Annotated in this window: 54 protein-coding genes and 1 tRNA gene (2 of these 55 only partly in view); 23 read left to right on the top strand and 32 right to left on the bottom strand. The window is 44.0% G+C overall.

Annotated elements, in window-relative coordinates:
• On the top strand, positions 1 to 850 hold the 3' portion of the coding sequence (locus L9Q39_RS16495; protein WP_237486189.1) for an endonuclease/exonuclease/phosphatase family protein. Its footprint begins 44 nt before the window's first position; only the last 850 of its 894 coding nucleotides appear in the window; its start codon lies off the left edge, out of view; the stop codon is at positions 848 to 850.
• Positions 851 to 957: 107 nt separating this feature from the next.
• Here the strand turns inward: L9Q39_RS16495 and L9Q39_RS16490 are convergent, their stop codons facing one another.
• The 6 genes from L9Q39_RS16490 to L9Q39_RS16465 form a co-directional block, all read right to left on the bottom strand.
• The gene (locus L9Q39_RS16490) at positions 958 to 1,377 is read right to left on the bottom strand and encodes a DUF6691 family protein (RefSeq protein WP_237486188.1); all 420 of its coding nucleotides are present in this window, start codon (positions 1,375 to 1,377) and stop codon (positions 958 to 960) included.
• Positions 1,378 to 1,389: 12 nt separating this feature from the next.
• On the bottom strand, positions 1,390 to 1,797 hold the full coding sequence (locus tag L9Q39_RS16485; RefSeq protein ID WP_237486187.1) for a YeeE/YedE family protein: 408 nt from the start codon (positions 1,795 to 1,797) through the stop codon (positions 1,390 to 1,392).
• A complete protein-coding gene (locus L9Q39_RS16480; RefSeq protein ID WP_237486186.1) occupies positions 1,797 to 2,102 on the bottom strand; it encodes an ArsR/SmtB family transcription factor in 306 nt (101 codons plus the stop codon). The genes L9Q39_RS16485 and L9Q39_RS16480 overlap by 1 nt, the downstream gene beginning before the upstream one ends.
• Before the next feature lie 230 nt (positions 2,103 to 2,332).
• Complete coding sequence (locus tag L9Q39_RS16475; RefSeq protein WP_237486185.1) at positions 2,333 to 3,421, bottom strand: ketoacyl-ACP synthase III; 1,089 nt, start codon at positions 3,419 to 3,421, stop codon at positions 2,333 to 2,335.
• Positions 3,422 to 3,806: 385 nt separating this feature from the next.
• On the bottom strand, positions 3,807 to 4,751 hold the full coding sequence (locus tag L9Q39_RS16470; protein ID WP_237486184.1) for a hypothetical protein: 945 nt from the start codon (positions 4,749 to 4,751) through the stop codon (positions 3,807 to 3,809).
• Positions 4,752 to 4,851: 100 nt separating this feature from the next.
• Complete coding sequence (locus L9Q39_RS16465; protein WP_237486183.1) at positions 4,852 to 5,766, bottom strand: LysR family transcriptional regulator; 915 nt, start codon at positions 5,764 to 5,766, stop codon at positions 4,852 to 4,854.
• A 455-nt stretch (positions 5,767 to 6,221) separates the two neighbouring features.
• Here L9Q39_RS16465 and L9Q39_RS16460 point away from each other — a divergent pair, with 455 nt between their 5' ends.
• Entirely contained in the window at positions 6,222 to 6,968 is a 747-nt protein-coding gene (locus tag L9Q39_RS16460; protein ID WP_237486182.1) for a helix-turn-helix transcriptional regulator, read from the top strand.
• A 15-nt stretch (positions 6,969 to 6,983) separates the two neighbouring features.
• On the opposite strand, the gene L9Q39_RS16455 is transcribed toward L9Q39_RS16460, so the two are convergent.
• Positions 6,984 to 7,877: a LysR family transcriptional regulator gene (locus L9Q39_RS16455; RefSeq protein WP_237486181.1), complete on the bottom strand. Its 894-nt coding sequence runs from the start codon at positions 7,875 to 7,877 to the stop codon at positions 6,984 to 6,986.
• Between the two features lie 332 nt (positions 7,878 to 8,209).
• Between L9Q39_RS16455 and L9Q39_RS16450 the strand changes: the two genes are divergently transcribed.
• Positions 8,210 to 8,581: a MaoP family protein gene (locus L9Q39_RS16450; RefSeq protein ID WP_237486180.1), complete on the top strand. Its 372-nt coding sequence runs from the start codon at positions 8,210 to 8,212 to the stop codon at positions 8,579 to 8,581.
• Positions 8,582 to 8,809: 228 nt separating this feature from the next.
• Here the strand turns inward: L9Q39_RS16450 and L9Q39_RS16445 are convergent, their stop codons facing one another.
• The 6 genes from L9Q39_RS16445 to L9Q39_RS16420 all read right to left on the bottom strand — a co-directional run bounded on the left by L9Q39_RS16445 (position 8,810) and on the right by L9Q39_RS16420 (position 16,639).
• Positions 8,810 to 9,238, bottom strand: a complete 429-nt coding sequence (locus L9Q39_RS16445; protein WP_237487053.1) for an ATP-dependent zinc protease family protein — start codon at positions 9,236 to 9,238, stop codon at positions 8,810 to 8,812.
• 16 nt (positions 9,239 to 9,254) lie between these two features.
• Positions 9,255 to 10,274, bottom strand: coding sequence for a succinylglutamate desuccinylase/aspartoacylase family protein (locus L9Q39_RS16440; RefSeq protein WP_237486179.1), 1,020 nt, complete (start codon positions 10,272 to 10,274; stop codon positions 9,255 to 9,257).
• 3 nt (positions 10,275 to 10,277) lie between these two features.
• Positions 10,278 to 11,183, bottom strand: coding sequence for a 30S ribosomal protein S6--L-glutamate ligase (rimK, locus tag L9Q39_RS16435; protein ID WP_237486178.1), 906 nt, complete (start codon positions 11,181 to 11,183; stop codon positions 10,278 to 10,280).
• A gap of 649 nt (positions 11,184 to 11,832) precedes the next feature.
• Positions 11,833 to 13,242, bottom strand: coding sequence for an FAD-dependent oxidoreductase (locus L9Q39_RS16430; RefSeq protein ID WP_237486177.1), 1,410 nt, complete (start codon positions 13,240 to 13,242; stop codon positions 11,833 to 11,835).
• Between the two features lie 247 nt (positions 13,243 to 13,489).
• The gene (locus tag L9Q39_RS16425) at positions 13,490 to 15,919 is read right to left on the bottom strand and encodes an ABC transporter permease (protein ID WP_237486176.1); all 2,430 of its coding nucleotides are present in this window, start codon (positions 15,917 to 15,919) and stop codon (positions 13,490 to 13,492) included.
• Positions 15,920 to 16,639 carry an ABC transporter ATP-binding protein gene (locus L9Q39_RS16420; protein WP_237486175.1) on the bottom strand — a complete coding sequence of 240 codons (720 nt, stop codon included), beginning with the start codon at positions 16,637 to 16,639 and terminating at the stop codon, positions 15,920 to 15,922.
• Here L9Q39_RS16420 and L9Q39_RS16415 point away from each other — a divergent pair.
• The 4 genes from L9Q39_RS16415 (at position 16,638) to L9Q39_RS16400 (ending at position 22,143) form a co-directional block, all read left to right on the top strand.
• Complete coding sequence (locus L9Q39_RS16415; protein ID WP_237486174.1) at positions 16,638 to 17,249, top strand: arylesterase; 612 nt, start codon at positions 16,638 to 16,640, stop codon at positions 17,247 to 17,249. The genes L9Q39_RS16420 and L9Q39_RS16415 overlap by 2 nt on opposite strands.
• A 155-nt stretch (positions 17,250 to 17,404) precedes the next feature.
• Positions 17,405 to 18,601, top strand: coding sequence for an enoyl-ACP reductase FabV (fabV, locus tag L9Q39_RS16410; RefSeq protein ID WP_237486173.1), 1,197 nt, complete (start codon positions 17,405 to 17,407; stop codon positions 18,599 to 18,601).
• 198 nt (positions 18,602 to 18,799) lie between these two features.
• Positions 18,800 to 20,338: a putative bifunctional diguanylate cyclase/phosphodiesterase gene (locus L9Q39_RS16405; RefSeq protein ID WP_237486172.1), complete on the top strand. Its 1,539-nt coding sequence runs from the start codon at positions 18,800 to 18,802 to the stop codon at positions 20,336 to 20,338.
• 143 nt (positions 20,339 to 20,481) lie between these two features.
• Positions 20,482 to 22,143 (top strand): ABC-ATPase domain-containing protein, encoded by a 1,662-nt coding sequence (locus L9Q39_RS16400; RefSeq protein WP_237486171.1) that lies wholly within the window; start codon positions 20,482 to 20,484, stop codon positions 22,141 to 22,143.
• An 88-nt stretch (positions 22,144 to 22,231) separates the two neighbouring features.
• Here L9Q39_RS16400 and L9Q39_RS16395 read toward each other — a convergent pair whose 3' ends face one another.
• Positions 22,232 to 22,852: a DNA-J related domain-containing protein gene (locus L9Q39_RS16395; protein WP_237486170.1), complete on the bottom strand. Its 621-nt coding sequence runs from the start codon at positions 22,850 to 22,852 to the stop codon at positions 22,232 to 22,234.
• A gap of 290 nt (positions 22,853 to 23,142) precedes the next feature.
• Here L9Q39_RS16395 and L9Q39_RS16390 point away from each other — a divergent pair, with 290 nt between their 5' ends.
• A complete protein-coding gene (locus L9Q39_RS16390; RefSeq protein WP_237486169.1) occupies positions 23,143 to 23,751 on the top strand; it encodes a DUF2238 domain-containing protein in 609 nt (202 codons plus the stop codon).
• 72 nt (positions 23,752 to 23,823) lie between these two features.
• Here the strand turns inward: L9Q39_RS16390 and L9Q39_RS16385 are convergent, their stop codons facing one another.
• The 3 genes from L9Q39_RS16385 to L9Q39_RS16375 form a co-directional block, all read right to left on the bottom strand.
• Entirely contained in the window at positions 23,824 to 25,545 is a 1,722-nt protein-coding gene (locus L9Q39_RS16385) for an SgrR family transcriptional regulator (RefSeq protein ID WP_237486168.1), read from the bottom strand.
• Between the two features lie 77 nt (positions 25,546 to 25,622).
• Complete coding sequence (locus L9Q39_RS16380) at positions 25,623 to 25,856, bottom strand: DUF3389 family protein (RefSeq protein WP_237486167.1); 234 nt, start codon at positions 25,854 to 25,856, stop codon at positions 25,623 to 25,625.
• Positions 25,853 to 26,287, bottom strand: coding sequence for a hotdog fold thioesterase (locus L9Q39_RS16375; RefSeq protein WP_237486166.1), 435 nt, complete (start codon positions 26,285 to 26,287; stop codon positions 25,853 to 25,855). The genes L9Q39_RS16380 and L9Q39_RS16375 overlap by 4 nt, the downstream gene beginning before the upstream one ends.
• 132 nt (positions 26,288 to 26,419) lie before the next feature.
• On the opposite strand from L9Q39_RS16375, the gene L9Q39_RS16370 reads away from it, so the two are divergent.
• Together L9Q39_RS16370 and L9Q39_RS16365 are read left to right on the top strand one after the other, a co-directional pair.
• Positions 26,420 to 27,205: a M48 family metallopeptidase gene (locus L9Q39_RS16370; RefSeq protein ID WP_237486165.1), complete on the top strand. Its 786-nt coding sequence runs from the start codon at positions 26,420 to 26,422 to the stop codon at positions 27,203 to 27,205.
• Positions 27,206 to 27,369: 164 nt separating this feature from the next.
• Complete coding sequence (locus tag L9Q39_RS16365) at positions 27,370 to 27,936, top strand: PhnA domain-containing protein (RefSeq protein ID WP_237486164.1); 567 nt, start codon at positions 27,370 to 27,372, stop codon at positions 27,934 to 27,936.
• Positions 27,937 to 28,106: 170 nt separating this feature from the next.
• Here L9Q39_RS16365 and L9Q39_RS16360 read toward each other — a convergent pair whose 3' ends face one another.
• Both L9Q39_RS16360 and L9Q39_RS16355 read right to left on the bottom strand, forming a co-directional pair.
• Positions 28,107 to 28,760, bottom strand: a complete 654-nt coding sequence (locus tag L9Q39_RS16360; protein ID WP_237486163.1) for an HAD-IA family hydrolase — start codon at positions 28,758 to 28,760, stop codon at positions 28,107 to 28,109.
• Positions 28,761 to 28,882: 122 nt separating this feature from the next.
• Entirely contained in the window at positions 28,883 to 29,377 is a 495-nt protein-coding gene (locus tag L9Q39_RS16355) for a hypothetical protein (protein ID WP_237486162.1), read from the bottom strand.
• 152 nt (positions 29,378 to 29,529) lie between these two features.
• Between L9Q39_RS16355 and L9Q39_RS16350 the strand changes: the two genes are divergently transcribed.
• Both L9Q39_RS16350 and L9Q39_RS16345 read left to right on the top strand, forming a co-directional pair.
• Positions 29,530 to 30,000 carry a CreA family protein gene (locus tag L9Q39_RS16350; RefSeq protein ID WP_237486161.1) on the top strand — a complete coding sequence of 157 codons (471 nt, stop codon included), beginning with the start codon at positions 29,530 to 29,532 and terminating at the stop codon, positions 29,998 to 30,000.
• A gap of 381 nt (positions 30,001 to 30,381) precedes the next feature.
• Complete coding sequence (locus L9Q39_RS16345) at positions 30,382 to 32,124, top strand: formate--tetrahydrofolate ligase (RefSeq protein ID WP_237486160.1); 1,743 nt, start codon at positions 30,382 to 30,384, stop codon at positions 32,122 to 32,124.
• Positions 32,125 to 32,192: 68 nt separating this feature from the next.
• Here L9Q39_RS16345 and L9Q39_RS16340 read toward each other — a convergent pair whose 3' ends face one another.
• Complete coding sequence (locus tag L9Q39_RS16340) at positions 32,193 to 32,825, bottom strand: OmpA family protein (RefSeq protein ID WP_237486159.1); 633 nt, start codon at positions 32,823 to 32,825, stop codon at positions 32,193 to 32,195.
• 156 nt (positions 32,826 to 32,981) lie between these two features.
• Between L9Q39_RS16340 and bamJ the strand changes: the two genes are divergently transcribed.
• Complete coding sequence (gene bamJ, locus L9Q39_RS16335) at positions 32,982 to 33,464, top strand: BamJ family beta-barrel-assembly machinery protein (protein WP_237486158.1); 483 nt, start codon at positions 32,982 to 32,984, stop codon at positions 33,462 to 33,464.
• A 165-nt stretch (positions 33,465 to 33,629) separates the two neighbouring features.
• Here bamJ and L9Q39_RS16330 read toward each other — a convergent pair whose 3' ends face one another.
• Positions 33,630 to 34,004 (bottom strand): NADH:ubiquinone oxidoreductase, encoded by a 375-nt coding sequence (locus L9Q39_RS16330; protein ID WP_237486157.1) that lies wholly within the window; start codon positions 34,002 to 34,004, stop codon positions 33,630 to 33,632.
• Positions 34,005 to 34,677: 673 nt separating this feature from the next.
• On the opposite strand from L9Q39_RS16330, the gene L9Q39_RS16325 reads away from it, so the two are divergent.
• Together L9Q39_RS16325 and L9Q39_RS16320 are read left to right on the top strand one after the other, a co-directional pair.
• Complete coding sequence (locus tag L9Q39_RS16325; RefSeq protein WP_237486156.1) at positions 34,678 to 35,907, top strand: L-lactate MFS transporter; 1,230 nt, start codon at positions 34,678 to 34,680, stop codon at positions 35,905 to 35,907.
• Between the two features lie 130 nt (positions 35,908 to 36,037).
• Entirely contained in the window at positions 36,038 to 38,404 is a 2,367-nt protein-coding gene (locus L9Q39_RS16320) for a fatty acid cis/trans isomerase (protein ID WP_237486155.1), read from the top strand.
• Between the two features lie 10 nt (positions 38,405 to 38,414).
• Here L9Q39_RS16320 and torS read toward each other — a convergent pair whose 3' ends face one another.
• The gene (gene torS / locus L9Q39_RS16315) at positions 38,415 to 41,351 is read right to left on the bottom strand and encodes a TMAO reductase system sensor histidine kinase/response regulator TorS (protein WP_237486154.1); all 2,937 of its coding nucleotides are present in this window, start codon (positions 41,349 to 41,351) and stop codon (positions 38,415 to 38,417) included.
• Positions 41,352 to 41,443: 92 nt separating this feature from the next.
• Here torS and torT point away from each other — a divergent pair, with 92 nt between their 5' ends.
• Complete coding sequence (gene torT, locus L9Q39_RS16310) at positions 41,444 to 42,487, top strand: TMAO reductase system periplasmic protein TorT (RefSeq protein WP_237486153.1); 1,044 nt, start codon at positions 41,444 to 41,446, stop codon at positions 42,485 to 42,487.
• A 209-nt stretch (positions 42,488 to 42,696) separates the two neighbouring features.
• Entirely contained in the window at positions 42,697 to 43,152 is a 456-nt protein-coding gene (locus L9Q39_RS16305) for a methylglyoxal synthase (RefSeq protein WP_237486152.1), read from the top strand.
• A gap of 66 nt (positions 43,153 to 43,218) precedes the next feature.
• Here L9Q39_RS16305 and L9Q39_RS16300 read toward each other — a convergent pair whose 3' ends face one another.
• Positions 43,219 to 43,617: an OsmC family protein gene (locus L9Q39_RS16300; protein WP_237486151.1), complete on the bottom strand. Its 399-nt coding sequence runs from the start codon at positions 43,615 to 43,617 to the stop codon at positions 43,219 to 43,221.
• Positions 43,618 to 43,753: 136 nt separating this feature from the next.
• Between L9Q39_RS16300 and msrB the strand changes: the two genes are divergently transcribed.
• On the top strand, positions 43,754 to 44,905 hold the full coding sequence (msrB, locus tag L9Q39_RS16295) for a peptide-methionine (R)-S-oxide reductase MsrB (protein WP_237486150.1): 1,152 nt from the start codon (positions 43,754 to 43,756) through the stop codon (positions 44,903 to 44,905).
• A 6-nt stretch (positions 44,906 to 44,911) separates the two neighbouring features.
• Here msrB and L9Q39_RS16290 read toward each other — a convergent pair whose 3' ends face one another.
• Entirely contained in the window at positions 44,912 to 46,276 is a 1,365-nt protein-coding gene (locus L9Q39_RS16290; protein ID WP_237486149.1) for a TrkH family potassium uptake protein, read from the bottom strand.
• On the bottom strand, positions 46,273 to 46,935 hold the full coding sequence (locus tag L9Q39_RS16285) for a potassium channel family protein (protein ID WP_237486148.1): 663 nt from the start codon (positions 46,933 to 46,935) through the stop codon (positions 46,273 to 46,275). The genes L9Q39_RS16290 and L9Q39_RS16285 overlap by 4 nt, the downstream gene beginning before the upstream one ends.
• A gap of 238 nt (positions 46,936 to 47,173) precedes the next feature.
• On the opposite strand from L9Q39_RS16285, the gene L9Q39_RS16280 reads away from it, so the two are divergent.
• Complete coding sequence (locus L9Q39_RS16280; protein WP_435532846.1) at positions 47,174 to 48,268, top strand: mechanosensitive ion channel family protein; 1,095 nt, start codon at positions 47,174 to 47,176, stop codon at positions 48,266 to 48,268.
• Between the two features lie 119 nt (positions 48,269 to 48,387).
• Here L9Q39_RS16280 and L9Q39_RS16275 read toward each other — a convergent pair whose 3' ends face one another.
• Both L9Q39_RS16275 and L9Q39_RS16270 read right to left on the bottom strand, forming a co-directional pair.
• Positions 48,388 to 49,092, bottom strand: a complete 705-nt coding sequence (locus tag L9Q39_RS16275) for a hypothetical protein (RefSeq protein ID WP_237486146.1) — start codon at positions 49,090 to 49,092, stop codon at positions 48,388 to 48,390.
• Complete coding sequence (locus tag L9Q39_RS16270; protein WP_237486145.1) at positions 49,089 to 49,487, bottom strand: hypothetical protein; 399 nt, start codon at positions 49,485 to 49,487, stop codon at positions 49,089 to 49,091. The genes L9Q39_RS16275 and L9Q39_RS16270 overlap by 4 nt, the downstream gene beginning before the upstream one ends.
• 205 nt (positions 49,488 to 49,692) lie before the next feature.
• Between L9Q39_RS16270 and L9Q39_RS16265 the strand changes: the two genes are divergently transcribed.
• Positions 49,693 to 49,956: a DNA polymerase Y subunit UmuC family protein gene (locus L9Q39_RS16265; RefSeq protein WP_237486144.1), complete on the top strand. Its 264-nt coding sequence runs from the start codon at positions 49,693 to 49,695 to the stop codon at positions 49,954 to 49,956.
• A 117-nt stretch (positions 49,957 to 50,073) separates the two neighbouring features.
• Here the strand turns inward: L9Q39_RS16265 and aroG are convergent, their stop codons facing one another.
• The 3 genes from aroG to L9Q39_RS16250 form a co-directional block, all read right to left on the bottom strand.
• A complete protein-coding gene (aroG, locus tag L9Q39_RS16260; protein WP_237486143.1) occupies positions 50,074 to 51,123 on the bottom strand; it encodes a 3-deoxy-7-phosphoheptulonate synthase AroG in 1,050 nt (349 codons plus the stop codon).
• 418 nt (positions 51,124 to 51,541) lie between these two features.
• Positions 51,542 to 52,390 carry a DNA ligase gene (locus tag L9Q39_RS16255; protein ID WP_237486142.1) on the bottom strand — a complete coding sequence of 283 codons (849 nt, stop codon included), beginning with the start codon at positions 52,388 to 52,390 and terminating at the stop codon, positions 51,542 to 51,544.
• Between the two features lie 282 nt (positions 52,391 to 52,672).
• Entirely contained in the window at positions 52,673 to 53,377 is a 705-nt protein-coding gene (locus L9Q39_RS16250) for a MaoC family dehydratase (protein ID WP_237486141.1), read from the bottom strand.
• A gap of 361 nt (positions 53,378 to 53,738) precedes the next feature.
• Between L9Q39_RS16250 and L9Q39_RS16245 the strand changes: the two genes are divergently transcribed.
• Positions 53,739 to 53,829 (top strand) — tRNA-Ser (locus L9Q39_RS16245).
• 226 nt (positions 53,830 to 54,055) lie between these two features.
• On the opposite strand, the gene L9Q39_RS16240 is transcribed toward L9Q39_RS16245, so the two are convergent.
• The gene (locus L9Q39_RS16240) at positions 54,056 to 54,316 is read right to left on the bottom strand and encodes a hypothetical protein (protein ID WP_237486140.1); all 261 of its coding nucleotides are present in this window, start codon (positions 54,314 to 54,316) and stop codon (positions 54,056 to 54,058) included.
• 399 nt (positions 54,317 to 54,715) lie between these two features.
• On the opposite strand from L9Q39_RS16240, the gene L9Q39_RS16235 reads away from it, so the two are divergent.
• Together L9Q39_RS16235 and L9Q39_RS16230 are read left to right on the top strand one after the other, a co-directional pair.
• Complete coding sequence (locus tag L9Q39_RS16235; RefSeq protein WP_237486139.1) at positions 54,716 to 55,939, top strand: phospholipase D-like domain-containing protein; 1,224 nt, start codon at positions 54,716 to 54,718, stop codon at positions 55,937 to 55,939.
• Positions 55,940 to 56,108: 169 nt separating this feature from the next.
• Positions 56,109 to 56,387: a nitrogen fixation protein NifW gene (locus L9Q39_RS16230; RefSeq protein ID WP_237486138.1), complete on the top strand. Its 279-nt coding sequence runs from the start codon at positions 56,109 to 56,111 to the stop codon at positions 56,385 to 56,387.
• 196 nt (positions 56,388 to 56,583) lie between these two features.
• On the opposite strand, the gene L9Q39_RS16225 is transcribed toward L9Q39_RS16230, so the two are convergent.
• A protein-coding gene (locus L9Q39_RS16225) for an anaerobic sulfatase maturase (RefSeq protein ID WP_435532845.1) crosses the window boundary here: on the bottom strand, positions 56,584 to 57,671 show its 3' portion. Its footprint extends 253 nt past the window's final position; 1,088 of the gene's 1,341 nt are visible here — the last part of the coding sequence; the start codon falls outside the window, past its right edge; it ends in the stop codon at positions 56,584 to 56,586.

Below are 57,671 nucleotides of genomic sequence, written 5' to 3'. Positions count from 1 at the left end.
TTTTGCTATAACGACATTTAGCCCCAATATTTTCGCTCTTACCCTTGCATCGTGGAATATAGAGTGGTTGACCATCAATGGAGATACTAGATATCCACAAAGCCTACGCGAGCAAAACGATTTCTTGCTGTTGCGTGACACGTTTGAACAAATGTCACCCGATGTATTAGCATTTCAAGAAGTCGATAGTCTCGAAGCAATTCAGGCGGTTGTGGGGGGTGATTATCAAATCTATCTCTCTGACCGCGCCCAGCCTAATAATCGCGCGTTGCAATTTAACGGTATCAACCAATACACAGGCTTTGCCATCAAAAAACGTTACAATGTCACTGACCACAAAGACCTTGCATTGACGCCAGACAGTCGGCTTAGGTTCGCCACTCATGTAGCACTCAATGATGGCAAGCAAACTATTCAATTGCTCAGCGTGCATTTAAAAGCGGGCTGCGCCGGTAAGTATTCTGGTTCTAATCGCAATTGCCGCCAATTAAAACAACAAGGTAGAGTGCTGAGTGATTGGTTACAGCAGCGTGTCCAAGCGGGGGAAGCTTACGTTATGCTAGGTGATTTTAATCATAATCTCGCGTTTAAAGGCGACTGGTTATGGAAAGATTTAGTGGATGGGTTAACGCAGCAGCCGACTTTGACTACGCGCGATACTCGAGCGGATTGTAAAGTCCGCTCTAGAAACAACCCAAACAAGACACATCAGTTTCGCTCATTAATTGATCACATTCTAATCAGCCCTTCACTAAGCGCAAGCAAGGCAAAGCAGTGGGTTTACCCGACGAAACAGGTATTGAATCATCAATTAAGCGATCACTGCCCTGTCTACATAGAACTTCATTGATATAACAGGTCAACACCAGATGACTTGATGTTAGATGGCTTTTTGCTGAGTGTTTATTTTTCTTGCAAGGTGGTTTTTTGCAAGGGGACTCAGTGCAAAAATAGGCGCTAAGAGGAAATCCGCGGCTGGACTAGTTTCGCTAGTTTCATTCCCAACAACATGGCAGCAATAAAAGCAAAGATTTCCCAAGAGCCTAGCGACATAGAAGCGATAGCCGGACCTGGACAAATGCCTGCGATTCCCCAGCCAATACCAAACAGCGAAGCGCCGATAATCAACTGACGATCAATCAGCGTTTTTGCGGCGAGGCTAAAGCTATTGGCAATGATGGGCTTGTGACGTTTTGCTATAACAAACCAATAGACCGGAGCGAAAACCAACAAGGCTCCGCCCATCACAAAGGCGAGATCGATGCGCCAGTCTCCTGCAACATCAAGAAAAGCAATAACATTTTCAGGATTAGACATGCCGGATACAATCATGCCGATCCCAAACAGCAAGCCACTAATAAAAGCGATAATATTCATGATCAACTCCGCTTATCCGAAAAGGTGAAGGCTAACAAAAGTCGTTAGCATTGCGACCAACATAAACACGCAAGTCGCAGCAATCGAGCGTATCGATAAACGTCCCATGCCACAGATACCGTGACCGCTAGTGCAACCATTGCCCAGCGATGTCCCCAGCCCAACGAGTAAGCCAGCGAAGATGATCATTATTGGTGATGTCACCATGTTGATCGCTGATATGTCTATCCAGTGCGAGGCAACAAACCCACCGAGCACCATGCCTAACAGGAATATCACGCGCCAACCTCTATCAGAACTAAAGAACGTGCCGGATACAATACCGCTGATACCAGCAACTTTACCGTTAAACAACAGTAACAAAGATGCGGACACACCCAATAGCATGCCGCCGATAAGAGATAGCCAAGGAAACGCCATTATGATGACTCCTCATCACAAAATACGCTGTGCAAATGATGAATCAGTGACTTTACTTTCGGATCACTGAGCGAGTAGTAAACATTTTGTGATTGCTTGCGTACTGACACTAAATTGGCTTTCTTTAGAACGGTCAAGTGCTGTGAGAAAGCCGACTGACTCAACTGAGAGTTAGCTTGCAGTACGCCCGCTCCCACTTCACCTTCCACCAATTGGCACAATACCAACAACCTATCTGGATGAGACATGACTTTCAGTGTTTCAGAGACATCACCGACACGTTGCCTCATAGCTTCAATGGACATAAGCACCCTATCTTTAAAATTTGAACTTAGTAAAAATTTGAACTTAGTAAAAATTTGAACTTAGTTATAGTGTATTGGCTCTCGTATATTAGTCAATACTTAATTAGTAATTTCAAATTTAGCTTGATTCAAATTAGCGATAACTATATTGACGGTGAAAAGCATCGCCTAAATGCAAAACAGGTCAGTGTTAAACACTGACCTGTGGACAAAATCAAATTACAAATCAATTAGGCTTGAGGCTTATTTTTACAATGTTGGATGGCATCCGCCATCAGTTCCAGTGCAGTAAGATCGGTCTCAGGCAACTTTGCATCACTTAGCCCTTGTGGCGTGACACGTTGCCCCCAAACAAGATGACCTGCGCCCCAAGTAAGACCGGCACCAAATGCAGCAAGCAAAAGATGGCTATTAGGTTTTATCGCGCCTGACTCTGCCGCTTCACAGAGGGCGATTGGCACCGTCGCCGCAGAGGTATTGCCATAATGTTGGATATTCACAAACGCTTTTTCACGGTCAATTCCAGAGAGATCGCACAGTGTTTGGATAATCCGAATGTTAGCTTGATGAGGAATAACAAGATCAATTTGATCTGTGGTGAGATCAGATCTCGCGAGCACTGTGCTTGCCGCCGCTCCCATACCTCGAACCGCTCTTTTAAAAATCTCTTTGCCGACAAAATCGAACTCAAAATAGCCATTGTCGGCAGCAAATCGATCCATGGCAGTACCAAACTTTGGCACCGCTAAGATATCTCGTCCTTTCGCGTCACAGCCCAACTGTGCGTTTTGCAGCCCGACTTGACGCTCGGTTTTACTAAGCACGACGGCCCCCGCCCCATCACCGAAAAGTACTGCTGTATCGCGCTCACTCCAATCAAGGAAGAACGATAACCGCTCTGCCCCAATAACAATCGCATGTCGGTAGTTGCCCGATTGAATCAGGCGAGTTGCGGTTTCTAAACCATAAACAAATCCCGTACAGGCGGCATTGAGATCAAACGCGGCGCACGATGGTGCCCCAATGTTTTGTTGTACCTTAGATGCGGTATTTGGAATCAGTGAGTCAGGCGAGCAGGTTGCGACAATGATTAGGTCAACTTCGCTTGCGTCGATTCCAGCACAAGCCATTGCATGTTTAGCCGCTACAGTCGCCATTTCAGAGGTATTCACATGACTAATACGACGATTCTCAATCCCAGTGCGGGTTCGGATCCATTCGTCAGAGGTATCCATGATAGTCGTGAGATCATGGTTCGATAAGATGGATGGAGGTAAACATTTCCCCCATCCGGTCACTTCGGCATAAAAACTATTCATTACAGACCTTTATTATTCTAATAAACCATTCTATTAACTGTAGTCCAAACAGACCGCGTGTCAGGTGCTAATTCCTTGCTTGCCAATGGTTTTTAATTAAATTGCGTAATGAGTATACCCAAGTGGAGGTAAGATGCTAGCGCCACAGCGAATACTAATCTAAGGCTGTGACTTTACCGCTATATTGATAAATGGCTCTCGCTAATAGTCGCTTTATCGACCAACAGCGTTAGCTACGCATGGCTTTAATCTACAAATAACTTTATGGGCGAACGGTTTTGTGATTGGAGAGCTTTGTGATTGTAGACCTTTGTGACTGAATAGTTTTGTGACTGAATAGTTTTGTGAACTAATTCAAGACGAAAAAATACACAGACTAAAAGCTTCACGGTTGACTATCTCGAGTGACAAGATGGTAGATCTGACAGTCATCAGCACTATACTCGTCTTTAGGTTGTCGAGCGACTAAGACGCGATCTTCATGGGCGATGTGAGAGCCATGGCAGCTAAGTTGTGCGGTATGAAGCAAATGGCGAGTATGCAATAACGAGTCGCTGTTTATCTCTAGGTAACCCGTCACCAACAACTCATCCACTTTAACCGTCGAATGGTCCTCTATGCGTAGTTGATTGAGATAGAGATTACCGCCGGCAAGGCTAGAGTTAAGTAATACGGAAACACTTTCATCAATCGTTAAGTTAGGCGTTTGATTAACAACAATGCTTTGAGTTGTGAGATAGAGTCGACTGGGTTTACCCTCTACCGTATTATCAAATGTAATACTGCCTCGATTGGTGGCAAACAGCGCTAACTTATCAACCCGACCCGCAATAACCACTTCCGCATTGTCGACCAACAAATTGTAGTTTGGCTGCTTTGAGCGATCGGTTCCTTCGGAATAAACCACACTGCTTAATGATAGTTTGCTGTAGTTTGACACCGATATGGCGCTATTTTCAATCACGCTATCTTTAATCGAAACCGCAGCACCACCCGAAATAGCGATAACGGCTTCGCTATTTCCCGATCGCAATGTTCCACCATTCAGAGTCAGCGTTTTACCATCAATATGGAAACTCCCCTCACAGACGCCATTCAGGTATAACGTCTCTGGCACATCGCTTTGCTTTAGCACTTCAGTCAACTTATTTGGATCGGTACGGCAATCGACAAGATAAGGCTGCACATGATCTGCCGTCAATGGTGAGAACTGCGCACCAGAATGATGGCTAAATAGATATTGATCCAAGCCAATTACACTGAATGAAAACACGACCAACCAAGCAAGGCTTTTTCTGTATGTCTTTACCGACTTCGACTCAAGATGCATATTGATAACTATTTTGATAAAAACACTGCAAATTAAGTTACAAAATCTATTTTAGCGACGCATCACCCATTAGGGGGATGCATCAATATAAATCATTGGTTTAGTGGTTTTTCATTACGCTTGCGACTTGTTCTCGAAACCATTTATGAGCGGCATCATTATTTCTGGTCGCGTGCCAGAACATCGATACATTCAATTTATCTTTAAACAGATCGCTGCGAAGCATTTTGATTTGTGAGTATTTTATATACCGCTGCGCGAGTTTGACTGGAAATATGGCGATATATTCACCTTGTTCAATAATAGGTAACATCTCGTAAAGGTTACTCGCATACCAAAATATGCTTCTTTCTCTCAAAATACTGTCGGCATTGAGTCCTTTACCTAGCAAATATGCCTGTTCCTGATTAGGACTGACATGCGCGACATGCTTTTCTTGCAAAAACTGCTGTTCATTAATGGTGTTGCCAGTAAGTCGCGGGTGATCATTACAACAAACAACACACAACTCTTCTTCCATCACTGTGGTCGCACAGAGTTGATGGTGTTGACCGTAATCGACATCAAGCAGTAAGTCATACTTCTGAGAACGGAGGTTCTCTATTAATGATGAGTCATCGACTCGAACTTCCGTTTTAACTGACACATTGGGCGCTTGCTGACGTATCGCTGCAGACAGTTTGGGCAATATTTCGCCACCAAATACACTTAAAGAAGAAATAATAAACTGTTTACTATTGGTATGAGGTTCAAACTTATTATGCTCAGGGGTGGTCAATTTTATGGCATTAATCGCAGCGGATAATTCCGGATAGATATTAAGCGCAAATTGTGTGGGTTTTATACCATGGCTCTCTCGAATGAAAAGATTATCGTTGAACAAAATCTTCAATTTAGCGACGCTTTGACTAATCGCCGATTGGCTAATGCCAAGACGTTTAGCCGCGCCTGAGTAACTCCGTTCTTCAACGATGGCGACGAACGTAGGAATCAAGCTAAAGTCTGAGTGCTTCATAAGGTGATCAATGCTGACTATTTATAATAATTGAGACGATTTATAACCTAATCTCGCTAAATAATCCTAATTTACCCTGCTTTTTAGAAGATTTTACAGTTAAGTGGGTGACTTATAAGCACCTAACTAAAATCCCCTATCCTTCCAACCTAACGCGCTTAATAAATCATCAATATTTATTTGACAAATTTAAGCGCTAATAGCAGTTATAAGTAAACTTAGCTCACTATCCGTTCGCTGTTACATTAAGATTTACGCCTAATTGATACCTTTTTCGCTATTTTATATAGGCAAGTTAGCTTTATAACCCGTTTGGGTGATGTGGTAAGTTATCGTTAATCCTTATCATTTCAACTTATTAGCACAAAGTAAAACAGTTACAAAGTGAAAGCCACGTTCTAGTGATCCTGCCTTTATTACTGAATCCATTACCAAAATAAGAAGATGCTTTACTTATGACTGAGAGTCGAGAATTATCCACAGCCCCGTTTCTACCTCCCCCGCTGGTAGAAAAACAATTTCGTCACTCATTGTCTGATCTTGGAATTAGCCACGTACAGTTTGTTATTGAGAGTGCGGATAAAAAGTATTGCCTGACAGGATGTGAAGATCTAAGACACGATCATGGTGAGAGGGTCTCATTTAATCAAAGCAGCAATTTACTAGCGACGATACCTGATAACTTTGAAGCGGTTGCAAAAGAGACATTGAGCGAGTGTTGTGACGTTAACCTCGGGACCGGGCTAACGCATTATCAGTATAAAATCACCAAGCGTATCGTGCATCAGTATCGAGCCCATTTTATCTTCTCAAGCGACAGTAAACTCAATGCAAAAGAGCACAAGCAACTTCAAGCCCATATCGAGTTAGTGATAGCATGGGCAAACTTTAGTGCCTCCCACCATCACCTTATTAAGCAGTGGGACCTTATAAATGATAGCAATTTTATCACCGATTCCTTGCTTACCGCATCCGAGTTAGCGGTATTTCAGCTTTTAATTAGCGGTTGTACCGGCTCACAGATTGCACAAATAAGACAGGTATCAAAAGAAACTGTGAGAACTCAGATCAAGAGTATATTGCATAAAACAGACTGCAATAGCCAAAATCAACTCATATCAAGATATGGCTATAGTCAGTGGCTTACCGAGCATGCTCGTTTTAAGCCACTAACTCAGTCAACTGTCACAGTGAAAGCGTAACCATTAGACTGACGACTATTTAATCGGTGGCATATCACCCGCTTGTTGCACTAGATACGGTGAAGTCGGCGCGACTTCATTCGCGAGTGCTTCGATCTGATGGATCGCTTCTAATGAGGTGCTATTTTTACGATAACTCATATAAAGGGGACGGATCCATGCTTCCGCGCCTTTCACCTTGTGGAGTTGACCAGACTCTAGGAGCGGCATTACCAGTGCATTCGGTAGATAGGCACATCCGCCTTTCTCGAGAATGAAATCTAAAGCAATACGCCCTGTTGAGGTGCGTAAATAAGGTGCTGGTATATTGGCGTGCCTTTGCGCATGTTCAAAACTAAACTGGGTTCCCCACTCCACGTACACATATTTATCATCAAAGGCGTTAGCGAGCTTCCTGATATCGGTCGACACCAATACCAAAGATAACTCACCAATTTGATTACAGGAAAATTCATCGACTTTGAATGGGTCAAACGACAGCGCAACATCTAAGGTTCGATCAAGAAGCTTTCTGTTGAGCTGTTCACGGCTCAACGATTCAGCGACAAAACCATAGCCACTCAATGTTCCCGTCACTTGGCTTAAAAAGTTCTGTAAGTACGCATCCCAAATGTTTGGTGTGCCACCTAACGTCAGCTGTTGAGCTTTGTTGCTCTCAAGAGAAAGATCAAACGTGGCCTGCTTTAGGGTCGATACCATGGTTTCGGCATAACTGACTAAACGTTCACCTGCTGAGGTTAGCTGGATATTATTGCGATGACGGGCAAATAGTTGAGTATCAAAATACTCTTCAAGTTGCTTGATGCGCGCACTCACGGCGGCCTGGGTGATATAAAGATTCTCCGATGCGCGACCAAAGTGCTTTTCTTTCGCAACTTCTAGAAATGTTTGAAAAACTTTTACGTCCATACTGGATTCTCATTAGAAGCGCACTTCGTGTTACGAATGCGTGCGCTGATTATATTAACGGCATCTTGAGCTCAACCCAACGACCTAAAGATGAAAAATTTACAGGTCATTTGGGTACGATATTTTGACATATTTAACGATGCCTATGGATAAAGAAGATTTGTAGTATCAATAAAAACAATTCGTTGTATTTTCAATGAGTTTAGCTCTATTTTCACCATCGAACCAACACGGGATTCATGTTGGGTACGTGAGTTTGCTTTCTGATCCTTAGTTTAGCTCTTGTACTATGACGTGTCTCGGTTTTACTACCTATTTGCTTTGAGGTCTCTATGACTGAAACTCTATTTCGCCACGGAAAAAAGCGTTTTTACGATGCTAACAAGTTTCCTCGTGGTTTTGCTAAATCTGGTGATTTTACGCTTGTAGAAGAAAACATCTTAACCACGTTTGGAGAGACAATGCTCGCACTTGAGTGTGGACAAATTGCTCCTGAAAACGCGGAGGAGAAACACTTCACAAAAGTATTGCTTAACCCAAGTAAAGCGAAATCCAAATTGGAACATACTTGGCTCAAGTACATTCGCTTAGCTCGCGGACGAAAAGCGTTCCACACACTAAACAGTAAATCAAAGTTCTATGATAACCCGACCAAGGACTATGAATACGATGCTGAGAACGATGACGTCTTAGAGCCGGCATAACCAAAGTTGTGATCTTCCCTCCTAAATGCTATGACCAAGTAGAGCTTAATGCTCTACTTTTTTTTACCGCTTTTTTGTGCTTTTTACGCAATAAAGGCGGTAACTTGCTGGCACAAGCAATACACCTAGAGCATAAACAGTACGCCTAGACCACAAGCATAAGCCGTATTCATAAACGGTATTCACAATTAATAACAAAGGGGACAAATGTCCCCTTTATCGGTGCTATTAATTATCGACAATAAAAGTTCGGCTCGGATCAACAAACACCCGATTGATCATTGCCTCACGTCCCAACAACATCATATAGGTCATATCCTGTCGGTTACTGAGCGTGATCTCAATCGGCCACTCTTTATCACCCAAACGGAACAAGGTTTGGATAACGCAACGCTGCTCAGAATCGCCGTTCGATGACTTAATTCGACGAGAATCGTGAACTAAAGATTCGCAATGAACGACCTGCTCTAGGTGGTAAATATCTGGGTGTAGGTCGTACTGCACATACACTTTACCGTCACGTCTAAAGCGTTGTAAGTTATCAACATGAAGCGAAGAGGTCTTCGCTCCAGTGTCAATGCGCACTTCAAGATCGTGTATCCCCAACTCAGGCAAGCTGCACAGTTCGAGGTTACCTATGATCATTTTATCTTCAATAAATTTTGGCATAATGTTACATATTCGGCTCTACGGGAACGATAGACTCTTGCATAATCTCGATATGCTCCAATACTTCTTCCGCACTATCGCCAAAATATGCAATGTGATACATCGCCTCACCTTCTTGTACTAGAGGGATGTTTTGTTTACCAATAATGATACCAGCTCTCGGCGATACCACTTGATCAATATTGTTGCCCAATGGACCATTAATATCGGCAAGGACTTCTCCTTTTTCGACCATGGCACCCAGAGCAACGTATTCTTTAACAAATCCGCTCGCACCGGCACGAGTCCAATCGCTGCGGTTTGCAATGAACGGTTCAGTTTTTGCGTTGCTGATACGCTTCTTCACCATACCGAGTGCTTTAAGCACACGAATAACCCCTTTTACGCCCGCTTGAATGGATAGTTCATCAAAACGTAACGCTTCTCCTGCTTCATAAAGCAACACGCGCGCACCGTGGTTTACCGCCGCTTCACGTAGTGAACCATCGCGGATATTGGCATTAAGCAACACCGGCACGCCAAAGGCTTCAGCAAGAGCTTTGGTTTGTTCATCATCCAAGTTAGCTCGGATTTGTGGCAAATTCGAGCGATGAATCGCACCAGTATGTAAATCAATCCCGTAATCACAATGGGCAACGACAGACTCTAAAAACGTATGCGCTAAACGACCAGCCAACGAGCCTTTTTTTGAGCCCGGGAAGCTACGGTTTAAATCTCGTCTATCAGGCATGTAACGGCTCTGGTTCAATACACCGTATACGTTAACCATCGGCACCAAAATCAAACTACCATTTTGCAGTTTAAGGTTTTCAGCAATCACGCGGCTGATGATTTCAATACCATTCAGTTCATCGCCATGCACGGCGGCACTGACGAATACAACCGGTCCCGGCTTTTTGGCTCGAATGACTTGTACTGGTATCGATACTTCGGCGTCGGTATACAACTTAGCAACAGGAATATTAATCTCTGTTTTCGTCCCTGGTTGCAGTTCAACACCACCAATAGTCAATATGTCTTTCATTTATTATCCACGTCCTTTCGTTTTGTTATTGTTGGGTTTCGCGTTTTTTTCGATAAACTCAAAAATCAATCCCGCCACATCTTTACCAGTTGCGCTTTCAATCCCTTCAAGACCTGGCGAGGAATTCACTTCCATGACCACAGGACCATTTTTAGATTGTAAAATGTCCACACCGCATAGGTTCAAGCCCATTGCTTTGGCTGCGTTGACAGCGGTCAATCGTTCTTCTTTAGACAATTTGACTAACTGCGCGGTACCACCTCTATGTAGGTTGGAACGGAATTCGCCTTCAGCCGCTTGTCGCTTCATCGCAGCAATAACTTTGCCGCCCACAACGAAACAGCGGATATCCGCGCCGTTCGCTTCTTCAATAAATTCCTGTACTAAGATGTTCGCTTTTAAGCCCATAAAAGCTTCAATCACACTCTCAGCAGCTTTGTTTGTCTCTGCTAATACCACACCAATACCTTGAGTCCCTTCGAGGAGTTTAATCACCAACGGTGCACCACCGACGTTCTTAATTAAGTCTTGGATTTTGTCTGGTTTGCTTGCAAATCCTGTTCTCGGCAGACCAATGCCTTTGCGAGAAAGCAGTTGTAGTGAGCGAAGCTTGTCACGAGAGCGGCTGATCGCTACCGACTCATTGACACAAAAAGTACCCATCATTTCGAACTGGCGGACTACTGCTGTGCCATAAAAAGTGATCGAAGAACCGATTCTTGGGATAACTGCGTCGTATGCTGGAAGTGCTTCACCCATATAACGTACCGTCGAATTGCTGCTGGTGATATCCATATAGCAATGCAACGTATCAATAATATCGACCTGATGACCTCGTTCTTCGCCAGCCTCCTTCAAGCGACGCGTAGAGTATAGGGTTTCGCCGCGAGATAGAATTGCAATACGCATGGCAGTTTCCTCTTTAGTGATTGTTTGAAATTATGATTATAGACCCGGCTGAAGATGCCGACGAAGAGCGCGCACCTTAAGAGTTTCTGGCGAAGAAATAAAACGATTAATACTAGTCGTGTCGATAAAAATAATTTATCGACACGACCTTTAATTAACCTGTTGATTAGTATTAATTTAATGAAAGAGTCACTAAGAATTCAACCGCTTTTATGTGCGGAATTATCAACAAAATGGAGAAATTGAGAGACAAAAAAACCGGCAATCAATGCCGGTTTTTGGATAACACTCAAAAGGTATAAAAAAAGGTAAGAGTGTTGAGATTAGCGTTCTGCCATCTCTTTTTTAACCATAACAATCGCTGCAACAACGAAAGTAAAGATAAGCGCAAGCTCCATGGTAGATCCCCTCAGTCAAAGTCGTTTAAAAACCAAAAAAATAGAAAAAAGTTAACTAAACCTAACTGCCGCGAAGTTTAACAACAACACTCGGCAAGATAAAGCCTAAAATTAAAAGTCCTGACTTAGATCAATAAATACCCCGAGTGTTGGTTTTTAAACCGGAATCATCTCACACTAATTGTTTGTAAATGTGAATAATGCTCATTTTTTGATAAGTGAGCATTATTTAACTTATATTGCCAACCAACTTAATAGGCAATTGCCAACGCCTGCGGATAACCTCTATCTTGAGCAAGTTGTTTTGCCTTGGTTTCAATATCATTCAGTCCATGATTGCTGGCTTTTTCTATCACATGGTCCTCTAAGCCAAACCAGTGCTGAGCGATCTTCTTAGCGGCGACCAAGGATGAGGTTGCCTTAACGATCTCCAGTCTCGCATAGCCATTTGCCTCAAACGTAACATCGGCCGTCCTCAAGCTCACGTCATCTCCCGGTATCTGCTGAGCACCAAACAGTGGCTTGCCCGCTGGGTACGCGGAAGAAAATTCAGGAACGAATTGGGACAAATGCTCAATGGCACTGTTTGCTCGGCGTTCGATGCTCTCTTGTGACCAACCATGATCAACCTTATTGATCAGATGCTGCGGCAAGGTTGGTTGCGCACTCTGCTCATTAGAAGAGACAAGCCCGCGCTCAAACAAGGTGATTTCTTGCGTCATACCATGCAATTGATAGTAACCATCAGGATATGGCGTCAACTGTGCCATTCCTTTGGGTGTGCCACGTTCACCATGGAAAATAACTTCTGGCCATTTTTCTTTGCTATCGGTGCGCCATTGCGTCACGTATGCCGCTTTAAACTCAACCAATCGTTGCCTTGGATAATTGAGTTGATCATCAAGTTCACCGGTTCGGAACCCACAGGCGTTAATGACAAAATCAAAACGACGGACTGGAGTGCTCTCCTGCGTGACAACAAACTCTTGTTGATCGCGAACAATACTCGACACCTTAGCACCGCGGTAAATGTTTAGGTTGGGATGATTAGCCATTTCTAATTCGATCGTGGCAGCAACCCGAAAGAGACTTAAACCATATTCCTGCACCACAAAGACCGGATATTTCAATCGGTCTAAATCACTGTTTTTAGCGAAAGGTATCAGCCAATCTTCTACCGTTTTAGGTACTGCTGGGGCAACTTTGCTTGCCAGTTCAACGAGCGTCGCCTTGTCAAAGCTTCGATAATAGTCTTGTGGTTGACCCAACACCTGATTGTTTTCGTCAAAACTGACCAATTCTTGATAAGTTTTCTGCAGCAACTCTAATCTTGGTAACAAGTTTTCAGGTGCACCATTATCGCTGGCTGGTACGGCAATCACCGTTGGTCTACGGTTAATGGTTTCAGGGAAAAAGCGAACAAAGTCTATGGATTGCTTTAATAGGTCGAGACAATTCTGATGTGAGAGCTCACGATAAAGATTGCCACCTGCGTGTAAATGGCACATTGGGGGACCACTAATAATCTCCTTGTTTTTTTCAAACAAAGAGACCTCAAGCCCCTGCTTGGCGAGATACAATGCCGTGGTCGCACCCGCAACCCCACCGCCAATAATGGCGATGCGTTTTTTTTCTGTAGATGAAGAGATATTCAATTCCATTATCAAACTTTCAAAGTCATTTTGCCCGCGCATTCTAACGTTTTACGCCAACGAAAAAAATCACAAAATTTGCCATAATTTTCTTGACACTATTGCCTTGGATAACTCATATCGCTGCGATGAAAACAACAAATCTTAGCGCATCTTTGCAGCAGCAAAGGCTTACGAAATTTCCAACACCAATTACTCTCGAGTTATCCAAGACCTTATCCACCGTTTTTGTGGATAACTTGCAGCACGACTGCAATTATTGTGTCATAACTGTCTTTGTATCATTCGTAACCAACTGTCTAAGCAAAGAAAATAACACAATTGCCAAGGTAAATAGTGCCGCTAAAGGAACCGCTAGCCAGGTGGATAAATGCCATGTCCAGTTAAGGTCAAAGCCAAACTTCATAATACTGCCCACAACCAACTCTGCGCCCATGGTGGCAACAATACCCGCCACCAAAGCCATGATTCCATATTCAGCCCAAATCGTTGCAAGTAATCGTTTGCGACTTGCTCCCAGTGTGCGATATAAGCGAAATTCTTGTTGTCGTTGCGTCAGACTTAAACGCAATAAGGTGAAGATCAACAGCAGTCCAGCTGCAACACCTAACACCGCCAACACCGTTATCGACCAAACAATCTGGGTCAACAACTGTTGAATTTTATCCCCCATCGCTCTGATGTCCATCAGACTTACCGTTGGATATTGTCTCGACAATTGGCTAATCAATGGATCATCAGCCGCCTCTAGACGAAAACTAACCAACCAAGTGGTCGATAGTGACTGCAATACATCCGGGGTAAAAATAAAGTAGAAGTTCGGTTTCATATCGCGCCACTCTACTTTACGTATCGTATTGATTATTGCTTCAAACTCCTGACCATTAATCGTAAAGGTCAAACTGTCTCCAATCTGCAAATCCAACGCTTCTGCCACTTCTTCTTCAACTGAAACACCGTTTGTCTCTGTCCACTGACCAGCGACCACTTGGTTATAGGTCGGCAACTGGTCAGCAAAAGTAAAGTTTAACTCGCGACGCAATGCATCCGTGTCTTTCGCGTTCGGTCGGTTTTCAACGTTGGCCGCTTGCTGATTGATCTTTGCTAGGCGACCCCTGGCTATCGGGAACGCCTCAGAACGCTGAATATTTTGGCTATCAAGTGTATGCAAGTAGCTTGCCTTATCAAAATCACCAATATTGAAAGCAAAAGCATTCGGGGCATTGTCTGGTAGGGTACGTTGCCAATCCTGCAACAGATCAGTTCTCACCAGCCAAATGGTTGTCAGCAGCATCAACGACAGCGCGAGTGCGCCATATTGCAGTGCTGTACTGGACTTACTTCGCAGGATACGGCTTATTGCCAACTTAAATGCTATCGGCAGTTGCAGCCGACTGATCATGACGGTGCATAACACGCTAATAAGCCCTAACAGCGCAAATAGCCCCAGCATGCCAGCAAGGACCAGCCAAACCAGAGTGTTATCGCCATAAGTGACCAATAAAGGGATCAGAGGCACTAAAATAAGGCAGTAAATGCCCCAATGGCTCGAGGACTCTTGATTTTGGAATACCTCTTTCGATGAAACAGACATCAACCTGTACAACGGAATACCTAATGCTGGAATAGCGATCAGCAAGCTCGATAAGATGGCAATCACCACTGGCAACACACCAAAACTGGGTAAAGGATCGGGCAAGAGATCTTTAAGCGGAATACGCAACAGCGCTTCAAGACCAAAACCGATGGCAAGACCAGAGACAATGGCAATACCTGCCAATAAGAGAACTTGAATCGACAACCAACGGACTATCCACTCACGACTCGCGCCTAGACTCTTCAACATAGCGACGGTTTGTCGACGGCTCTGTACATAATTTTGTCCCGTTAGCACTAACGTGGTGGCGGACATTATGATGATAATCGCCACAGTCAATGACAAATACTGAGTGGTGCGACTAAAGATTTCGTTGGTGCGTCTTGAGCTGTTCTCATCTCGCCAGCGATCACTGGGTGTCATGGGTATTTGAGATTTTAGCTGTTCAATCGTTTGATCATCGCCAACCATATACGCTCTAAACTGTACCCGACTGCCAAGCTGTATTGCCCCTGTGCTCGAGACGCTGTCTTGATGTATATAAGCACTTGGCATTTGTTGAAATGGGTTAAAACTGACTCCGGGCTCGTAGACCACTTCCCCTTTTACAATCAGATCGGCATCGCCGATACTGACGCTATCACCAATTTTAACCCCCAATCGATCGATAATGCGCGCATCTAACCACAGTTCATTAGGTTGTACTCGGTGCGACTGAATCTCTCCCGACTGCAAGATAAAATCCCCTCGCAACGGGAATTTATCGTCCACCGCTTTTACCGTGATTAGCTGCATGCCATTATCACTGAATGCCATGGTTTGAAATCGAGTATAAAAAGAGGTTTCTAAACCAGCATGGGTGATCAACTGTTGGGTTTCTGAATTGATTGGGTTGGCGGTAATGTAGACCGTATCTGCTGTTAAGGCATCTTTGCCTTGCTTAACAATGACCTGCTCCATGCGCTCCGCTAAAGCAGATAAGGCGAAAATACAAGAGACAATAAGCATCATGGAGACCGCAATTGGCCATAGTTGTCCCTGTCTTATCTCATCTAGGCTCCAATTGAGCAGACGACGATTTAAAGTCATTTACTGCTCCTCCAATTGACCTTGAGACATGAGATCTTGAGAGATAAGATCTTGCGACATATGACCTTGGGACATAGTTAACACTCTGTCGCAACGCTTAGCGAGGCTCATATCATGAGTAATCAGCACCAGCGTGGTGCCAAACTGCTTATTCATATCAAACAGCAATTCGACAATTCGACCTGCGGTTTTTTGATCGAGGTTACCGGTCGGTTCATCGGCGAACAAAATCTTGGGGCGCGTCATAAACGCTCTGGCAATCGCAACTCGTTGTTGCTCTCCCCCTGAAAGCTGGGTGGGTAAATGATCAAAACGATGCTCAAGCCCAACCGAAGCTAATAACTGCTTAGCGCGTTGTTGATCTTCTTGTTCACCCTTAAGCAAACTTGGCAAGGTCACATTACTCAGTGCTGACATACTGGGAATTAATAAGAAGTTCTGAAACACAAACCCCAATTTTTCACTGCGAATTTTGGCACGTTGTTCGTCATCGAGAGAGGAAATCTCTTGACCTAACAACTCTATGCTGCCGCTACTTGGCATATCCAAACCCGACAATAATGTCATCAAGGTTGATTTGCCCGCTCCAGACGTTCCCACAATGGCGACCGACTCACCCTGATCGATAGTCAGGTTAATATCATTCAAGATTGTTAATTGTTCGGTTTTGGTGGAAACTAGCTTGCTAACAGATTCAGCTTTAATTACGGATAGGCTCATGATTAATCGGGTTTCCTTTTATCTTCTTTTTGTTTTGACGCTACTTTCGCCCTTTGCATCGGCGAAGTCCTTGCTTATTTTGGGTGACAGCCTTAGCGCTGGCTACAATATGCAGATCGAACAGAGTTGGCCACGCCTGCTTAACACTGAGCTGGCAAAACAAGGCCAGCATGATATTACTATTTATAATGGCAGCGTCTCGGGTGACACAACCGGTAACGGCTTAGCTAAGTTGCCACAGCTACTCAGTGAGCACAAGCCTGATACGGTGTTGATTGAACTTGGTGCCAATGACGGTCTGCGTGGATTTCAGCCCAATGTTGTCGAGACTAACCTGACTCAGATAATCAAATTGAGTGAGCAGCAAGGAGCAAAAGTACTTTTGATGCAAATTCGTATTCCACCAAACTATGGAAAACGCTACACACAAATGTTTGAAGCTATCTATCCACGTCTCGCTGAACAGTACTCCGTCCCTTTGATCCCGTTCTTTTTGGAATCGGTGATCACCCAGCCGGAATGGATGATGGCGGATGGTCTTCACCCCACCGCAGACGCTCAACCTTTTATTGCTGAATTAGTCGCTGCGTCCATTGCCGAACATTTATAACGTCTATCCATTTATCATCGTTCCATTTATCATCGTTCGATCACATATTTTAGCGTTTACGGTCATACATACCGCTTTCAATGCCTCAGCGCAATATTTGCTGGGGCATTTTTGTCTATCCTGTAACGGTTACTTATGTTTAGACAGGTTCAGTTATGCATATTCAACCTCTTATCGACGGCGTCATCGCTCGCACCGCGCATCCATTTGGCTGCCAACAATCCATCGATAACCAGATCGCTTACGTAAAGCGCAGTAAACCGATCAAACAGGGTCCCAAACGTGTGTTGATTCTCGGCGCTTCATCAGGATTTGGACTCGCTGCACGTATAGCCCTCACTTTTGGGGGGGCAGAAGCTGACACCATTGGTGTGTCTTATGAACGCGGACCGTCAGATAAAGGCGTTGGTAGCGCGGGTTGGTATAACAATATCTTTTTCAAACAACGTGCCCAGCAAGATGGGCGTATTGCAATTAACATCGTTGGCGATGCATTTTCTAGCCAAGTGCAAGAGCAAGTGATCGAAGCAATAGAGACCTACTTTGAAGGTGAAGTTGATCTTGTGATTTACAGTCTTGCCAGTGCTATGCGCCCCAAAGGAGATGGCAATTTTTGGCGTTCGGCGATTAAACCCATTGGTAATACGGTATCAGGCGCAACCATTAATCTTGAAACTCAGCAATGGGTAGAGAGTGAACTGCCCCCAGCCACTGAAGATGAAATAGAAGCGACATTAAAAGTCATGGGTGGCGAAGTATGGGAGCAGTGGGTCGATTTATTGATCAATTCCGAATCGGTTTCCGACAACTTTAAAACCATCGCTTTTTCCTATATTGGACCAGAAGTGACTCACCCGCTCTATCTTGACGGTACGTTGGGACGAGCTAAAGTCGATTTGCATCAAGCCAGTCACTCGCTCAATTTGAAACTGAGCCAGATTGGTGGCAGCGCCTACGCGACTGTGTGCAAGGCGTTGGTCACTAAGGCTAGCGTGTTCATACCGGGTCTCAGTCCTTATCTTCTCGCACTCTACCGAGTAATGAAAAATAGAGGCAATCATGAAGAGTGCATCGAACAAATGCAGCGACTGTTTTCAGATAAGCTCTACGGGCAATCCGTCGTTCCTGTCGATAATGAACGTTTGTTACGCATGGATGATTGGGAATTAGAGTCCAGTGTACAGAATGAGGTCATGGACCTCTTAGCGCAGATGGATGCAAATAACTTTAAACGCTTAGGTGATTTTGAAGGCTACTACAACTCGTTCCTTAATCTTAACGGTTTCGGGTTAGAAGGTATTGATTACTCTAAGAAACTCGACCTAGCCGCGCTATACGAACTCAACCCTTAGTTTAATTTGTGCTGTGTCTTCTATCTCAAAGTTAAGACACAGCACACTTATCGCGCCATCTCAGAAAAAATTCCCGTCAAAAATCCCTATTGCTCTCAGCCCATCATATACTTATTGGGTAATGCAACTAGTCTCTCATGAAAAATAGTTAGCAATACCTAAACTACACCACCAAAAACCACCCAAAAGGTGAATATAATGACCAAGGTGAGTCTGACCCGTGATCAAGCTTTATCACAATGTGAAAGTGATAGCGAACCGGAATCGTTTGATAGCCAACTATCAAAGGATCTTCCATTTGATCAATTTAAGGCTCACTGCCAGCAACAGTTGGAAGGCAAAAATCTCGAAATAGAAAAACTTACCCGCAAAGTCGAGAGGCTCACCAAGCAAAAAGCGAAACTCAGTAAGGCGATGGCATTCGCCAAGACCCATGATTTTTCTACTCCAATGCTAAACCGCTATGGGTTTGAAATCGCAATCAAGGCACAACTTTCAACTCCTCATGTCACCAACGGTGATTGTTTTCTATCTGTCGTCTTATTGCACCTCAGTAATGGTCAGCGGTTGCAAGCAAGACTGGGTAAACGCACCTACGAACAAGTGTTGGTCGATTTAATGGTGAGAATTAATGTCGAAACCCCTGAGGTGTGTACCATCGCTCGCCTCTCTACCGATGAAATTGCTTTATCGCTGTTTGTCCCTTCAACCGATGAACAGTACTTACCTAACATTACGGATAAATTGCTATCATTAGTGACCCGCAGTTTTGAATACAAACAACAAGAGATACATCTGCACGCCTACTGTGGTTTGGCCAATTCGCACCACTCAAGTGACCCTGTCACACTTATCAACTACGCCTATCATGCGAGTGTAACGTGCAAAACCAATGGCAACAGTGTCAACGTCTACAGTCATGCCATCCAAGAAGAGCAAAATCAATTCAATCAGCTTGAGGGCTATCTTCTACAAGCCGTGCGTAACGATGATTTGCTGCTCTACTTCCAACCTAAAGTCGATCTTGTCACCAATTGTTGGATTGGTGCCGAGGTATTACTGCGTTGGCGACACCCTATTCTTGGCGATATGTCTAATGAGCCTCTTATTCACCTTGCTGAACAGAATGGTTTAATTATTGAGCTGGGTTATTTTGTATTGCATCATGCGATGGAGTGCGCCACTAAGTGGGTTTCGATTGCGCCGGACTTTAGGCTGTCCATTAATATCTCCGCGAAACAAATCTGTTCCAGTAAATTCGCTGAGAAAGTGATTCACCTGCTCAAGCAATTTCAGCTCTCCCCACACAATCTTGAGTTTGAACTGACGGAAAGTTGCGTTATGGACAGTTTTTCTATCGCGCAGCGCAATATAGAAACTTTAAAAGATCATGGCATCCAGTTTGCGCTTGATGATTTTGGCACGGGCTATGCCTCATTTTATTACTTAAAGAAATTGCCGTTCGATGCGATAAAAATCGACAAGGAATTTATCGACACGGCGCTTGATGATCCACAAGACAAAACCATCTTCCGCTCTATCATCAGTATTGCAAAAAAACTCAACAAGCAAGTCGTCACTGAAGGGATCGAAACCTTGGAGCAGAGTCAGTTTGTGACTCAAGAAGGCTGTGACGTGGCACAGGGGTATTTTTATGCGAAACCGATGCCCTTGGATGTGTTTGAAACCCAACTGGCAAACCAATATCCACCGCGAATCGCGATGGTCATCAGCTAAATTTTCCATCAATTATCGTAGACACCGCACCTGAGTCGCCAATTAACGCGCTTATTCACTGACTTTCGCGTCAATGCTGCTTTACCCTATGCCAACAGACTTCTATAATCGCGCCCTTAGCCTAATTAATCCGAGAAGTGTTTATGGATCTCTTGATATCGAAACTAAAGAAAATTGAAAAACAGAATTATCGCGCCTACCAACAAATTAAAGGCAGCTATGATTTCACCGATTTTGATTTTCACATCGACTATGTTCAGTCGGATCCTTACGCTGCCGCTTCTCGGGTACGTGCGGTTCGCCCTTGGGCGCCAACTGGCTTGCAATGGCTGCTCCAACAGTCAGCGGAGTATCAGATTGCCGCTCGTGATTTTATTGCTAGGCAATTTGCCCTCTACGCTAAACAGGAAAACAGTGTCTCGATATCTCTGACGGGACAAACTGTATTAGATTCTACTTCCGTGGTTTTCATCGACGATGGCATTGAGCTGCGTTTCAGAGTTAACCTACCTGCGGAAGGTCGTTCAGTTCTTGGTAAGAAAGCCAGCAATATTCTTACGTTCCACTTACCGAAATACATTCGTAAGGCCACACTTGAACGTGAATTAGATATTGAAGCGTTAAAGAACCACTGTGAAGCGGTTGAAGATCAAGTTGCGCTGCGTGCACAACTGGAACAAAAAGGCTTGGTTGCCTTTGTCGGTAATGGCAGTGTCCTTCCTCGTGTCAGCGGTGATAGCGATTTACCAATGAAAGGCGCAATTCCGTTCCAAGCGCCAAAGTCGCTAGAGGTAACGTTACAATGCCCAAATCAGGGTTCTGTAGTCGGCATGGGCATCCCGCAAGGGGTGACGTTAATTGTCGGTGGCGGTTTCCACGGTAAGTCGACTTTGCTGACGGCTATTGAACGCTCTATCTATGATCATATCCCAGGCGATGGTCGCGAACGGGTTGTTTGCCTTGACTCAGCTTGTAAGATTAAAGCCGAAGATGGTCGCCCCGTGCACAACCTCAATTTAAGCAACTATATTAACCACCTGCCGTTTGGCAAGGAAACCGTTAACTTCAGTACGCAAGACGCGTCGGGCTCGACCTCGCAAGCGGCTTGGTTGCAGGAGTCTTTAGAATCCGGTTCTCAAGCCTTATTGATTGATGAAGATACCTCAGCCACCAACTTTATGATTCGTGATGAGCGTATGCAGGCATTGGTTGGCGCAGCGGACGAGCCAATTACGCCATTTGTTGACCGTGTTGGTCAGTTACGCGACCAATTGGCGGTGTCCACCATTATTGTTATGGGCGGTTCTGGGGACTATCTTGATGTTGCTGATACCGTGATTCAGATGCAAGACTATCAAGCAGTCGATGTCACTGAAAAAGCACAACAAGTCATTGCTCAGCACCCGACGACACGCATCAATGAATGCAGTGATAACCTTGAACTGTTCGCCCCGCGCCATATTCAGTGCACGCACCTACAGTCTATTCTTGTCGATGGTAAATTTAGAGTGTCGGGCAAAGGCAAGCACACGATCCGTTTTGGTACTGAATCAATTGATTTATCAGCGCTTGAGCAACTCGAATGTAACGGTCAGCTTAATGCCATCGGTTGGGTATTATTCCAACTGGCGCAAAACCCCGACTGGTCAATGCACCCACCAAAAGATATCAGTGTACTGCTGAGTGATACGTGGAGCCAAACCATGCCTAATTCCGGTGACTTGGTGAAACCGAGAGTCGTTGACGTTATGGCGGCAGTGAATCGCTTAAGAGCGGCTAAAATGCGTCAGCCAAGATCACAATAGAAGGTTTATTCTGTTTTTTTACTGATAGTGCTGCTGTTACTGCGCCAAGGATGGCGCGGTGAAATGAGCAACAAATGCCAGTCGCTAACTAAAACCCTTGTTTCAAGGTCGACCACGCTTGTAGGTACCATTTAAACGTCTCCGCATCGCCTCCTTCTTTGTCAGGGTGCCACTGAAAAGCGAACTTACGCCATGCCTGCCTAATGTCACGCTTGCTTGCCCACTGTTGCAATTCAAAACGCTGTAACGCTTCACTTCGAGTAATATCACCATCAACGACGCCAATATGCTGTTTGTAGTTGTTCCAAAATTGCTCTAACAGTCGCTTCACTTCTGAGCTGTCGGTATCATAATGACCCCAATCGAGGTAATACTCTCGTAGTCGATCTTCTTGAGCTAACGGGTCTCCGTTGACATGATTTGGGTTGCAGAGCCGAATATCCATAGACTCAACCTGCAACCAAGCATCGGGTAACAGCATTTGCTGCAACTGGTACAGCGCATTCATCAATAAAAAATTACGCTTAAAAAGATCTTTTTCAGGACAAGCGTCAAGTTCGGGGATCAAATTTTCTTCTGCTAGTCGCTGTGCAAGGGTATGAATTTTCCACCCGCTTGACTGTCGTTTTAACAGTTGCAACACCGACCATAGCAGTGGATTCTCTTCATCATGACACACCGTTATGGAGTGTGGTCTATTTTCCGTCACTACCCTCTCTCCTCTATTGCTATTGGGCAACCCGCACAAGCAACTTGTTTTTATACAGTAGTATAGACCTAAGGCAAGGTCACGAACAGAGTAAGTCAAATAGCAATTGAACGGTGTTTTATATTGGTTATACTATGCTTCAAATGGCATCGCTGCAAAACAGACAAACTCAAAAGATGCAGCTTTAAACTGAAAACAATAAACGCTTGGTTACCATGGATTGTTTTGAACCAAGTCTAGATGAAACGCTCTAATGTTTATTCACGCACTGACTGATTGGAACCCGATTTATGCACCCTACTCAAAGTCAAACATTTCCCAAAATACTCGTCGCGCTCAGCGCATTCTATTGCGCCGTATTTGCTTTCTCGGCAATAGAGCCTAGCTCCCGCGCCGTGTGGATAGCAGAAATCATTCCTGCTATCGGCATTTTGGTCATTATTTGGTGGGTATCCCGTCACTTTACCTTTTCAACCTTGGCTTATGTTCTTATGTTTATCTGGCTCTGTCTGCATACGATTGGTTCTAAATATACCTTTGCCGAGGTTCCTTTTGACTGGTTCAATCAAATGATTGGTTCAGAACGTAACAACTTTGACCGTGTTGCTCACTTCTCTATTGGCCTCTATGCCCTACCAATCACTGAGTACCTGTATAAGAAACAGCTGATGACCAAGTGGCCAGCCATTCTATTTGGTCTATTTGCCATTATGAGCCTTGCCGCCGCTTATGAAATTATTGAGTGGTGGTACGCGGCATTAGCCGGTGGTGATGAGGGCATCGCCTTCCTCGGTTCTCAAGGCGATATTTGGGATGCTCAAAAAGATATGTTATGCGACACACTCGGCGCAATCACCGCGCTTACTCTGTTCGTTATGACTCAACGTAAACAGGCTTAACGGAAACAGACTTCATATAAACAATCGCTCAGCACCTAAACCCAGTCATTGAGAACAGCCGTTCTCAATGACTTATTGATCAGACACGCTCTCTTGCACCTGTTCCGGTTTAATCCAAACCTTCGCAAAATCAAACCACCCCAATGCGTTACACTTCGCATTTTGTAGACTGCCGCAATGGTCTTTACTGATCCCCATCCAACAATGAAACATTGGGATCAACTGTTGATGTTGAATCAGCGACTTGCTTAGGCTTTGCGCCGAAAACTGTCCATCTGCTTGCTGTCGCCAACTATCGACTAACTCACGCCATTTTGCAAAATGCTCAGGATTGGACAACGTTTCTATCTGGCTATGCCCAAGCAACCAAGCCACTAAGGCCTCCTCCTTTTGCGTCGCAATGCTCATGGGGTGTATCCAAATATCAATTTGTTCAGCACTGGGTGACTGCTCGCTATAAGGCACTAACTTAACCGAAACGCTATCTTCAGCAAGTAAGGTGTCGATACATTTCGCTATCTCTGGGAATGTTGGGTGTTGCTGGTAGTAGGCAATGCGAATTTGTTTGTCTTTGCTCGGCGGTAATTTCACTTCACGATTGAGCTCAGGGGTTTGATGATACCAACCCGGTTTTAAGCCATGAGCGGGCACCATGCCCATTTCATGAATGGTTGAATCCGGTAATATCCGAAAGATAGCTAAAGAATTGAGTTTTTGGCACAGATAGTGCGCCCACTCATCGTTCGCTGCGATACCCGTTGACCGGTTTAACATCAAATAGGTGCAGCCGGGATCAAGATCGATATCATCATGCAGCTGCTCCCTTGCGCCGGAGATCGGGTCTGTCAATGATGGAAATACAAGACTTGAGTAGGCATTATCCGCCACCCACACTTCGACAGTATCAAGCAGCGGTTGATAACCAAAATAGCCAGAGAACGCGCTCAACACTAATTTTTTGTCATCGTTTTTTACAACGCGATAAGGGCCCGTACCAATAGGCATGCGGTCAAAGTTTTCATCACGCATTGACTCGGGTGGCAAAATCTTGGCGATATTCTCAGCAAACATCAAAGGGGCATGATGATCGTCGCTGCTAAAAATAACATCCACCACCCAAGGTGATGGTGTCATAACATGCTGTAAGTGAGAAAACAGTGCGGTTTGTTTAAGAGATAGAATACTCTCAACAATGTGCGCTTCGGTTAACGGTTCGCCGTTATGAAAACGCACGCCAGGTCGAATATAAAAGCGCCAATGGTTTGGTGCTATCGCCTGCCAGTGATGGGCAAGATCGGGCAGCAACTGATCGTTTTCGTCTAACTTAGTCAAGCCTGAAAAAACTTGTCTCGCGATGTGGATCTCTGAACGACGCATCGGCTTTGATGGGTTGAGCATGCTAAGAGCGCGGTAGTAAGGCAAGCGGATAACTTGTTTACCCTCGCTTTGACTGATGCCCAAATAACCTTGAATGACTTGAGAAAGCTTATTGGTGTCCTTATCAAGCACTTGCAATGCCTGATCAATTCGCCCTTCTTCGATATATTGCTTTGCGAGCGTCTCACTAACATCTTGGCGATTACGCTTAAAGATAAGTTGCGATTGCTTGCCACGCCCTGCCGCTGGGTGCCATTCAATCCAATCTTCTTCTTCAAGCTTGTTGAGAACAATACGCGCGTTACGTCGGGTGCAGAACAGGATATCCGTGATATCGTCCAGCTGTGTTTGGGCATTGTTGCCGCCAAAATGCTCAAACAAGGTCTCAAATTGCTTACGTAATCTTGGGCTGCTCATAAAGAGGAAATCTTATTGGATTGATTTGCTAACAGTTTCCCCTTTATGCGCCTTGAGTGCAAGATGTTGAGCGCACATTACACCGTGATAATTTCAATACCAGTCGCCTGAGCAATCTGCTCGACCTGCTGCTGATTATCGAGTTTTAACGACCATTTACATTCAGCCCCATTGGCTAACAAAACACATCCAGGCAACAATAACTGCACACCATCGATATGCGCCTGCAAAGTGACCGATGCTTGGTTTAGGCGCACCACGATTTCTTGACCTGCAACAATCACCTTACCTTGGGAAAATTCCATCATCATGGTTGCGCTCTCTTGTGACGCTGTACGGCAATGGTAAGTCGACTGGTACAAACTAACCGCTGCTTTTCATCTTTGATGTCAATCTGCCAAACTTGAGTCGTCGCCCCTAAATGCATCGGCGTCGCCGTCCCAATCACCATTCCTGAACGCATGGCTCTTATGTGATTGGCGTTAATATCTAGCCCAACGCAGTAGTAATCCTCCGAAACGCAAAAATTCGCCGCAAGCGAACCTAAGGTTTCTGCCAATACCACGGATGCGCCACCGTGAAGCATGCCAAAAGGTTGGTGAGTAAATTGGCATACTGGCATTGTCGCCGTTAAACTCTGCTCATCGAACGCGGTATATTTAATGTCCAGATGCTCAATAAGTGTGTTGGCTGAGGTTTGATTGAGTATGTCTAATGAAAGATTCTTTTTCCAGATACTCATTGATAAATCCTATACTTACCGTGACTTAATTTAAGGATGATGCCCTTTGTTTCGCGTATAAGCAATGTTTGAGTATAAGTCATAGACAAAGCCGCGAGATTATAAGGAGTCGTAACATTGGAGACCAAGGCTATGCATGTATCTGCTCGGTTTATTATTCCATTAACCGTTAGTTTGACGTTGACCGCTTGCTCATCGTCACCCACTGGACGCAACCAGTTAATATTGTTCTCGGATAGCCAGATGAGCCAGTTGGGCGCTCAATCGTTTGAAGAGATGAAGCAACAACAACCAATCAGTAAAGACCAAAACATCAATCGTTATGTTCAATGTGTCACGCAATCTATTACCAGCACCTTGCCAAAACAACCAGATTTCGAACAATGGGAAGTCGTGGTATTTGAGAGTGATCAAGTCAATGCCTTTGCGCTTCCCGGCGGAAAAATCGGCGTTTATACCGGTCTTTTAAACGTTGCTGTGACGCAAGATCAACTGGCAACCGTTATCGGTCATGAAATTGCCCATGTATTAGCCGACCATAGCAATGAGCGTATGTCGCAATCACAGATCGCCAATACAGGTTTACAAATCACTAATGTGGCGTTGGGCGGTTCGGAGTATCAAGATATGACGATGGCTGCACTTGGATTAGGTGTTCAATATGGTGTTATCTTGCCTTATGGACGAACTCAGGAATCCGAAGCCGACATTATTGGTCTTGAATTAATGGCTGCCAGCGGTTTTGACCCTAGCCAGAGTGTTCAATTATGGCAGAACATGGCAAAAGCATCGGGCGGAAGTCAACCACCGGAACTGCTTTCGACTCACCCATCACACAGTACCCGTATCAGCGACTTACAAGCCAAAGCGAGCACTTTACCGCAATATCAAGGTTCAAAGCCCAATTGTAAAATCTAATTTTGCGTCGCCTCACTATGCCCATTCTTCTATTGAGGCGAATTCACTAAAGCATGTATAATGTGCGCCATTCAATGAGAGCGCGACCGCACGGTCGCCCCTTACTCTTCATTTCACTGCCGGCGTGCAGTGATAGTGATTATCAATACATTTAAGGTCTAAGTATGTCTACTGAAGCAACTCTGTTAGAACGCTGCGAAAGCAAATGCGAACTATGCTCTTCTCAAACCACTCTGTCTCCTTTTGTGGTAACACCTCATACCCAAGTGACCGTTGACCACGCCATTATGCTTTGCGATACATGCAAAACACAGATCGAAAATCCTGAGTCTATGGATGTTAACCACTGGCGTTGCCTAAACGAAAGTATGTGGAGCCAAGTTGCTCCAGTACAAGTGATGGCGTGGCGTCAGTTAAAGCGTCTTTCAGCGGAAGGTTGGGCACAAGACCTACTAGATATGATGTATCTTGAAGAAGATGTCGCTAAATGGGCTGAGCTTGGCTTGGACGAAAACAACCGTAAACACGTCGATTGTCATGGTGCTCCACTTGAAAAAGGTGACACGGTAACCATCATCAAAGACCTGCCAGTAAAAGGCTCATCAATGGTCGTGAAACAAGGTACGATGGTTCGTAACATCGGTCTTGCTCAAGACGATCCTGATCTTTTCTCAGGTAAAGTTGAAGGTCAATCTATGTGGTTACGTTGCGAATATTGCCGTAAGAAGTGATTTTTTCGTAAGAAGTAATAGCGCAGTCACTATCGCACCAATAAAAATAGCACCCAAGGGTGCTATTTTTATTGGTGGTAAGCAATTGTTGCTAGTATACCCAAGTCACCTCAAGATGTGAGGTTCAGCGAGATTTGCTTGAGTCAATCTGGCTGATATCAACCGTTACGCTACTGGTTAAGCATCGCCACATGCTCGATCACTTCCGGCATGGAGGCTAAACAGGTCACGTTGTGGTGTTGATATTGATTTCTCGGATTGAAGTGAATGGTCTGAATATTAGCATCAATTCCCATGGTCACCCCTTTAGCGGTATCATCGATATAGAGACAATCTTGTACGCGAAAACCCATCATAGTGGTGGCGTAATGGAGTAAATCTGGCTCGGGTTTCCAGCTATTTGCCTCAAAGGCTGAGATGATTTTACCTTTAAAACGAGCGTCCAACCCCACTATCGAAAGCAGTTGTTGTGCTTTACTGGGGGGACTGTTCGTCACCACGCAATACTCGACGCTAGAATGGTCTAAATAATCCAGTACAGCTTCTACTCCGGTCATAGGCTGTAGGTTTTGCGTAAATAGCCTTTCGGTTTGCTGGCGATATAGCGGCTCAAGCATATCAAGTGACACTTGGCTGCCAGCTAAGGTTTGAGTTCGAGTAAGAACATCGGCAATTTTGCCACCGACAAAATTATCACAAACTTGTTGGAGATCGAGATCAACACCGACTTGTTTAAAAGCGTTGACAAGTGCCTGACAACAAAGTGGTTCACTGTCTACCAAAGTGCCATCACAATCAAAAACTACACATTTTACCGCTGACATAATTGCTCTTTATTATTCTTTATCGGATAAACAAAGGTTAAAACAAAATGTCAGCAGGCAGTAAGCCAAGAGTTTCAGATTGTGGTATACGGCGCATTTAATGTGAAGAATTTACGCCTAGATCACCGTTTTTCAAACCATATCTGACCGCGATTAAGTTCAGGTTTGTCTGCCAACAATGAAGCGACCGATTGCTCCAACGTCTTACCGAGTGGTGCGACGATATCCGACAACAGCAGCATTGAGTCATTTTGAGACACAAGCGCTGCACTCACAGCTTCGCCCTGCTCAAAACCAACGTAAATCTGATAATCGGGTTCAAAGATAATTTGAGTGAGGAATTCGACAATCAGTGCCTGATCTTTTTCGCTTGCCCAGAGCTTAGATTGCAAAATAGAAAACATAATGGTTAAACGGTGGAAATCCGCTAAATGCCATTCGATGTTGGTGTCGTTATCAGTGGTCGCTGGAGAAAATTCTTCGATATGGCGACTTGATAAAGAAGAGAGATACAGCTCACGTCCTGCTAAACTTTCTTTTGTTGGGAAATCAACTTCAACCTGATCGACCAACCAATGGTTTTTGGCGTTATAAAGACTTGCTGCGATATCTTTCATAGTAATCCTGTATTGTTTTTTGTTACCTTAATGCAAGGTATAGCGCGCTATTTTCCATGATGCTGATACCATGAAGCGGAACTAAGATACTATATCAGGCTGCAATTCACCATAAAACAAACTGTTATTAGCGCTACAACAAGGACTTAAATATGAAAAAGAGACTATCCGCTTTATTTATCACCGCTCTGCTAGTGGGTTGCTCTGACAACGAGGTCGGTGACGTTTCTCTCGGTCTCTTTACGTTGAAAGATATCAAAATCGAGAACTTAAAAGACGATGTAGTCACTGGTGTCACCTGCCATGTTGCTTCTATTGAAGCGGACTTAAGCTTATCGGATCCAAGTGACAGCTCCATATCATGCCGTCAAACGGGTGAAATTACGCCTGAAATGATTGCTAAAATCGACAGGAGTAAGTCTGGTGAAGTGGTCTTTAAAAAATCCAAAAGTATTTTCTTCAAGACGATGAAAGTTCGTCGAATCTATGATGCCGATAACCAAACCCTGCTTTATCTGTCTTACACCACCAAAGAGACCGATGGTAGTTTCAAGCATAGTTTATCAACCGTACCGCTTTGGGGAACAAAAGCCTATAGCGAGGCGCCCGTTACAGTTGAGTAATACTAGTAACCGCCACTCAATCGAGTGGCGGTTTTGTCTTCAACCTGTCAGTGGCAACACTATCAATTAATGCCTCTGCTATCGGCTCCATCGCAACCCGCTGCTCATTGCTCATTGCCCTGGTTTGGTGGACTCTCTCCTTGGCATCAACAACGTTTTACCTTGGCAACGAACACCTTTTTGAGACATTTATAAATAACTCAGCTATTCTCTCTCCACTATGACTCTCTGTTGATTACTCATGCTTTGAATCACTTAACTATCCAATTGCACAAAATTAACACAATCTGTCAGATTTATGGCTTTACAAAGCATTTTGAACGGGTATTATCTCGCGCAAACGTTTACGTCACCAGTTTTAATGATTATTAAGGGCTGTTAATGCTATCTGATATTGACATTTGTCGTACTACTAAACTCGCTTCAATAACGGACATCGCGACCCAATCTGGTCTTCTAGCACAAGAGTTTCACCCGCAGGGACAATATAAAGCTAAGGTTTCGCTTAAAGCGTTACACCGTGTAAAAGATAATATTAGTGGCAAGCTCGTCGTGGTGACTGCCATTACGCCTACCCCGCTTGGTGAAGGTAAAACCGTGACGACTATTGGTCTCTCTCAAGGCTTAAAAAAATTACAAAAGTCGGTTTTTGCTTGTATTCGTCAGCCTTCCATGGGACCGATCTTTGGTGTCAAAGGCGGAGCTGCGGGCGGTGGATTTTCACAAGTCGCACCCATGGAAGAGTTAAACCTGCACCTGACCGGAGATATTCATGCGGTTACGGCGGCGCATAATCTTGCTTCGGCAGCTTTAGATGCCCGCATATACCACGAACAGCGTCAAGGTTATGATGACTTTGAGGCTCGCACGGGTCTAAAAGCATTGCGGATCGATGTGCGTAACGTAGTTTGGAAACGTGTTGTCGACCACAATGATCGCGCATTGCGCATGGTGACGGTAGGACGTAACGAAGCGAATAAAACTATTAATGGTTACGAGCGTGAAGATGGGTTTGATATTTCTGCCGCCTCTGAGCTTATGGCTATTCTTGCTCTCTCTGAGGACCTTGCCGACTTACGACGCCGTATCGGTAAAATCGTGTTAGCTTACTCGCTCGATGGTACACCGATCACCACAGAAGATCTTCAGGTCGCAGGCGCGATGGCGGTGAGCATGAAGGACACGATTGAACCAACGTTGATGCAGACACTTGAAGGTGTGCCTACCTTGGTTCATACCGGTCCATTTGCCAATATCGCTCATGGTAATTCGTCGGTTATTGCCGATCGTATTGCTACCAAACTCGCTCAGTACACAGTGACTGAAGGCGGCTTTGGATCTGATATGGGCTTCGAAAAAGCCTGTAATATCAAAGCAGCCAGTACCGATAAAAAACCAGATTGTGCTGTTATCGTCGCCACGCTACGTGGCTTAAAGGCGAACTCAGGTTTATATGATCTCAAACCCGGTACGCCGATCCCCGACTCGCTCTATGGTGAAGATCAGATCGCACTTAAAGCCGGTTTTGAAAATCTGAAATGGCACATCAATAATGTGGCTAAATACGGTGTCCCTGCTGTTGTCGCAATCAACCGTTTTCCTCAAGACAGTGAACAAGAGCTTGGGACATTAATGGCGTGGGTTGAAAAGCTTGGCTGTCGCGTTGCAATCAGTGAAGGCTTTGCTAAAGGTGGGACTGGGACAGAAGATCTCGCTCAGCAAGTCATCAGTGCTTGTGAAAGCCCAGCGGATTTTCGACCGCTTTATCGCCAAGAGCAGTCTATCCTAGAGAAATTAACCACAGTCTGTGAAGCGGGCTACGGCGCGGGACGTGTCACTCTCTCCTATCAAGCGCAGCAACAATTGGCGATCTACGAAAAACAAGGCTTCAACCACCTTGCTGTCTGTTTAGCGAAAACTCCGTTATCAATCACCACAGACGGCAGCATTAAAGGTGCGCCAACTGGCTTTGATGTTGTGATTCGTGAGCTTCGATTATGTGCGGGAGCGGGTTTTGTTTACGCACTTTGTGGCAATGTGATGACCATGCCTGGTCTCCCTGATAAACCGGCGTTTATGTCGCTTGATCTCGACCAAGACGGCAATATTGTTGGTTTAAGCTGATTCGATAAATTAATAGACCAATAACCCAAAGCGATGCTGTTAATGCATCGCTTTTTGTTTTTATATCGCTATTTATTATTCGCAACCAATAGAGTTAACTCCACTCGACGATTGCACGCCTGACCGTATGTGTCGCCGTTAGAGCAAGCAGGTACATGTTCGCCATAGCCTCGGGTATAAATTAGCTGTCTTGGAACCTGCTGATTAATCAGCGCTTGTTTCACCTGTTGAGCGCGTTGGTCTGACAAATTATCGTTGAAACTGACTGTTCCCGTGTTATCCGTATGACCACCAATCACCACATCGATACCGTGTTGCTCGGACAAAAAGTTAGCTAGGCGTTCAAGCCAGAAGAAAGAGTCACTTGAAACGGCGGTAGAGCCAGTATTGAAATGGATCTTACGCTTGAGGCGAATCATCATATAATCCCCCGGTACCATTTCATAATCTAAGCCGTTTTGTACCAGATAGTCTTCTAATGAACCCCAAACATGGGGACGAGATTGACCGTTATTGCCCTTGAGCGTCGTCATGGTTTCTATTGGTCCGTAAGCCCAATCTGGATGCCTGACATCATGCTCCGACTTAGGTGCAATATCTAACGTATCTGGTATTAATTTAACGTCTTTAAATGAAGTGGAACTGCAACCTGCAAGCAGGCTGGCAAAAAGAACCCACGCAACCTTGTTTGCTCCAAACATGACGTTCTCCTGTTGTTTCGATACTCAATTTAACGGCAGCACTAAAAGATTCTTTACCTAAAATTGAAATTTTTGCGCGGTTTCTCTCTTGTCACCCAGCAGCCTCGGACGTTACACTTTGATGAGTTTTACACTCTATCCATACAAGGAAAATCCGTGAATAAATTTATTCTTCCTCTGATCGCATTAGTGCTTGCTGCATTTATGATTTATCGCACTTGGAACAACCATAAAGCCTCTGAACAAAATTTTGCAATTGGTCAAACTTTTTTAGCTGAAAATGGGCAAAAAGAGGGAGTCATTACAACAGAAAGCGGCCTGCAATATCTGGTGTTACATAAAGCAGAACCTTCCGATGAACACAAAAAGCCACAGAGCGAAAGTAAGATCACCGTCCACTATGAAGGAAAACTGATCGACGGCACTGTGTTTGACAGCTCTATTGAGCGTGGAGCACCTATCAGCTTCGCGCTGAACCAAGTGATCAAAGGATGGCAAGAAGGCATGCTACTGATGTCTGTTGGTGATAAATATCGTCTATTTGTCCCAAGCACTCTGGGTTATGGCACCAAAGGCACAGGACCTATCCCACCGTCTTCAGTACTTATTTTTGATGTTGAGTTAATCGACGTACAGTAATTTTTCGCTAGCCTGTTTCTATTAACAAGCAAATTGCGACTTGCAAAAATTACTAGTCACAAATATTGTTAGTAACGAATGTGACTAATAAACAAAGCAAAAAGGACGGTTTATACCGTCCTTTCTATTATTTAGCTGTTGAGTTAGTTGCCGTTAAGTTAACAGTTAAGCCGTCGCCGCAGAAACGGGGTTGCTTGCTAACATCTTGTTGGTTTTTTTATCTTTATAGCTAAACATCAAGAAGCTCATCGCAATAATGTAGAACAGATAAGTTAGACAGAAAACCAACGGCGAAGAGATGAGATCAAAACTCACCCCGATAGCAACGCCAATGGCAGTGACCGTCAACTTAGCAACCGTACCGAGTAACAATAGACCCATTGCGAACTGTGGGAAACGCATGCTAGCAAAAGCAATACTATAACAAGCCCAAACCGCCGCGGTAGCGATCGATACACCCAACAGGTAAGAGTGAATGTCATCAAAGGCTGCGTAACCTGCACCTACTGATACGCCAATCAGCACAAGTACTTTTGTCATGAACATAAGCCACCTCTACAACTACTTAAACATACGGTTACTAAATGGTCAGATTTTCAAAATTGAAAACTGATTTTGGTGATATTGTGCTACCGAACCAGTCGTGAAACAACCCTGCTGATCACATAATTTATGCACAAATATTATCAATTAAAAAATGTAACAACATTGTTTCATTATAGTTCAAATGGGACGGTTTTGAGTGCTTGTTATCGTTATTGTTTTTTCTTTAACTTATATTATGTAACATATCATTTACTTTTCACTGCGGTTTATATTTTTTAGCGATTACCTTATTTTCAGTAAATAACCCATCAATCACTTTTCAGCGTTAATTCGAAATTGCATCATTGTGTTTTTCGCTCTTTTGTCTGACAAAATCAAATCACAGACTTATGCTTAGTAATCAATCAATTACTTACCCATAAATCCTAATCTACGCCTAAAAAACGTGATCTTGCGCAAAATTTTTTTAATAACAATGAGTTAGCGCCTTATTGGCTTATCGTTTAATTTTTAGCCAAAAGGATTTTTGATTTAAGTTCCAATATATTGCTGGAAATAGTTTTTACATTGGTTATAATCCCGCCTCCTTTGCTTTATCTGTTGATAAATGCAAACTTAATTTGATTTTTTCCAACTATGAACCTAGTTCAAATACCAGAGAACCATAATGAACAAGATTGATAAAGCTATGCGAATCCTGATTGCTGGATTCTGTATCAACCTTTGTCTTGGCATCCTATATGCTTGGAGTGTATTCAACAAAGCCCTAGTAAGCGAAGGCTGGACTGCGACTGACGCGTCTTCACCTTATGCTGTAGCGACTATTACCTTTTCTATCTGTCTGCTTGTCGCTGGCGTTCTACAAGACCGTATGGGTCCACGTAATATTCTAATCCTTGGTGCGACACTCACCGGTCTTGGTATGATTGCGTCAAGCTTTGCCACTACTCCAATGATGCTAAACATTACTTTTGGTGTTATCACAGGTGCGGGTATCGGTTTTGGTTACGCATGTCTTTCACCTTCTGCGATGAAATGGTTCCACCCATCGAAGAAAGGTTTGGTTAATGGTTTGATTGCGGCTGGCTTCGGTCTTGCAGCGGTATACCTTGCGCCACTGACTGCCGCTATGATTAATAGCATGGGCATCAGCTCTAGCTTCCTAGCTCTGGGTGTTGGTGTACTTATTATTGCTGTGCCTCTTGCTGCGACGATCACTAACCCACCAGCGGGTTATGTGCCACAAGAGCCAAAAGTAAAAGCAGGTAAAGCGCCGGTTAAAGTAAAAGCGGCACTCGACATGACTTGGAAAGCAATGCTAAAAACGCCTCAATTCTACTCATTGTGGATTATGTATGCGTTCGCAGCAGCAGCGGGTCTAATGATCATTGCTAACATCACAACGATTGCAGCGACCCAAGCTAACCTACCAAACGCTGTGTACCTTGCTTCTATCCTTGCGATTTTCAACTCTGGTGGTCGTATCGCAGCAGGTATTCTTTCTGACAAGATTGGTGGTACTCGCACACTGATGTTGGCATTCGTACTTCAGGGTTTGAACATGGTGATGTTCTCTACTTACGATAGCGAATTCACACTGATTATTGGTACGGCGGTTGCGGCGGTTGGTTACGGTACTCTTCTAGCAGTATTCCCATCGCTATCAGCAGAATACTACGGTCTGAAAAACTACGGTACTAACTACGGTGTGCTTTACACATCATGGGGTATCGGCGGCGCTATCGGTACGGCTATTGTTGGTTTCTCTATGGCGAGTGGTCAAGGCTACAACCTTGCTTACACCATTTCAGCCGTGATGATGGGTGTTTGTATTGTTCTTTCTCTGGTGACTAAGCCAATTAGTGAAGAAAAAGCCGCTCAGCTTAAAGCTGCTTAATTTTTAAAAAATACCATCGCTTTTGCAAAGCCCGACTTCGAGTCGGGCTTTTTATTTGCCCAAAATATGGAAATTTTCGATATAATTTCTAACAATTACATCTAGTAACGTTAAATAAGAACTAGAAACTATGAGCAAATTAAAGCACCCCATACTCTATGCCCTGTTAATCATCTTCGGTGGTTGCGCCACTTATGCAGGAATGAATTACGACGAGCTATTTGGTGAACAAACCGTCAGGCAACGTACTGTTGATCCCGCGTCACTCAAAGGGCAACATTTTTTAACTGAGGTTAAGCCCATTATTGATAACCGCTGTGTTGTCTGTCACGCCTGCTACGATGCACCTTGTCAGTTAAAGTTATCTTCTGTTGACGGTATCGACCGAGGGGCAAGCAAAGCGCTGGTCTATGAAGGAACACGGCTGACTGCGGCGACACCAACCCGACTGTTTGAAGATGCTGACAGTACCGATGAATGGCGCGACTTCGGTTTTTTCCCCGTGCTCAACGAACGTGACCAGACCCTTTCTGCTAACTTAGATGCTGGGTTAGTCTCTCGCCTACTGACACAAAAAGCACGTCATCCGCTGCCGGAAACCGATCAGCTTGAAGGGTTCGATTTTTCAACCAACCGAGAGCAAGTTTGCCCGACGATTGAAGAGTTCGATGCCTATGAAAAGGATAACCCTCTTTGGGGAATGCCCTTTGGTATGCCCGCAATTGCCAATAGCGAGTATCAGACTTTGATCCAATGGCTAGGGCAAGGGGCAATAATGAACAAGCCTCTTCCCCTGACCTTCCAAGAACAGCAGTTAGTCGACCAATACGAACGACTATTCAATAAATCGGCTCGCAAGAATCAACTGACGGGGCGTTATATCTATGAGCATCTCTATCTTGCTCACCTCTACTTTTCAGATTTAGTCCAAGACAATGAACAGCCACGCTTCTTTACTCTCGTTCGTTCCTCTACGCCACCGGGAGAGCCGATCCAGCGTATTTCAACCAGAAGACCTTATGATGACCCAAAAGTCGATCATGTTTACTATCGACTTACGCCTGTTTTGAGTACCATCGTCGACAAAACCCATATGCCCTTCGCGCTTAATTACCAGCGACTCAATGACTGGCACACGTGGTTTATTGATGCTGATTACCAAGTCGCTCAACTACCGAGTTATGACACCAACGTGGCTGCAAACCCGATGACTGCCTTCACTGATTTACCGGTTAAAGCCCGATTCAAATTCATGCTTGATAACGCACAAAATACCATTATGGCGTATATCAAAGGGCCGGTTTGTCGTGGGCAGTTAGCACTCAACGTGATTAATGACCATTTCTGGGTGTTTTTTATTGACCCAGACGCCGCAGATGTACCGGTTATTAATGACTTTTACCACCAGCAACAAGACAATCTGAAACTTCCCGGAGAACTGGACAGCAACACTTTGCCATTGAGTAACTGGGTAAAATTTTCGAAGCAGCAAGCGCGCTATCTCGAAGCAAAATCGGAGTTTATGAACCAATGGTTTGCTAACGGACAGCACCTAACCACTGATGTGCTTTGGGAGGGTAACAATACCAACCCCAATGCGACACTGACCGTCTTTCGTCATTTTGATAGTGCATCCGTCGTCCAGGGGTTAATTGGAGAGAAGCCTAAAACCGCTTGGATCCTCGATTACGCCTTGCTTGAACGTATTCACTATTTACTGGTGGCGGGATTTGATGTTTATGGCAACTTTGGTCATCAACTGATGACACGGATGTTTATGGATTTTTTGCGTATGGAAGGTGAAAGCAACTTCCTTGCGCTACTTCCTAACACGGTCAGGCACCAAGAGTTCAGTAGTTGGTATAAAGACCAAAGCCCACAATTTAGCGCCTTTCTCCAGCGCAATGTTGCGCCCTTTAGTCAGCCGACCCAAGTTCTCTACCTTAGCCAAGATTACAAATCGGAACTGTTTGATAAGTTGCAGCAAAAATTTGCGCCAATACAACTTGCAAGATATCACATCGAAAACACGGGGCTATCGACTCAAAGTGAACAGCGCCTTAAGTCGATTGCACAAATAAAAGGAGTCGGGTTGCAGCATGTTCCTGAAATCACAACACTGACCATCAAAGACGCTCAGGGACAAAAACGCCTGTTTACGCTATTAAGAAACAGCGCACACATCAACATATCGAGTCTATTCTCTGAAGACAAACAGCGGGATTATTCCAATGATACGTTAACGCTCGTGCATGGTGTGGTCGGAAGCTACCCCGCGACCTTTTTTGATATTGAAGAGTCTCAAGTCGATGCTTTTGTGTCTCAACTTGAGAGGTTAAACAGTGAACAAGACTATCTTTCTTTACTGGATAATTTTGCAGTTCGAAGAACTTCTCCAAACTTCTGGCAGCACAGTGATGAAATACACGCCATTTACCGCCAGCAGCAACCGATTGAGTTTGGTCTGTTAGATTATAATCGATTTGAAAACCGTTAAGTGAAAGCCATCAGTCGTCAGACTGATGGCTTTTTTCTAACACCCGCTGTAACGCCTTACTCGATTCGCTGACGACCGTGTTCAGTTCGCTACGCTTGTCATCATAAGCCTGACAATGGCTGGAACTCGTTTCTATATCTAAAGTCAGTTGGTATAAGCGTTGCAGACCCAGCGATCCCGCTGAGCCTTTAAGCTTATGAGCAAGAGAACGAATCAATGAATCATTGCGTGCCAATGCTGCGGCATCCAATTCCTGTAGCAGCTGTTCGCAGGAATTATCGAAAGCATCAACAATGCTACTCATCCGCGCATACCCAAGGATCTCTAGATCCTGTTGCAGCACCGCTTCGTCAATAACGTTGACCCTTTGTTGATTGTTGTCATCAATCGGTAGCGTTGCCACTGGTTCATGGTTTTCGCTATCATCCATCACGCCTTCATGCTCGTCAGTGTCAACTAAATGACTTTGAATGGTGGTTCGTAGTGCTTCTCTATCAATAGGTTTAGGCAAATATCCATCAAACCCGGCATCGAGATAACTCGTGACTTCCTCTCTAAACACATGCGCCGACACGGCAATAAAAGGCACCGTATTGGCTTTCATCGGATGCTGAGCGCGCAAACTCCGTAACAACTCTACCCCGTTGGTATCAGGCAAGTTAATATCTAACAGCACAATATCAAAACTATGGTCACTAAATAATTGTGTTGCCGCCTTACCTGTTTCAGCGCAAATAACATGATGCCCCATGTTGACCAAGAAGCCCTCAGCCACCATCAAATTGACTGGATTATCTTCAACCAGCAATACTCTCGCACTTCGCTTACTCACGGATGCAAGGTCACTCTGTTGCGCGATATCTAACTCAGCAATCGCGAGGGGTAGATTAAACCAGAAGCGACTGCCTTCTCCGATATATGAATCAAGGTAAAGCTCACCCTGCATGGTACGGACTAATCTTTGACAAATCGCCAAGCCGAGTCCTGTTCCCCCTTTGGATGAATGGGAACTGTCGCCTTGGGTAAACGCTTCAAATAGATGAATTTGGTCTTCACTGCTGATCCCGATGCCGGTATCAGAAATCTCAAACAACAATTCGCCCTGAGGTTCTCTAGAGACTTTAATTTCGACACTACCTGTCTCGGTAAATTTGATGGCGTTACCGACGAGATTGTTAATCACCTGACTAATTCGGGTGACATCGCCACTATAAACCGTATTCACATCGTCACTAATCGTGAAGCGAAAATCCAAGTCTTTCTCCAACGCTTTGCCTAGCATCAATTGATAGCAATCTTGTACCATGCGGTAGAGGTCAAAGGGCTTTTGGCGTATTTCTAAATGACCCGCCTCTATCTTAGAGTAATCAAGAATGTCATTGAGGATCGCAAGAAGTGTTTGTCCGCTGCGGTTAATCACATCTAAGTAGTGACCTTGTTTACTTGTTAATGGCGTTTCCTCCATCAGCGCAGCGGTTCCCAATACCCCATTCATTGGCGTACGGATTTCGTGACTCATGGTTGCCAAGAAAGCCGATTTCGCCTTATTGGCTTGTTCGGCGTCATTACGTGCTTTGGTATGGTTAACCACTTCTTGGTTCAAACGAATATTTGCGCGTTGTAATTGGTACGTCCTTTCTGTCACGGTTTGCTCTAATTGAGCCTTGTGTTGTTCCAACTCCTGTCTAGCTTTTGATTCAGCCTTGACCATCACTTGCAGTGACTTAGCCGTATCTCTCGCAGTAAGGATCGCTTGCCCCATATAAGCCAATTCATCATTGCCTTTGACCTCAAGATCAACGTCCAGTTTACCTTTCGCTATCGAAAGTAGTGCCGCAGAGTAGGTTTGTAACCGTGTAACCACCGAGCGGAAAATCACTCTCCAAATGACAACCGTTGCAATAAGCAGACTAACAAGAGAGAGCAAGCCCAACGTCCATTTAGCATAGAGCAAGGTCGATGACAACGTTTCAACCGCGTTTGAGGTGGTAAGGTTGGATTGATCGACCAGTTGAGATACGGTGGTATTGAGTGATGCAAACAGCACCAGTGTATCTTGTAAAATGGTTTGCGAATGAATGTCGGTTTCATGCTTCTGCTTCAGGGTTTCAAAAACACGTTTTCCTTGGTTTAATTGCTGCAATAACAGCGACATTTGCTGCGAACGCGTGGGATCTTCTACCCCCTGAACACGGCGCTTCATAATATTGACGTTCGCGATATAGTTACGTTGTAATTGCTCAATACGTTGAGGGTCGGACACCGTCTTAAATTCTTCAATCTGATTCAGAGTACGAAACGCCAAAAGATGTAATTCATGCAGCCGTTCCGATAGATCGAGATCGACCTCGACCAACTCATCTAGCGCCTTAGTCGCTTGCAGTTTGTTATTATTTTCGACCAGACCATAGATATGGGTGACATTTGCCACAGTAATGGTACTGGTATTAAGTACTTGGGTACGCGTGAGTTGCTCGAGTTCTTGTGCCCAGACATTTAACTGATCAACCTGCTGCTTGGAGTAGCCCGATAAGTTAATACTCTGATTCACTGAGAGACCGAGTTCAGCAAGACTGTCGATGATGGCTTGAACGTTGTTTTCTAACTCCGTCAGCAACTCAGTATCAAAGCTGTCTGTGCGTAGCGTTTTGATTCGTTCCAAAAGAAGCTCTAACTCATTAAAGAGTTGGCTGCCGGATTCTTGGTGTTGTTTCGTTGTCTTGGCGCTCGCAAGGGTGTGCACCGAAGCGATAATTTGTGAGCTCAACTCTGAGACTTGACGCGCCTCGATCATAGAGGGAATGGCGGTGTCTACCACATTGCGCTTGGTCTTCTCTACCAGAGAAAAACCGGAGACACCAATTGCCGTAGACAATAGAACAAGCAATGCCATGACGACAAATGAGAACAGCAACTTTTGGCCAATACTTGCCCGAGACAAAACCATCCAGTACTCCGTGTAAATCGACTTCTTAACTTTGTGATGTTAGGTTATATTTTGCATGCTATTTGATTCAGTGACCACTAAACGATGGATTTATGCTAAAAAACAAGATACTGCACCGAATATTGGCTTACTGTTTGAGCCTAGTCCCCGCTTTTTGTTATGCGAATGCGCCAACGGATGCTAATGCCAATCCGAATACAAACGCAGAAAAGTTGTGTGCTATCTATCCACACCTAAAGGACTCTTATTGGCTATCGGTTAATTACGGGATGGTCACTGAAGCACAACAGCAAAACGTCGCCCTAAAAGTGTTTGAGTCCGGCGGTTACTTAAACCTCACCAAGCAGCAGCAACAAATCATTGCTTGTGAAACATGGGGCGCTGATGCGATTTTACTGGGTACTGTCTCTCCTGATGGCTACCAAAATAATCTCGACCTATTCTCCGCTGATACTCCCGTATTTGCCACCGTTAACTATCTGCAACTGTCAGAGCAACAAGCGGAAAACGTGAAAGGTGTCGTTGGTGTCGATTGGTACGACATGGGGCATAAGGTGGGAGAATATTTGGCAAATAAACACCCTAAAGGTCAAGGCAAAGCGACCTTAGCTCTGCTGCCTGGTCCCAAAGCAAGTGGCGGTACTAAACCCGCCGTTCAAGGCTTCCTCGATAGTATTGCCGATGCGGATATCGACGTTCAGACAACACTTTGGGCAGACAACGATAAAGAGTTACAGCGTAACCTAATTCAGCAAATCCTTGATACTTCAACGCCTCCAGACTATATCGCTGGAAGTGCTGTAGCAATTGAAGCGGCAATCAGTGAATTGCGATCGTTGTCGATCGAGCCTCCTAAATTACTGTCGATCTATTTAAGTCATGGTGTTTATCGTGGCTTACTGCGCAATAAAGTTATTTTAGCGCCCACTGACCAGATGGTTACTCAGGGACGTGAATCAGTAAAACAAGCGCTGCATTATTTGCGTCAACAGCCATATCAAACCCCTATTGCACCTGAGATAAATGTACTGACTCCAACTAATCTCGACTCCATCAATATCAAGAACTCGTTATCACCGGGAGGATATCGTCCCATATTCTCTATAACACCCAAGCTACCTCAAGATGCGAGGTAACTTGGGTATAGAAGTTAATGATTAATCACACACAGTTCATTGTTTAGTTGCGACTTAGCCATAAGCTCATTTACAATCAAACATAATTCAGGCACTTAGCTACCTCAATACAAAAACAAGCATCGGGTTATCGACTCACCTAAGCTTGTATTGTGTAATAAGTGCACTAGAAACGGATCAAGCATCAAACCACAATAGGATTATTAATAATGCAACGCACCATTCGCACCATGCCAGCGCACAAAAACATCGCGCTAGTCGCCCACGATCACTACAAACCCGAACTATTGCGCTGGGTTCAAGAGCATAAAGAAAAGCTGCAAGGTCACTTTCTTTATGCGACCGGTACGACAGGTAACATGCTAAGCAAAGAGACAGGTCTTGCGATTAAGAGCATGATCAGTGGTCCAATGGGTGGTGACCAACAGATTGGCGCCCTTATCTCTGAGGGTAAATTGGACATGATGATTTTCTTCTGGGATCCACTCAATGCCGTACCTCACGACCCTGATGTCAAAGCCCTGCTGCGTATTGCCAGTGTTTGGAACATCCCAGTCGCGACCAACCGCGCCACCGCCAACTTCTTGTTCGAATCAAACTTGCTCGACCAAGAAGTCGATATTGAGATCCCAGACTATGACGCTTACTTAGCTGAACGTCTGTAATGAGGTCACAATAAAGCCCCGTAAAGGGGCTTTATTGATTTCAACTAAAACAATGACAGCAAGCGACTAAACAATTTCCCAAGAGTGCGTCATCTCCACACCTTCGCCTAGCATCAAGCACACTGAACAATATTTCTCTAGTGAGTCTTTCGTGACTTTACTAACCCAGGCTGGGTCCAGTGCTTCACCTGACACTTCAAAATGAATATTGACCTTGGTGAAAATTCGCGGTGCGGCATCTCGACGCTCTGTACTCAATTTAGCGATACAGGCGGTCACCGCTTGGTTGGCACTCTTCAACCCATCGACAACATCAACTGAACTGCATCCACCCGCAGCCATTAATACCATCTCCATTGGGCTCGGCGCAGTATCGCCCCCATTGCCATCCATTACAATAGAGTGACCTGATTGTGATTGACCTAAAAATTTGAATCCGTCGATCCATTTTACTTCTGCTTGCATAAAAACCTCTGTGCCCTAGCCTATTTTGCTCGTCAATATACTTGAGTTTACTCAGTAATTTAAATCTTTGGTGAAATTAATTGCTTGGTTAGGCGTTCTACTAAAATGAAGAATAGGCAGACAATGAGAGACCACTATGAAAAAACTAACTTGGCGCTACCTCACCTTGGTACTCAGCTTGCCAATACTGTTTGTGTTCGCAAGCTATCATTCAATGGCTGACAACCCGAAACAGAGCGAGCAAAATCGCTCAGGAAACAGTGAGACAGCGACACTGGCTGGCGGATGTTTTTGGTGTACCGAATCGGATCTAGAACAGCTCGATGGTGTTATCGATGTCGTATCAGGCTATTCAGGTGGTGAGGAACAAAACCCATCCTACCGTGAGGTGGCCAGTGGCAAAACCGGTCATATCGAGGTCATTCAGGTCACTTATGACCCAGAAACGGTCTCATACCAACAGGTTCTTGACTATTTTCTACGTCATATCGACCCCACCGATGCCAAGGGCTCTTTTGTTGATAGAGGCGCTCAATATCGACCCGCAATTTTTTACCATAACTCACAACAACAGCAAATCGCCTCTGAATTTATTGCGCAGGTGGATGCTTTGGGGGTGTACAAAAAACCCTTGGCGGTCGAGCTGATCGAGTATTCTCAATTTTGGCCCGCAGAGGATTACCACCAAGACTATTACAAGAAGAGCGCCGTTAAGTACAAGTACTACCGCTATGCCTCTGGACGAGACGCTTATTTAGACACGATTTTTGGTGATGATAGAAAGTCCAAGCCAGTGACTCTTGCTAGCATGATTGATAAGGGGAGCAAGAGCGACTCACAAACCATTAAACCTTATGTTAGACCCAGTGATAGCGACATTAAGGCGTCACTGACGGAGTTGCAATATCAGGTGACTCAGAAAGACGCGACAGAAGCCCCCTTTGAAAACGAATTTTGGGACAACAAACAAGCCGGGATTTATGTGGATATTGTCTCAGGTGAGCCGCTGTTTTCATCCACAGATAAATATCGTTCAGGTACGGGTTGGCCAAGCTTTACCCAACCCATTAATAAAGGTTACATTGTCACACAGACCGACTACAAACTGATCTTTCCAAGGACAGAAATACGAAGTAAATTCGCTAACTCGCATCTCGGTCATGTGTTTAAAGATGGGCCTGCACCGACGGGATTAAGGTACTGCATTAACTCTGCATCACTGCGGTTTATCCCGAAAGATCACCTAGCGCAGCAAGGTTACGCTGAGTACCTGAAACTGTTCCAATAGCAGCGTCTATCCCGTGAGGACTTGTTCCTCTGGATATTTAATCAATGTGGGCCTTGGTCTTGCCAACATATAGGCTAAGGTCAAAGGTCCTATCCTACCGATGATCATCACCACCACCATAATCCATTTACCCGGTGTCGATAAAGTCTCGGTCAACCCAGCGGTTAAACCTACCGTGGCAAATGCTGAGATGGTCTCAAATACCACCAACTCAAACGGCGCTTGTTCTGTCACCATCAGTAAAAACATCGACAACGTCAGTATGGCGCCCGTCACGACGATAATAGCGAGGGAGCGTGTCACAGTTTGCCAACTGATGGTGCGCTGAAAGATTTCCACATAGCGCTTCTGGCGGACAAACGCCCATGTCGCCAGAAAAGCAACAGTAAACGTTGAGACCTTGATACCACCGCCGGTTGAGGTCGAACCGGCACCGATAAGCATAAGTAAGATCATCACTAACAGTGCCGCTGAACCAAATTGACTCAAATCGACACTGTTAAACCCTGCGGTTCTCGCCGTAGCGGATTGAAAATAGGCGGCTAACCACTGCTGTTGAGTCTCAAGACCAGACAGACTGGCATCCCGCTCCAATAACCAGATCAACAAGGTGCCGACGAGCAAGAGCAACGGAGTCGCAGTCATCATGATCTTTGTATGTAAAGCGAGATGGCGAAAGCCTTTTCTACCATTCAGAGCAAGGTCACTGACCACGGTAAAACCGAGTCCACCAAATATAAATAGCGCAGAAACCACCAACAACACTAGAGCATCGTCATTGAATTGACTAAGGCTGTCTGAAAACAGTGAAAAGCCAGCATTGTTAAAGGCAGAAATCGCATGAAATAGCGCATAAAACATCCCTTTATGCCAACCCATCTCTGGCACCCAGCGAAGACATAACAGGGCAAAGCCAATCAACTGAGCCAACACGGCAAAGACGATAATCTTCTTGACCAGCAGTTTTACATTTATGGCTCTATCCTGTCCCAACTCCTCTCTCGCCAGCGCTTGTTGTTGTAAGCTTAATCGAACGCCGAACAGATATAACAAGACCGCTGATAACGTCATCTGACCCAAACCGCCAATCTGCATCAGAAACATCAATAAAATCTTGCCCGCCAAAGTGAAGTGGTGTTCAGTATCCACCACGCCAAGTCCAGTCACACTAATCGCCGAAGTCGCAGTAAAAAAGGCATCAGTAAAACTTAATCCCGTCACAGAAAATGGCGCTAAGGTCAGCAACATCGCAGACGGTAGCAAGACCGCCATAAAACTCACCAAAATAATATAGGGCTCGGAACCCACCTTAGACTTCGCGCGTTTATTTTTAAGGGAGTAAAACAATCCGGTGTGTTTTAATCGACTCATAGCGACTTAATTTGCTCCAATAACACTAACTCTGAACCAGCAACGATTAACATATCGCCCATTTGCAACATCTGGTCAGTCGGTGGTGTCGTTTGTAAAGTTGGACCGCGTTTAAACGCCAGTAACTGGATATCATCATTGCGCAGCAAGGTGATCTGTTGCAGTGTTTGCCCCATTAACTGATTGCCGACAATAATCTCCGTGATCGCTAAACCACTTCCCAATGCACTGTATTCAAAAACCCGCTTATCGAGCATACGCTGAGCAACACGCACCCCCATGTCGCGCTCCGGCATGATGATTTTGTCTGCGCCAATTTTTTGCAAGATTTTGTATTGAAACTTGTCATTTGCTTTAACCCATACAGTCTTTACCTTGGCTTCCTTTAATACTAAAGCGGTTAAAATACTGGCATTGATATCGTCGCCAATGGCAATCATCACCATGTCATACTCACTCAAGCGCAACTCTTCAACAGTCTCTTCAATGGTGCAATTGGCAACAATGGCTTGAGACACAACCGCAGAAGCCTGTTTAACCTTTTCCTCATCAATATCAATAGCCAAAACTTGCGCGCCAGCTAACGCCAATTCTTGGCAAATTGCCATACCGAATCGACCAAGACCAATCACGGCAAATTGTTTATGGGACGTTCTCATGGTAGTTCCTTGTCCTTAAGTTGAACTACTTTAACTATGGTATGGATTGTGGCATTTTCAATATGTTAGCTCGATTTCATTGTGCCTAGATAACAAGATACGGTGTATAATGATACGTTGTAACCCACACAATCACAGCAAGCGTCATGCGTAGACAGCGGTCAAACTTGCGTTAATGTGAATACCGAACATTGACCTACGCCTTGAACCAATTTTGTTGTTTTGGAACTGTATGAGTATGGATGAGATTCAAAATTATATTCAATCATTTAGCCATGACTGGCTGAGTAACGTGTTATTAATCACTCTATTTAGCCTGTTGGCGTGGGTAATCTGGCGAATCGTTTACAATCGGTTAGAGGCTTTGACTGAACATACTCCTATTGTTTGGGATGAACTGATTGTAAAAGCATTTCGTGCGCCAGTGAGTGTATTTATTTGGCTCTGGCCGGCCACCGTGTCACTCGATATTGTGCTGACCCATTACGTAGCAACCGATACGAGCTGGCTCAATAAGCTTGATCATATCTTGGTTATCATACTGTTTTTATGGGTCATTCTAAGAATCATTCAGAATGTAGAAAGCTATATTCTTACCGCAGGAAAACACGACGAAACCACGGTTCAAGCCACGGCTAAAGTCGCACGTCTGTTCTTTATATCCATTGGTGTGCTGATGGCGATGCAAGCTCTTGGGCTCAGCTTGTCTGGTTTATTGACCTTTGGTGGTGTCGGTGGCTTGGTTGTCGGTCTTGCAGCGAAAGATCTTCTGTCCAATTTCTTCGGTGGAATGATGATCTATTTTGATCGCCCATTTAAGGTCGGTGACTGGATTCGTTCGCCCGACCGTGCAATTGAAGGTACCGTCGAACGCATTGGTTGGCGTATGACCATTATCAGGACGTTTGATAGGCGACCTTTATACGTGCCTAACTCAGTATTTAGTAATATTGTGGTAGAAAACCCATCACGAATGTTGAATCGACGCATCTACGAAACGATCGGTCTTCGCTATGACGACAACGAAAAGGTTAACGCTATCATTAATGATGTCCGTCAGATGCTCGAAAACCATAATGATATCGACGCAAAACAGACCCTAATTGTTAACTTTAATGCTTTTGGTCCCTCTTCCCTCGACTTCTTTATCTACACCTTTACCAAAACCGTTAATTGGGTTCGTTATCATGAAGTTAAGCAAGATATATTGTTGCAAGTGATGGCTATCATACATAAACACGAAGCCGATATCGCCTACCCAACGCAAACGCTTAAACTGGACCCGGCGACTTTGCCGCAAAGTATGGCTACTCAAACCACTTTAGAACCCTAGGCGTTTTTATGGACTGCACGCTTTTATCAATGACTGTAGTGGCTGTAGTGGCTGTAGTGGCATAGCTAAGATAGGTCAAAGGCAAGGCTCTACCCTTGCCTTTGCCATAATCATCTAACTTATAGAGATTGAATTATTTTATACAGTTCATCTTTATTAGAACTTCGTCCCCTCTCAATAATGCTTATAATTTCTTGCTTATTTATTTTTATTTTGTCTAGTTGCTGTAGTGAATGCACTGCAACTTCCTTATGACCGAAACCAATAGATGTCTTAAATAAATATTCCCAGTGTTTATCATCCAAAACAATATCACTATTGGTGACAAGTGCCAGTTTATTTAAAGTATCCGAATCACTATATTTTGCATTAACCAGATACAATATCGACTTTTCCGGTATTTCGAAGCCATAATTTGTCACTTTTTCTATGAATGACGGAGGTTGTAATCCTATAGCGATAGCTATTAATGAATCAAATTCATCCTCACTGACTTTTTTTATCTCTCCATTTACAAACTTTTCAAGCCATAGTTCCCAGCCAATGTTATGAGCAAGCATTAAATTATCTTTAATTACTTGGTTGTTTTTTGAATGTAATACTATGGGTCTACTTGAGGATATGAGAGTGTTGTTATTATTAGCTTCTACACCTGTACTATCATCGCTCACCTCTAACACAACTTCGGCATTGCTTGTGTCACTCGTTTCTTTGAAAGAATCAGCATTTTTCTCTACATGATTATTATTTGCACTTTCATTTTTAAAATTGTGAAAAGAGAAAATAACTATAAAAAACAACAAGCAAGCTAATAATTTTTTCACAATAGCAGTCCTTCAAGAGAGCAGGGTTCGGCATTGGAATCATGATCTCTAGTAAATTCAATAGAATTATTAAAAATAACAAACCAATTAGCGGGATCTTCTTCCAATAGGATGCATGCCGACTGTAGACTTACAACACCTTCTTCATATAATACATTTGCTCTTCTATTACACATCTTTTCAGCTCCTGCATTTGTTTTATAATCCGAAAGCCATTCATACAAGTCATTCTCCCAAACGAGCGGCGCAATATGCTGGCGAATATAGTACCAACCATCATCGCCATTTATTTCATCACAATATAATCCAACCTTTGGCTCAAATAGATAATCAATAATAGCTGCCGTACTTATTGATGAGCTTAACAATAATGTTACTAACAAGATTTTTTTCACTCTAATTCCTTTTAGTTAAGTGATAGTAAGTATAAATAGCAATACGAATGATACTAAGTGTTATTTGCATCGTCAACAAGTTAATGTTTTCCTTGTGCCACAATGCTCCAGTCAAAAAGAATAGCCTTTAACACGACAGTTGTTGCATTGGCTTGACACCGAAAAGCGATTAGCGATAGGTTGTGGTCTTGGAAGGACTTTCACTTTGGTCAAAGTGGCTAGTCATGTAGAAAAAACTTTTGATGGCTACCTTGGAATCGCACTGCTAACGCCTAAGAATGAAGGTCAGAGACTACAGCAAGAGATCTGGGGTGTTGGGCGCCGTAAGGCATCAATGCTCAACAAAAATGGAATATTTATTGCGGCAGGACTGGCACGAATACCTCTAAAACTTGCTAGGCAAGTAGGGTCAGTTAATTTGGAGCAGGTTGTCCGGGAGCTTAAGGCATTTATCAGCTATAAGCGATGACCAATCATAAGCATTATTTGCTTGAGTGGATTGTTTGAGTGATAACCCTATGTACCCACAAATAATAAAGGAGCCAAATTGGCTCCTTTATTCGTTTTAGAGTTAACGCTGAGTAGACTAACCGCGTCTCGTTTGAACGGCTTGTGCCAATTCACGTAACACCGATTCGGTATCTTCCCATCCTATACACGCATCCGTGATCGATTGACCATAGGTGGGTGCTTGACCGTCGACCAAATCTTGACGACCTTCAACCAAGTGCGATTCAATCATGACGCCAAAGATTGCATTTTCACCCGCTTTGATTTGTTCAGCGATGTCCGTCGCCACGACTTTTTGGCGTTGGAACTGTTTTGAACTGTTCGCATGGCTAAAGTCGATCATCACTTTTTGTGGTAAACCCGACGCTGCAAGCTCTTCTTTAATCGCTTTTACATGTGAGGCACTGTAATTTGGCTCTTTACCACCGCGTAGAATAATGTGGCAATCTTCATTGCCCGCAGTCTCAATGATGGCGGAGTGACCAAACTTCGTCACTGACAAGAAGTGGTGTGAAGCACTCGCCGAACGAATCGCATCAGTTGCAATCTTAATGTTGCCATCGGTTCCGTTTTTAAAGCCAACCGGACATGAAATACCAGACGCAAGCTCACGGTGAACCTGAGACTCAGTCGTACGCGCACCAATAGCGCCCCAACTAATCAAGTCCCCAACATACTGCGGGCTGATCATATCAAGGAATTCACTCGCCGTAGGCATACCCATGTCGGTTAAATCCAGCAAGAGCTTACGCCCCATACGTAAGCCGTCGTTGATCTTAAAAGTGTCGTTCAAATATGGGTCGTTGATCAATCCTTTCCAACCTACTGTGGTACGAGGTTTTTCAAAGTAAACCCGCATAACAATTTCTAACTGGTCACCGAGTTCATCTCTCAGCACCTTTAAACGCTTGCCATACTCGACCGCCGCCTCTGTATCATGAATAGAACATGGGCCAACAATCACCAACAAGCGATCATCTTGGTCATTGATAATATTGTGGATAGCTTTGCGCGCTTTAAACGTCGTGGAAGAGGCAACCTCGGTGGCAGGGAACTTTTCTAACACAGCTACTGGTGGTAATAGCTCTTTAACTTTGCTTATTCTTACATCATCTGTTTGGTACATGGGTCACTACTTCCTGTTATTACTTATTCGTTCACTTGCTTACTGTCGATCCGTTGATAGCAAGTGATTTAACAGTAACTTATCCGCTCACAGCAAAATGTGCAATCATTAATTTGCAAACAACGCAATAAACCACTCTGTTTTATTATTTTCACACCATGTACAACATTATTTACACCATTGCATTTGTTCTGGGCGCTGTCCTTGTGCACGGTTTTTAGACTTTTTTCACGCAAGGATCAACAGACAACAAGCAGAGATAGACTCAACACTTTGTTATTAAAACGGAAACACCTTCAATCCAAACTGTTCTTCACAGCCCGTTTTCGTCACCAAACAGGCGCTCTATCCCTGACGATAGGTTAACCTCCGCTTGAGATGAACAAGCAAGGTCTGTCCCAAGCAGAGGTTATGTGACTCAATCCACTTTTCTTTCTCTCAGATAACGAGCGAATTTGGGTACACCGTTTTGTGTTAATCCGTTATAGCGAAACGTAACAACGGCTCCCATTTTTGGAGGGTGCTGTCTTTCTTGGTCACTAAAGCCACTACCAATATAAAACTCAATGCCCGGATCTACCCTGACTAAAAGCGAACCCATCATGCCTTGGTATTTACCGTTGCCTGACTTGTAGCCAACAACTACCCCTTCCATGTCGTGGTATTTTTTAAGCTTTAATAGATTAGAGCTTCTACTTGCTTGATACAGTGCAGACACTTTTCTTAACATCAACCCTTCCCCATCTTGGTCACTGATGCGATCAAGCTCTGCAAATAGTTCAGCTTCTGAGGTAATGGGGGTGTGTTCGACATACTTGATATGTGTTTGATTGGTCTGCTTAACCCAACGAAGGATATCATCGTAGCGTTTTTGATAATCTCCCGTCGCTTCAGGCAGATCAAAAACCATAAAATCAATGTTTTTCCATTGCTTATCATTGGGTGTTTTATCTAACACCGTTTGTTGCACAAGGTGAAAATTTCCGCGTCCAGCCCATAATTCCCCTTCTAAGGATGTCTTGGGCAGTGCTGCTGAAAACCAATCCGGCGCAACTATTTTGCGCCCTTTTCTAGTAACAAGTTCACTCCCCGTCCATATTGCTCGGATCCCATCTAGCTTTTCGCTTTTCCAGTAATCCAAAACGTTGATCCCTGATTGGTAATGCTGTGCATTCATTACCGGTAACTCGAATCTAGATTCAGCCGCTGTTGGTAGCGAAAATGAACAAAGAAATGCAATAGAAAGTGCTGATAAACGAAAGTACATAAACGACCCTCCCAATAACCAAGTGAAGTGTCATATTGCAAGCTTGTATTGGGACTTTAACGCGCTTTGATTGGCGCATGCGATCAACGTCTTAGTAATATATTGGAGTACCTGATTCATTTTCAGACAATAATGTCGTGCCTCTCAAAGTTGGTGCTAGTTCTTCTCGACATGCCGAGCGCGAAAAAAAGACCTTGTCGCATCACGACAAGGTCTTTAAGAAAACGTTGATGAAGACTCAACTAAGTCAGTTAAAGTTCAAACAGAAGATCAACAATAGGTTTAGAAGTGCAAATGTATTACAGAGACCGCGATACAAGCCGGGCGACGCACGCCTTCAATCTTAACGCGAATTTCACGCTCAATTTCTAAACCTTTTTTAATCGGTGTCACTTTAGTGAGCGTACTCTCTGCCATCACGTTGCTGCCTGCTTTCACCGGATACGGAAAGCGAACCTGATTTAAACCAACGTTCACCATCATCTTAGCCATTGGAAACAATGGCTTGTCTGGATCAACACTATCGGTCAACGCAGGTAATAATGATAGCGTTAAAAATCCATGCGCGACGGTAGTCTTGAATGGAGATTCACTGGTAGCACGATCAGGGTCTGTGTGAATCCACTGATTATCTTCCGTAACATGACCAAATTGGTCGATACGATCTTGACCAACGTGAATCCAATCACCTTGATGAATCACAGTACCTATCTTGTCTTGTAACTCATCATAGAGTTTTTGCGCTTCAGGTTTTAGTTCAAACTCTGGCTGTTGGACAACAGGCTGCTCAATCACCGGCTCATTGACGGCAGGCTCATTAACTACGGGGTTGTGATAATGACGAGCCCAAGTAAGAAAATGACCATGGTTGGTTATATCGACTATCTCTGACCAATATTCACGAATTGTGGGCGACATCCTTTGCATAATCTCAGACTGATGCTTCAATGCGTCAGCTCTTTGTTTAAACAAATCTACAACTTTCATATTGACCTCAAAACTGAAGTTCTGGTAAAACTGAATAATTAATATTATTTTGAGTGATTTAGTGAGACTACGCAAACATTTTTCAGCGCACGACTGTATTCTGAACACTGTTTTATATTTCAAAAACAATCACTTATTATAAATCAACATAAATTAATCAAATTGCCATAATTGTATAAATTTACGGTTTATCTCACCATCGCTCCCTCATCGACCCACTACTCATCGTTCAACATAGTAAGCAAATCGAGCGCTCTCTTCTGTCTTTTAGTCTTCGTGCTTAAAAATTCAACATACGATCCATCAGCAGTCAGATAGCACTTTACATGGGATCTGAAACTACCTATCATACCCGCACTTCGGAGAGATGGCTGAGTGGTCGAAAGCACCGGTCTTGAAAACCGGCAACCGTTAATAGCGGTTCTAGGGTTCAAATCCCTATCTCTCCGCCACTTTCAAAAAAACAGCCCTTGATAATCAAGGGCTGTTTTTATTTGCGTTCTATCAATCACCCACACCAAAATAGCATCGTTTACTATTCACTTTTCTAATGAGGCTGTGGTGTCCATTATATGAATCTTGTTACTCATAAGATCTTTAGCTTTTAACTTTGTCCCGCCGAATTACGCAACAGAACCACGCCTAACTATAAAAAACATTAGGCGCGTTAAGCGATACTTAATCGTAAGTAACAACGACTACCTTTCCGACAAGTTTTTTTGCTTTGTCATTAGTGATTGATTGAGAACTGCGCTGGTAGACTGGCTGCACTTCTATTTTGTAAGGCACATTGGTCGTACTTTTTATTACGGGGGATTGATGTTCGATTGTAACTGGATAGGTCGCCTCTACGACGGCTCCAGAAAATATAATATTGCCAGCGAAAGCTGACGCATGGCTAATAACCGCAAAAAATAAGATAACTAGTTTAGTCCACATAATACAACTCCTTTTGTATGCTCATCATAAAAATAGACCGCTTTCGGCATTTATCAAGGTGGCTTTAATTTTTTGACCTATTAATTGGCATTTGCATAGAGAGCAAAACCTGCACATCATCGTCAGTTAGAATGGAGAAACGTTAGTTAGAAAGATGCCATGCACCAGTTTGAAACCGAATACAGAGAGAATTAATCGGGTATCACGTTGCATCGAGGGTAATTGCGGTTGCGAACTGAATCTAGAACGATCTAAAATTGAGGCGGAGCGTGTCTAACCCCATGATATTATTCCACTTATATCTTCGAGATATCGCCCAACTTCTTACTCAAACGGTACACTTGTTATCTCTAATGTGGTATCTAAAGTAAATTAGTATGCGAATGACAAGGCGTTATTATGTCTTATAAAATATTTTTCGAGGGTCCTGATTTAAACCCGTCTCAGGAGAAAGGTTATTACCATCACCTTGGTAGTTCACCCGATTTAGCGGATCGTCTCCATACCTTTCTTCTGCGATATAAAAATGAAGCGTCTGAGCTTCATATCTGCCTGTATTTGTTTAACAATACCCATATTGCAGATGCTGTCATTGAATTGGCAAACCATGGGGTTAATGTTTTTATTACCACCATTCCACTGGAAGGCTATACCAAGAAAATGGTAACCGTGACTGACGGTATCCATTGTCGTAAAACATCAAAATTTTTGGAAGCAGAAAAAGTACATCAACGACTATTAAACACCCCAAACATCCATTTAAAATACTTTGACCATATCTTTGTAAGAAGTGCTAAATTTAGCAACTTTTCCAGAGGGGCATTGCCATATAGTCTACATATAAAAAGCATGCTTCTTATTACTGATCAGCGCCAATATAAAATATTAACCAGCTCTAACTTGGCTATCGGTGATGAACTCAAAGATGAACTTATTTTAATTGAGTGCATACCAACCGATGATCAATGCAACTTAAATTTCTTTCATCATATTCATCAGTTAGCCACAATAAATCCCGCACTCGCAACAGAACTCAGCTTTTCCTACCGTAACAAACCCTATGACAAATTAAATCGGCGCATATTTACTTCGCCCTTTTATCAAAATAGCAATAACCATGTCGATAAGCGTATAAAAAATCTGATTCGTACGGCTAAGGTTAGGCTAATTATTTGTGCTCAACATGTCACGAATTTCACCGATGAGATCAGGACTGCATTAAGGGCGAACAACCAGTTAAGAGTGACCGTAATTTCCCAAACTTACGCTGGTGACAGTGACATTTACCATAGAGTTAGACATCCTCAAAATGAGAACGACTTCCGGCGTTTCTCAGCAGCGCTATCACAGCAGAATGTCTCACACTTTGTGAATGGTAGTGTTCATCACAAGTTTATTGTTGTTGATGATGTTTCCTTAATCTCAACGGCTAACTACACCAATACACAAGCATTGTGGAAGCCGATTAATATCGCCCAATTTACGTTTGCACCAGAGCGTTCGTATTGTGGCGTTTTCTCTGAAATCAATGAATATACGTTTATCAGTTGCCAAGCGACAGCCAATCAATTGGATGAGCATGCTAGATTGATCACCTTAAAGGATGGCACTTATAAAGCTTAACGCATTACGCTCTCAACCCAAGTTACCTCAAGGTGCAGAGTTCAAAGGTAACTTGGGTATATCTGCTTCAATGAAGTTTGTTCCGCAAATAGCCATTTATTTCAGTGTCGATACAGTGATACCATGATTCCTTTGTCAATCACCAACGGTCACTCACTAACAACGCTCTATGGCTAGTACAAAAACGCTTTCAGAAACCATTGCCGAATTCACCTGTATCGAAGATGCCTTGCGCTACTTCGAGATCGAATTCGACAGTAAGTTTATTGATGAGTATCGACAGCCATTAACCAAAACATTTGCTGGTTATCTGTTGCTGCAAAAACCAGAGGATTGGTTTGAGGGAAGACGCGCGTTGAAGAATGCTTATTGTAAGATACAGCGCGGTCGGTTAGATAAACACAGCCGATCGGCGTGTCGAGGCTGTACCTCTTGTCAAAGACGCTGATGGTTAAAGACGCTAATTACCAAAGGCGCTAAGGCTCTCACCTCAGCGTATACTTGAATCTTCTAGTATCTACAAATCCGCCACCGCAAACAGGCTCAAACAGACCAACACCAGCATGTGTGAAATTTTTCTTCGAAACAGAGCTATTAGTGTCATATCCACCTAACCCTAAAACTTAAAACTTAAAACTTAGAACTTAGAACTTAAAATTAAGCGGCGATCGAGCCTGCTTGACTGCATGGTCGCTAAATTTCCCGTGTTTCACTGGGTAACCACTGGCACGCAAAATATAAGCAAACGTTCGATCTGCATGAGCAAAGAACTTATACCAACCTGCGCAAAGATAATTAAGCCCCGGCTCGCCTTGCTTTGTTTTGATAAAACGATTTTTTGGGCATTCTCCAAAACAAGCAAATTGATAATCACATTCTTGGCACTGACTGTTTAGGGTTTTGTTTTTGGCGAAACCAAACTCTTGTTGCTGTGAACTAAAGGCCATCGCATCTATTTTACGGTCTTGGATATTACCCATCTTATATTCTGGATAAACATAGTGGTCACAAGAGTAGAGATCACCATTGGGTTCAAGAGCCAAACCTTTGCCACAGAATGGACCCAGAGTACAAAGTGGGTTATTGCGCCCCATCCAAGTTTCGACCCAAGCTTCAAAGTATTGGATAAACACTTTTCCAATGTCGTTTTGTGCCCATTCATCAAAGATAGCAATTAAGAAATTGCCCCAAGCATGGTCAGTGACACACCACGACTCCATAATGGAGTTGCGATGACCGGGAATCAAACGCTTATCACCCTGCCTTGGTTGATCGTCATCTTTCCATGTTTGCGGTGCGGTGGTTCGAAATGAACTCGGCTCTACGATGGGAATAAACTGCATCTGTGGTGATTTCACTTCATCACGTAAAAACCGATAGACCTCTAATGGGTTTTGGCTGGTTAGGTTATTCACACAAGTTAACGTGGCAAATTTAACGTTATATTGGTGCAACAATGCTACAGACTTCATCACTTGCTGATGTGTACCGCGCCCTGCTCTATTGGTTCGATAAGCATCATGCAGCATTTGTGGTCCATCAATACTGAGACCGACTAAAAAATTATTTTTCGCTAAGAATTGGCACCACTTGTCATCCAGTAGCGTGCCATTCGTTTGTAGATCGTTGGAGATCAACACACCATCAGGGCAATACTGCTGCTGCAACTGCACCACTTTTTCAAAATAACTTAAACCCAGCATGGTCGGCTCACCGCCTTGCCAAGAAAAAA

Origin of the sequence: Vibrio hippocampi, from assembly GCF_921292975.1 — a bacterium.
GTDB lineage: Bacteria > Pseudomonadota > Gammaproteobacteria > Enterobacterales > Vibrionaceae > Vibrio > Vibrio hippocampi.
Note: the sequence above shows the minus strand (reverse complement) of the source record. Positions and strands in the feature narration are given on the sequence as shown.

Bases quoted from the DNA above. Each gene is read 5' to 3' on its own strand.
- L9Q39_RS16455 (WP_237486181.1), bottom strand. From the start codon at position 7,877: ATGGACGTAAAAGTTTTTCAAACATTTCTAGAAGTTGCGAAAGAAAAG.
- L9Q39_RS16290 (WP_237486149.1), bottom strand. From the start codon at position 46,276: ATGAGTCGATTAAAACACACCGGATTGTTTTACTCCCTTAAAAATAAA.
- L9Q39_RS16465 (WP_237486183.1), bottom strand. From the start codon at position 5,766: ATGAAGCACTCAGACTTTAGCTTGATTCCTACGTTCGTCGCCATCGTT.
- L9Q39_RS16460 (WP_237486182.1), top strand. From the start codon at position 6,222: ATGACTGAGAGTCGAGAATTATCCACAGCCCCGTTTCTACCTCCCCCG.
- L9Q39_RS16340 (WP_237486159.1), bottom strand. From the start codon at position 32,825: ATGTTTGGAGCAAACAAGGTTGCGTGGGTTCTTTTTGCCAGCCTGCTT.
- L9Q39_RS16285 (WP_237486148.1), bottom strand. From the start codon at position 46,935: ATGAGAACGTCCCATAAACAATTTGCCGTGATTGGTCTTGGTCGATTC.
- L9Q39_RS16490 (WP_237486188.1), bottom strand. From the start codon at position 1,377: ATGAATATTATCGCTTTTATTAGTGGCTTGCTGTTTGGGATCGGCATG.
- L9Q39_RS16350 (WP_237486161.1), top strand. From the start codon at position 29,530: ATGAAAAAGAGACTATCCGCTTTATTTATCACCGCTCTGCTAGTGGGT.
- L9Q39_RS16400 (WP_237486171.1), top strand. From the start codon at position 20,482: ATGGATCTCTTGATATCGAAACTAAAGAAAATTGAAAAACAGAATTAT.
- L9Q39_RS16385 (WP_237486168.1), bottom strand. From the start codon at position 25,545: ATGAGCAGCCCAAGATTACGTAAGCAATTTGAGACCTTGTTTGAGCAT.
- L9Q39_RS16485 (WP_237486187.1), bottom strand. From the start codon at position 1,797: ATGGCGTTTCCTTGGCTATCTCTTATCGGCGGCATGCTATTGGGTGTG.
- L9Q39_RS16320 (WP_237486155.1), top strand. From the start codon at position 36,038: ATGAGCAAATTAAAGCACCCCATACTCTATGCCCTGTTAATCATCTTC.
- L9Q39_RS16250 (WP_237486141.1), bottom strand. From the start codon at position 53,377: ATGAAAGTTGTAGATTTGTTTAAACAAAGAGCTGACGCATTGAAGCAT.
- L9Q39_RS16375 (WP_237486166.1), bottom strand. From the start codon at position 26,287: ATGAGTATCTGGAAAAAGAATCTTTCATTAGACATACTCAATCAAACC.
- fabV (WP_237486173.1), top strand. From the start codon at position 17,405: ATGCATATTCAACCTCTTATCGACGGCGTCATCGCTCGCACCGCGCAT.
- L9Q39_RS16240 (WP_237486140.1), bottom strand. From the start codon at position 54,316: ATGTGGACTAAACTAGTTATCTTATTTTTTGCGGTTATTAGCCATGCG.
- L9Q39_RS16430 (WP_237486177.1), bottom strand. From the start codon at position 13,242: ATGGAATTGAATATCTCTTCATCTACAGAAAAAAAACGCATCGCCATT.
- L9Q39_RS16425 (WP_237486176.1), bottom strand. From the start codon at position 15,919: ATGACTTTAAATCGTCGTCTGCTCAATTGGAGCCTAGATGAGATAAGA.
- torT (WP_237486153.1), top strand. From the start codon at position 41,444: ATGCTAAAAAACAAGATACTGCACCGAATATTGGCTTACTGTTTGAGC.
- L9Q39_RS16230 (WP_237486138.1), top strand. From the start codon at position 56,109: ATGGCTAGTACAAAAACGCTTTCAGAAACCATTGCCGAATTCACCTGT.
- L9Q39_RS16415 (WP_237486174.1), top strand. From the start codon at position 16,638: ATGATTAATCGGGTTTCCTTTTATCTTCTTTTTGTTTTGACGCTACTT.
- L9Q39_RS16325 (WP_237486156.1), top strand. From the start codon at position 34,678: ATGAACAAGATTGATAAAGCTATGCGAATCCTGATTGCTGGATTCTGT.
- L9Q39_RS16470 (WP_237486184.1), bottom strand. From the start codon at position 4,751: ATGCATCTTGAGTCGAAGTCGGTAAAGACATACAGAAAAAGCCTTGCT.
- L9Q39_RS16450 (WP_237486180.1), top strand. From the start codon at position 8,210: ATGACTGAAACTCTATTTCGCCACGGAAAAAAGCGTTTTTACGATGCT.
- L9Q39_RS16280 (WP_435532846.1), top strand. From the start codon at position 47,174: ATGGATGAGATTCAAAATTATATTCAATCATTTAGCCATGACTGGCTG.
- torS (WP_237486154.1), bottom strand. From the start codon at position 41,351: ATGGTTTTGTCTCGGGCAAGTATTGGCCAAAAGTTGCTGTTCTCATTT.
- L9Q39_RS16370 (WP_237486165.1), top strand. From the start codon at position 26,420: ATGCATGTATCTGCTCGGTTTATTATTCCATTAACCGTTAGTTTGACG.
- L9Q39_RS16480 (WP_237486186.1), bottom strand. From the start codon at position 2,102: ATGTCCATTGAAGCTATGAGGCAACGTGTCGGTGATGTCTCTGAAACA.
- L9Q39_RS16300 (WP_237486151.1), bottom strand. From the start codon at position 43,617: ATGCAAGCAGAAGTAAAATGGATCGACGGATTCAAATTTTTAGGTCAA.
- L9Q39_RS16255 (WP_237486142.1), bottom strand. From the start codon at position 52,390: ATGTACTTTCGTTTATCAGCACTTTCTATTGCATTTCTTTGTTCATTT.
- L9Q39_RS16360 (WP_237486163.1), bottom strand. From the start codon at position 28,760: ATGTCAGCGGTAAAATGTGTAGTTTTTGATTGTGATGGCACTTTGGTA.
- L9Q39_RS16345 (WP_237486160.1), top strand. From the start codon at position 30,382: ATGCTATCTGATATTGACATTTGTCGTACTACTAAACTCGCTTCAATA.
- L9Q39_RS16380 (WP_237486167.1), bottom strand. From the start codon at position 25,856: ATGATGATGGAATTTTCCCAAGGTAAGGTGATTGTTGCAGGTCAAGAA.
- L9Q39_RS16440 (WP_237486179.1), bottom strand. From the start codon at position 10,274: ATGAAAGACATATTGACTATTGGTGGTGTTGAACTGCAACCAGGGACG.
- msrB (WP_237486150.1), top strand. From the start codon at position 43,754: ATGAAAAAACTAACTTGGCGCTACCTCACCTTGGTACTCAGCTTGCCA.
- L9Q39_RS16365 (WP_237486164.1), top strand. From the start codon at position 27,370: ATGTCTACTGAAGCAACTCTGTTAGAACGCTGCGAAAGCAAATGCGAA.
- L9Q39_RS16390 (WP_237486169.1), top strand. From the start codon at position 23,143: ATGCACCCTACTCAAAGTCAAACATTTCCCAAAATACTCGTCGCGCTC.
- L9Q39_RS16235 (WP_237486139.1), top strand. From the start codon at position 54,716: ATGTCTTATAAAATATTTTTCGAGGGTCCTGATTTAAACCCGTCTCAG.
- aroG (WP_237486143.1), bottom strand. From the start codon at position 51,123: ATGTACCAAACAGATGATGTAAGAATAAGCAAAGTTAAAGAGCTATTA.
- L9Q39_RS16475 (WP_237486185.1), bottom strand. From the start codon at position 3,421: ATGAATAGTTTTTATGCCGAAGTGACCGGATGGGGGAAATGTTTACCT.
- rimK (WP_237486178.1), bottom strand. From the start codon at position 11,183: ATGCGTATTGCAATTCTATCTCGCGGCGAAACCCTATACTCTACGCGT.
- L9Q39_RS16330 (WP_237486157.1), bottom strand. From the start codon at position 34,004: ATGACAAAAGTACTTGTGCTGATTGGCGTATCAGTAGGTGCAGGTTAC.
- L9Q39_RS16355 (WP_237486162.1), bottom strand. From the start codon at position 29,377: ATGAAAGATATCGCAGCAAGTCTTTATAACGCCAAAAACCATTGGTTG.
- L9Q39_RS16420 (WP_237486175.1), bottom strand. From the start codon at position 16,639: ATGAGCCTATCCGTAATTAAAGCTGAATCTGTTAGCAAGCTAGTTTCC.
- L9Q39_RS16305 (WP_237486152.1), top strand. From the start codon at position 42,697: ATGCAACGCACCATTCGCACCATGCCAGCGCACAAAAACATCGCGCTA.
- L9Q39_RS16405 (WP_237486172.1), top strand. From the start codon at position 18,800: ATGACCAAGGTGAGTCTGACCCGTGATCAAGCTTTATCACAATGTGAA.